This window comes from Acidimicrobiia bacterium, assembly GCA_029210695.1.
Taxonomy (GTDB): domain Bacteria; phylum Actinomycetota; class Acidimicrobiia; order Spongiisociales; family JAHEDJ01; genus JAHEDJ01.
The window spans coordinates 1-57,671 of record JARGFH010000021.1 but is presented as its reverse complement, the minus strand read 5'-3'; the positions used below and the strand labels follow the sequence as shown (position 1 = coordinate 57,671).

Annotated in this window: 53 protein-coding genes (1 of these 53 running past the window's edge); 23 read left to right on the top strand and 30 right to left on the bottom strand. The window is 63.7% G+C overall.

Translation table 11 applies throughout. The features are described 5' to 3' along the window. Window positions 1–845, top strand: partial view of an NAD(P)-dependent glycerol-3-phosphate dehydrogenase gene (locus P1T08_08705; GenBank protein MDF1596163.1) — the 3' portion only. The gene continues 148 nt to the left of window position 1, outside the view; 845 of the gene's 993 nt are visible here — the last part of the coding sequence; the start codon falls outside the window, past its left edge; it ends in the stop codon at window positions 843–845. 3 nt (window positions 846–848) lie between these two features. Here P1T08_08705 and P1T08_08700 read toward each other — a convergent pair whose 3' ends face one another. From P1T08_08700 to P1T08_08675, 6 genes are all read right to left on the bottom strand, one after another. Further along, window positions 849–1,757: a hypothetical protein gene (locus P1T08_08700; protein ID MDF1596162.1), complete on the bottom strand. Its 909-nt coding sequence runs from the start codon at window positions 1,755–1,757 to the stop codon at window positions 849–851. Further along, window positions 1,754–4,129 (bottom strand): SMC family ATPase, encoded by a 2,376-nt coding sequence (locus tag P1T08_08695; protein MDF1596161.1) that lies wholly within the window; start codon window positions 4,127–4,129, stop codon window positions 1,754–1,756. Before P1T08_08695 ends, P1T08_08700 begins: the two co-directional genes overlap by 4 nt. Beyond that, window positions 4,119–5,252 carry an exonuclease SbcCD subunit D gene (locus P1T08_08690; GenBank protein ID MDF1596160.1) on the bottom strand — a complete coding sequence of 378 codons (1,134 nt, stop codon included), beginning with the start codon at window positions 5,250–5,252 and terminating at the stop codon, window positions 4,119–4,121. Before P1T08_08690 ends, P1T08_08695 begins: the two co-directional genes overlap by 11 nt. Window positions 5,253–5,336: 84 nt before the next feature. Then, on the bottom strand, window positions 5,337–6,758 hold the full coding sequence (locus P1T08_08685; GenBank protein MDF1596159.1) for a glutamine synthetase family protein: 1,422 nt from the start codon (window positions 6,756–6,758) through the stop codon (window positions 5,337–5,339). Window positions 6,759–6,809: 51 nt separating this feature from the next. After that, window positions 6,810–7,577, bottom strand: coding sequence for a glucose 1-dehydrogenase (locus P1T08_08680; protein ID MDF1596158.1), 768 nt, complete (start codon window positions 7,575–7,577; stop codon window positions 6,810–6,812). Between the two features lie 13 nt (window positions 7,578–7,590). Continuing rightward, window positions 7,591–8,970: a glutamine synthetase family protein gene (locus tag P1T08_08675; protein ID MDF1596157.1), complete on the bottom strand. Its 1,380-nt coding sequence runs from the start codon at window positions 8,968–8,970 to the stop codon at window positions 7,591–7,593. Between the two features lie 78 nt (window positions 8,971–9,048). Here P1T08_08675 and P1T08_08670 point away from each other — a divergent pair, with 78 nt between their 5' ends. After that, entirely contained in the window at window positions 9,049–9,741 is a 693-nt protein-coding gene (locus P1T08_08670) for a gamma-glutamyl-gamma-aminobutyrate hydrolase family protein (GenBank protein ID MDF1596156.1), read from the top strand. A 2-nt stretch (window positions 9,742–9,743) separates the two neighbouring features. Here the strand turns inward: P1T08_08670 and P1T08_08665 are convergent, their stop codons facing one another. From P1T08_08665 to P1T08_08650, 4 genes are all read right to left on the bottom strand, one after another. After that, window positions 9,744–10,448 carry a fructosamine kinase family protein gene (locus P1T08_08665; protein ID MDF1596155.1) on the bottom strand — a complete coding sequence of 235 codons (705 nt, stop codon included), beginning with the start codon at window positions 10,446–10,448 and terminating at the stop codon, window positions 9,744–9,746. 23 nt (window positions 10,449–10,471) lie between these two features. Then, entirely contained in the window at window positions 10,472–10,939 is a 468-nt protein-coding gene (locus P1T08_08660) for a low molecular weight phosphotyrosine protein phosphatase (protein ID MDF1596154.1), read from the bottom strand. Window positions 10,940–11,025: 86 nt separating this feature from the next. Continuing rightward, complete coding sequence (locus P1T08_08655) at window positions 11,026–12,195, bottom strand: winged helix DNA-binding domain-containing protein (GenBank protein MDF1596153.1); 1,170 nt, start codon at window positions 12,193–12,195, stop codon at window positions 11,026–11,028. Between the two features lie 66 nt (window positions 12,196–12,261). Next, complete coding sequence (locus P1T08_08650) at window positions 12,262–13,941, bottom strand: ATP-binding protein (protein MDF1596152.1); 1,680 nt, start codon at window positions 13,939–13,941, stop codon at window positions 12,262–12,264. Window positions 13,942–14,078: 137 nt separating this feature from the next. Here P1T08_08650 and P1T08_08645 point away from each other — a divergent pair, with 137 nt between their 5' ends. Further along, on the top strand, window positions 14,079–14,903 hold the full coding sequence (locus P1T08_08645; protein MDF1596151.1) for a CPBP family intramembrane metalloprotease: 825 nt from the start codon (window positions 14,079–14,081) through the stop codon (window positions 14,901–14,903). After that, window positions 14,903–15,601, top strand: a complete 699-nt coding sequence (locus P1T08_08640) for a hypothetical protein (protein MDF1596150.1) — start codon at window positions 14,903–14,905, stop codon at window positions 15,599–15,601. The genes P1T08_08645 and P1T08_08640 overlap by 1 nt, the downstream gene beginning before the upstream one ends. On the opposite strand, the gene P1T08_08635 is transcribed toward P1T08_08640, so the two are convergent. Continuing rightward, complete coding sequence (locus tag P1T08_08635) at window positions 15,577–16,812, bottom strand: PQQ-dependent sugar dehydrogenase (GenBank protein ID MDF1596149.1); 1,236 nt, start codon at window positions 16,810–16,812, stop codon at window positions 15,577–15,579. The genes P1T08_08640 and P1T08_08635 overlap by 25 nt on opposite strands. An 85-nt stretch (window positions 16,813–16,897) precedes the next feature. Next, on the bottom strand, window positions 16,898–18,643 hold the full coding sequence (locus P1T08_08630; protein MDF1596148.1) for an EAL domain-containing protein: 1,746 nt from the start codon (window positions 18,641–18,643) through the stop codon (window positions 16,898–16,900). Between the two features lie 236 nt (window positions 18,644–18,879). Here P1T08_08630 and P1T08_08625 point away from each other — a divergent pair, with 236 nt between their 5' ends. The 4 genes from P1T08_08625 to P1T08_08610 all read left to right on the top strand — a co-directional run bounded on the left by P1T08_08625 (window position 18,880) and on the right by P1T08_08610 (window position 24,154). After that, window positions 18,880–20,154, top strand: coding sequence for a cystathionine gamma-synthase family protein (locus P1T08_08625; GenBank protein ID MDF1596147.1), 1,275 nt, complete (start codon window positions 18,880–18,882; stop codon window positions 20,152–20,154). 88 nt (window positions 20,155–20,242) lie between these two features. After that, window positions 20,243–22,414 carry an MFS transporter gene (locus P1T08_08620; protein MDF1596146.1) on the top strand — a complete coding sequence of 724 codons (2,172 nt, stop codon included), beginning with the start codon at window positions 20,243–20,245 and terminating at the stop codon, window positions 22,412–22,414. Further along, entirely contained in the window at window positions 22,411–22,782 is a 372-nt protein-coding gene (locus P1T08_08615) for a lipopolysaccharide assembly protein LapA domain-containing protein (protein MDF1596145.1), read from the top strand. Before P1T08_08620 ends, P1T08_08615 begins: the two co-directional genes overlap by 4 nt. Before the next feature lie 10 nt (window positions 22,783–22,792). Next, window positions 22,793–24,154: an FAD-dependent oxidoreductase gene (locus tag P1T08_08610; GenBank protein MDF1596144.1), complete on the top strand. Its 1,362-nt coding sequence runs from the start codon at window positions 22,793–22,795 to the stop codon at window positions 24,152–24,154. A 49-nt stretch (window positions 24,155–24,203) separates the two neighbouring features. Here P1T08_08610 and P1T08_08605 read toward each other — a convergent pair whose 3' ends face one another. Continuing rightward, the gene (locus P1T08_08605; protein ID MDF1596143.1) at window positions 24,204–24,959 is read right to left on the bottom strand and encodes an alpha/beta fold hydrolase; all 756 of its coding nucleotides are present in this window, start codon (window positions 24,957–24,959) and stop codon (window positions 24,204–24,206) included. Between the two features lie 93 nt (window positions 24,960–25,052). On the opposite strand from P1T08_08605, the gene P1T08_08600 reads away from it, so the two are divergent. Both P1T08_08600 and P1T08_08595 read left to right on the top strand, forming a co-directional pair. Continuing rightward, entirely contained in the window at window positions 25,053–25,865 is an 813-nt protein-coding gene (locus tag P1T08_08600) for a lamin tail domain-containing protein (GenBank protein MDF1596142.1), read from the top strand. 104 nt (window positions 25,866–25,969) lie between these two features. After that, a complete protein-coding gene (locus P1T08_08595; GenBank protein MDF1596141.1) occupies window positions 25,970–26,260 on the top strand; it encodes a YtxH domain-containing protein in 291 nt (96 codons plus the stop codon). 60 nt (window positions 26,261–26,320) lie between these two features. Here the strand turns inward: P1T08_08595 and P1T08_08590 are convergent, their stop codons facing one another. Continuing rightward, a complete protein-coding gene (locus tag P1T08_08590; protein MDF1596140.1) occupies window positions 26,321–27,526 on the bottom strand; it encodes an N-acetylmuramoyl-L-alanine amidase in 1,206 nt (401 codons plus the stop codon). Continuing rightward, window positions 27,523–29,070, bottom strand: a complete 1,548-nt coding sequence (gene pruA, locus P1T08_08585; GenBank protein MDF1596139.1) for an L-glutamate gamma-semialdehyde dehydrogenase — start codon at window positions 29,068–29,070, stop codon at window positions 27,523–27,525. Before pruA ends, P1T08_08590 begins: the two co-directional genes overlap by 4 nt. Window positions 29,071–29,215: 145 nt before the next feature. On the opposite strand from pruA, the gene P1T08_08580 reads away from it, so the two are divergent. Next, on the top strand, window positions 29,216–29,908 hold the full coding sequence (locus P1T08_08580) for a hypothetical protein (protein MDF1596138.1): 693 nt from the start codon (window positions 29,216–29,218) through the stop codon (window positions 29,906–29,908). Between the two features lie 71 nt (window positions 29,909–29,979). Here the strand turns inward: P1T08_08580 and P1T08_08575 are convergent, their stop codons facing one another. After that, window positions 29,980–30,228, bottom strand: coding sequence for a DUF4190 domain-containing protein (locus tag P1T08_08575; GenBank protein MDF1596137.1), 249 nt, complete (start codon window positions 30,226–30,228; stop codon window positions 29,980–29,982). A gap of 4 nt (window positions 30,229–30,232) precedes the next feature. After that, entirely contained in the window at window positions 30,233–31,348 is a 1,116-nt protein-coding gene (gene serC / locus P1T08_08570; protein ID MDF1596136.1) for a phosphoserine transaminase, read from the bottom strand. A 65-nt stretch (window positions 31,349–31,413) separates the two neighbouring features. Between serC and P1T08_08565 the strand changes: the two genes are divergently transcribed. The 3 genes from P1T08_08565 (at window position 31,414) to P1T08_08555 (ending at window position 34,941) form a co-directional block, all read left to right on the top strand. After that, a complete protein-coding gene (locus P1T08_08565) occupies window positions 31,414–32,607 on the top strand; it encodes a pyridoxal phosphate-dependent aminotransferase (protein MDF1596135.1) in 1,194 nt (397 codons plus the stop codon). A gap of 22 nt (window positions 32,608–32,629) precedes the next feature. After that, window positions 32,630–33,712: an alcohol dehydrogenase catalytic domain-containing protein gene (locus P1T08_08560; GenBank protein MDF1596134.1), complete on the top strand. Its 1,083-nt coding sequence runs from the start codon at window positions 32,630–32,632 to the stop codon at window positions 33,710–33,712. A gap of 92 nt (window positions 33,713–33,804) precedes the next feature. After that, the gene (locus P1T08_08555) at window positions 33,805–34,941 is read left to right on the top strand and encodes an MFS transporter (GenBank protein ID MDF1596133.1); all 1,137 of its coding nucleotides are present in this window, start codon (window positions 33,805–33,807) and stop codon (window positions 34,939–34,941) included. A gap of 29 nt (window positions 34,942–34,970) precedes the next feature. Here P1T08_08555 and P1T08_08550 read toward each other — a convergent pair whose 3' ends face one another. Further along, a complete protein-coding gene (locus P1T08_08550) occupies window positions 34,971–36,047 on the bottom strand; it encodes an ADP-ribosylglycohydrolase family protein (GenBank protein ID MDF1596132.1) in 1,077 nt (358 codons plus the stop codon). On the opposite strand from P1T08_08550, the gene P1T08_08545 reads away from it, so the two are divergent. Beyond that, entirely contained in the window at window positions 35,980–36,903 is a 924-nt protein-coding gene (locus tag P1T08_08545) for a diacylglycerol kinase family protein (protein MDF1596131.1), read from the top strand. The two genes, P1T08_08550 and P1T08_08545, sit on opposite strands and share 68 nt — an antisense overlap. A gap of 3 nt (window positions 36,904–36,906) precedes the next feature. Here the strand turns inward: P1T08_08545 and P1T08_08540 are convergent, their stop codons facing one another. The 3 genes from P1T08_08540 to P1T08_08530 form a co-directional block, all read right to left on the bottom strand. Continuing rightward, window positions 36,907–37,767 carry a hypothetical protein gene (locus P1T08_08540; GenBank protein MDF1596130.1) on the bottom strand — a complete coding sequence of 287 codons (861 nt, stop codon included), beginning with the start codon at window positions 37,765–37,767 and terminating at the stop codon, window positions 36,907–36,909. Window positions 37,768–37,901: 134 nt separating this feature from the next. After that, the gene (locus tag P1T08_08535) at window positions 37,902–39,503 is read right to left on the bottom strand and encodes a dynamin family protein (protein ID MDF1596129.1); all 1,602 of its coding nucleotides are present in this window, start codon (window positions 39,501–39,503) and stop codon (window positions 37,902–37,904) included. Continuing rightward, window positions 39,493–41,187, bottom strand: coding sequence for a GTPase domain-containing protein (locus P1T08_08530; protein ID MDF1596128.1), 1,695 nt, complete (start codon window positions 41,185–41,187; stop codon window positions 39,493–39,495). The genes P1T08_08535 and P1T08_08530 overlap by 11 nt, the downstream gene beginning before the upstream one ends. A 62-nt stretch (window positions 41,188–41,249) precedes the next feature. Between P1T08_08530 and P1T08_08525 the strand changes: the two genes are divergently transcribed. Continuing rightward, entirely contained in the window at window positions 41,250–42,503 is a 1,254-nt protein-coding gene (locus P1T08_08525; protein ID MDF1596127.1) for a hypothetical protein, read from the top strand. A 15-nt stretch (window positions 42,504–42,518) separates the two neighbouring features. Here the strand turns inward: P1T08_08525 and P1T08_08520 are convergent, their stop codons facing one another. Both P1T08_08520 and P1T08_08515 read right to left on the bottom strand, forming a co-directional pair. Continuing rightward, window positions 42,519–43,796 carry a HAMP domain-containing sensor histidine kinase gene (locus tag P1T08_08520; protein MDF1596126.1) on the bottom strand — a complete coding sequence of 426 codons (1,278 nt, stop codon included), beginning with the start codon at window positions 43,794–43,796 and terminating at the stop codon, window positions 42,519–42,521. Further along, on the bottom strand, window positions 43,796–44,476 hold the full coding sequence (locus tag P1T08_08515) for a response regulator transcription factor (GenBank protein ID MDF1596125.1): 681 nt from the start codon (window positions 44,474–44,476) through the stop codon (window positions 43,796–43,798). The genes P1T08_08520 and P1T08_08515 overlap by 1 nt, the downstream gene beginning before the upstream one ends. A gap of 109 nt (window positions 44,477–44,585) precedes the next feature. On the opposite strand from P1T08_08515, the gene P1T08_08510 reads away from it, so the two are divergent. Then, window positions 44,586–45,179, top strand: a complete 594-nt coding sequence (locus P1T08_08510; protein MDF1596124.1) for a hypothetical protein — start codon at window positions 44,586–44,588, stop codon at window positions 45,177–45,179. A gap of 63 nt (window positions 45,180–45,242) precedes the next feature. Here the strand turns inward: P1T08_08510 and P1T08_08505 are convergent, their stop codons facing one another. Next, entirely contained in the window at window positions 45,243–46,013 is a 771-nt protein-coding gene (locus P1T08_08505) for a PD-(D/E)XK nuclease family protein (GenBank protein MDF1596123.1), read from the bottom strand. 74 nt (window positions 46,014–46,087) lie between these two features. On the opposite strand from P1T08_08505, the gene P1T08_08500 reads away from it, so the two are divergent. Next, a complete protein-coding gene (locus P1T08_08500) occupies window positions 46,088–47,950 on the top strand; it encodes a VanW family protein (protein MDF1596122.1) in 1,863 nt (620 codons plus the stop codon). Between the two features lie 33 nt (window positions 47,951–47,983). Here the strand turns inward: P1T08_08500 and P1T08_08495 are convergent, their stop codons facing one another. The 3 genes from P1T08_08495 to P1T08_08485 all read right to left on the bottom strand — a co-directional run bounded on the left by P1T08_08495 (window position 47,984) and on the right by P1T08_08485 (window position 50,183). Next, entirely contained in the window at window positions 47,984–48,277 is a 294-nt protein-coding gene (locus P1T08_08495; GenBank protein ID MDF1596121.1) for a NifU N-terminal domain-containing protein, read from the bottom strand. Between the two features lie 25 nt (window positions 48,278–48,302). Next, on the bottom strand, window positions 48,303–49,778 hold the full coding sequence (pyk, locus tag P1T08_08490) for a pyruvate kinase (GenBank protein ID MDF1596120.1): 1,476 nt from the start codon (window positions 49,776–49,778) through the stop codon (window positions 48,303–48,305). 120 nt (window positions 49,779–49,898) lie between these two features. After that, window positions 49,899–50,183, bottom strand: a complete 285-nt coding sequence (locus P1T08_08485; protein MDF1596119.1) for a DUF427 domain-containing protein — start codon at window positions 50,181–50,183, stop codon at window positions 49,899–49,901. Between the two features lie 158 nt (window positions 50,184–50,341). On the opposite strand from P1T08_08485, the gene cofC reads away from it, so the two are divergent. Beyond that, window positions 50,342–50,944, top strand: coding sequence for a 2-phospho-L-lactate guanylyltransferase (cofC, locus tag P1T08_08480; GenBank protein ID MDF1596118.1), 603 nt, complete (start codon window positions 50,342–50,344; stop codon window positions 50,942–50,944). 11 nt (window positions 50,945–50,955) lie between these two features. Next, window positions 50,956–51,714 carry a PIG-L family deacetylase gene (locus P1T08_08475; GenBank protein MDF1596117.1) on the top strand — a complete coding sequence of 253 codons (759 nt, stop codon included), beginning with the start codon at window positions 50,956–50,958 and terminating at the stop codon, window positions 51,712–51,714. A gap of 3 nt (window positions 51,715–51,717) precedes the next feature. On the opposite strand, the gene ugpC is transcribed toward P1T08_08475, so the two are convergent. Next, the gene (gene ugpC / locus P1T08_08470) at window positions 51,718–52,926 is read right to left on the bottom strand and encodes a sn-glycerol-3-phosphate ABC transporter ATP-binding protein UgpC (GenBank protein MDF1596116.1); all 1,209 of its coding nucleotides are present in this window, start codon (window positions 52,924–52,926) and stop codon (window positions 51,718–51,720) included. A 75-nt stretch (window positions 52,927–53,001) separates the two neighbouring features. Here ugpC and P1T08_08465 point away from each other — a divergent pair, with 75 nt between their 5' ends. The 3 genes from P1T08_08465 to P1T08_08455 all read left to right on the top strand — a co-directional run bounded on the left by P1T08_08465 (window position 53,002) and on the right by P1T08_08455 (window position 55,900). Continuing rightward, window positions 53,002–53,712, top strand: a complete 711-nt coding sequence (locus P1T08_08465) for an SDR family NAD(P)-dependent oxidoreductase (protein MDF1596115.1) — start codon at window positions 53,002–53,004, stop codon at window positions 53,710–53,712. Window positions 53,713–53,784: 72 nt separating this feature from the next. Continuing rightward, complete coding sequence (locus tag P1T08_08460) at window positions 53,785–55,473, top strand: Na+/H+ antiporter (GenBank protein MDF1596114.1); 1,689 nt, start codon at window positions 53,785–53,787, stop codon at window positions 55,471–55,473. After that, complete coding sequence (locus P1T08_08455; GenBank protein MDF1596113.1) at window positions 55,466–55,900, top strand: universal stress protein; 435 nt, start codon at window positions 55,466–55,468, stop codon at window positions 55,898–55,900. Before P1T08_08460 ends, P1T08_08455 begins: the two co-directional genes overlap by 8 nt. Window positions 55,901–56,049: 149 nt before the next feature. On the opposite strand, the gene P1T08_08450 is transcribed toward P1T08_08455, so the two are convergent. After that, on the bottom strand, window positions 56,050–56,313 hold the full coding sequence (locus P1T08_08450) for a GlsB/YeaQ/YmgE family stress response membrane protein (protein ID MDF1596112.1): 264 nt from the start codon (window positions 56,311–56,313) through the stop codon (window positions 56,050–56,052). A 381-nt stretch (window positions 56,314–56,694) separates the two neighbouring features. After that, window positions 56,695–57,189 (bottom strand): DUF2975 domain-containing protein, encoded by a 495-nt coding sequence (locus P1T08_08445; protein MDF1596111.1) that lies wholly within the window; start codon window positions 57,187–57,189, stop codon window positions 56,695–56,697. Window positions 57,190–57,671 lie beyond the last annotated feature (482 nt).

Below are 57,671 nucleotides of genomic sequence, written 5' to 3'. Positions count from 1 at the left end.
TCAGACTTCCCTACGGCTTGCGCGCCTCCACTGATCTCGAACAGACAGTGGCCGGCGTCGAGGCGCTCATCATGGCGGTTCCGTCCCACGGCTACCGGGCGGTCCTCACCGAGTTGGCCGGCTTCGTCGGTGACGATCTTCCGATCCTCAGCCTGACCAAGGGCATCGAGCAGGAATCACTCAAGCGAATGAGCGAGGTTACGGCGGAAGTCCTCCCCTCCCACGACCCGGCGACGATCGGTGTTCTCACCGGTCCAAATCTGGCGAAGGAGATCATGGAGGGTCAACCCGCCGCCACCGTCATTGCTATGTCCGACCTCGGAGTCGCCGGCTCACTTCAGCAGGCGTTCATGGATCCGACGTTTCGCGTCTACACCAATCAGGACGTGATCGGTTGCGAAACGGCCGGGGCACTCAAGAACGTGATGGCCATCGCAGCAGGGATGGCACGCGGCCTGGGCCTCGGGGACAACACGCTGGCTGCGCTGGTTACGCGGGCGATCGCCGAACTCACGAGGCTCGGTGTAGCACTCGGTGGTGAACCGAATACGTTCGCCGGCCTCGCAGGAGTTGGAGATCTCATCGCCACCTGTACGAGTTCTCAGAGCAGGAACCATCGCGTAGGAGTGGAACTGGCCAAAGGGCACTCGCTCGACGAGATCATCGACGACATGCGCATGGTTGCCGAAGGAGTCAAGACGACCAGAGCCGTCCTGGATCTGGCAGAAAGAGTCGGGGTGGAAACGCCGATCGCCGCCCAGGTCGGCCGCGTCCTCTACGACGGCGCGCACCCGCGCGAGGCGGTGTTGGCCCTCATGACCAGGCAACCGAAACGCGAAGCGTGATACTCAGGTCGCCGCGACCCGCAGATCCCGAAACAGCAAGGCCTGGTCGCCCAAACGCCGGCGTAGCTCTCGCTCCAGTCCGGCGATCGGATAGAGATTCTGGGGAGCGCGCGGGTCCTTGTGCCCCTGAGATGCGAAGCGTGGGAGTGAGACGCTGACCAGATTTGCGAGTTCGACCGCCGACGCCGGTGACTGATCGGCAGAGGCTTCGAGGCGGACGACGGACGCAAGCGGATGCCCGGCCGGTCCCGGCAAGCGCACGTACCACATGTATCGCGACCACGACGTGGTCGAGAGGAACACGGGAGTCCGCTGGCCTGCTGCGAGGGACCCGAGAACGGGTCGGACGGCCGGCGGAAGGTAATGAACATGGTGGGTCTTGATGTAGCCGACCGACGACGGAACATGCTTCCCGGCCCTCAGCGGACCGTCTGCCACGACCAGGTCGGCGCCCTCGTGTTTGGCAACGATGGCGCCTTCCAGCTCACCCATCCGCTGCTGCATGGCCAGCCACAGCGCCTCCGGGGACTCCCCCGCCGCCGCTCGCACCGAATAGCAGGAGCGCCTGGTCACGATATCCTCGGCTTGGTTGGCCGACGTGAACAGGCCGCGTTCGACGACCGTCTCGACGAGATCAGCGCTTCCATCGGCCCGCACGGCCCCTGCCGCATACGAGGCACAGATTCCGAGGGCGGTCGTTCCATCCGGCTGGGTGATCCAAACGTTGGCGTCGATCCGTCTGACGCCGTCGACGAAGAGCACAGATGAAGCACCCGCACCGGCCGGGCTGACAGGAGCCCAATCGGCGGCAGCAACCTCGACATCGAGCGCCGGGGGCGACGTCGTGTCTTCCATCTCGGCGCCCGAGGCAACACCGTACTCGGGCGCCCATGGCTCAATCGAGAACTTCATGCGTCCACCCGCTCAACCGTCGCTCCTCCCGGACCCTTCCGGATCTCAAACCGGACCGGCACCTGATCGGCGAGATCCTTCACGTGAGTGATCAATCCAATCATGCGGCCATCGGAACCGAGTTCGTGGATAACGGTAGCGACCACATCGAGGGTTTCCGCGTCGAGTGCGCCGAACCCCTCGTCGAGAAACATCGATTCGAGACGCGCAACACCCTGTGCCGACATGGAGGCCAGTTCCTCGGCAAGTGCGAGCGCCAGGGCGAGGGACACGAGGAAGGTCTCGCCACCGGAGAGCGTCTTGACCGAGCGTCGCTCATCGGCATTTCGATGATCGATGACCCGGAACTCCCGTTTCTCCAGCTCCAGCGAAAACGCTCCGCTGGACAGATCATCGAGGCGCAGATTCGCTCCTTGGACGAGAGCTTCGAGGGCTTCAGCCATCACCCAGCCCTCGAAGCCGTTGGCCGCCAGATGATGGGCCAGGCTCTTGGCGATCAGTGCCGACTCCTGTTCAGCGTCGCGTTCTTTCGCTAAACCGGCCGCCTTAACTCGTGCGCTTGCGATGTGCTCCACTTGCTGGGTGGCGGCGGCCAGCGCATCGACACAGACATCGCGGGCTTTGCGATCGCCCACCGCCAGGTCGAGAGCGGCGAGGTCTTTGGCGAATCGCTGCTCGTGCGCAGCGACCGCGGCTGCAGCCTCCTCGACAGACTGAGCCTTTGCGTCCGCTTGTACGGAAAGCTCGTCCGCCATCCCGACTGCCCACTGGACGAGCGCAGACCAATCGGCGTCGAGCCTCTCCCGTTTCGGAGTCGGTGGTGCCAGCGCCGCTACCTTGTCGCGAGTCGCGTCGAATTGGCGACGGGCCTCCTCAACTCGCCGCGCCAGATCCTGGCCCTCCCGGCGGGCGGACTCGACTGCTTGGACGGCCGCCAGTTCCATTTCGCGCCCCGCTCGAAGTGCCGTATCGAGGTCGGTCCGCGCCTTCTGGAGCTGCAGGGTCTCATCGGCATCGGGCTGGCCGGCCAGCCGGTCGCGCAGCACCGCAATCCTGTCTGCACCTTCGGTGTAGCGGGACTCGATCGCCGCCAGTGCCTCACCCGCCTGTGCAGCAGCCGTCGCAGCAGCCGTCCGGTTCACCCGGAGGCGATCGGCTTCGCGTTCTGCCGCCTCCAGTGCGGCGGGCGTACTCAGCGCGGGAATCGACTCGACCCGCTGGTGGCACACAGGGCACGGTTCTCCGACCGCCAGATGCGCTGCCAGAGCATGTGCAGCGTGCTCGCGTCGCAGACCCTCGATGCGCTCCACAGCATCATCGAACATCACCTCGGCCGCGGTCGCCTCGGCTCGTGCCGCGGTGGCGGCCTTGCAAGCCGTGTCCACCTCGAGCGAGATCGTCTTCTCCGTCTCGAGTTCATGGGCGAGCCGCTGATGCAAATCGCTGAGCCGGGCGACCGCGGCTGCGTCGGCCAGGCCGGCCGACTGCTCATCGAGGCTCCTGCGTTGCTCGGCCGCCTCCGTAGCGGCAGCTTGAGCGGCAGCGAGCCGGCCGGAGACCTGATCGGCGAGTTCGACGAGCTCGGCGAGCCCGGCGGGCGAAGCGACCGATCGAAGAATCTCCACATTGCGGCGGGCGTTGGCGGCAGCCTCCTCATCGAGGCGCGCCGATCTGCGGGTTTGCTCGAGTTCCGGCTCCAGAGCATCGATCTCGTCGCGCAGTGCGGCCAGCCCGACCCGTCGTGTTTCGGCCGCCTCCAGCGCCGCCTCAGTTGCAAAGGCGAGATCGTTGATCTGGGTGGTCAAAACCTCGACCCTGGCGTCCGCCAGGCGTTGCCGCTCGACGGCAACCTCCCTGATTCGCCGGTAGCGGCCAAGGTCCAGCAACTGCCGCAGGAGTTCCTGGCGTTTGGCGGCTGAGTCGTGTAGGAATGCTGCGAATTGACCCTGTGGCAGCACAACGCACTTCGTGAAGTGATCGAACCCGAGCCCTAGCAATGCCTCAACCGCTTCTGTGACCTCATCTGCGCCCATGATCGGCTCGGCACCGCCCTCGAGACGAGCTTCCGCGGTGGTCGCACCGGTCTTGGTGCGCCGGACTACCCGCGCTGCGGAGTAATTCGTGTCTCCGACGGAGAAATCGAATCTGACCCTTGCCTCGTTCTTCCCCAACGAGACGACGGGTTCAACGGCCCGCTTATCGCCGTAGCGGGGCACGATCCCGTAGAGGGCGAAGAGGATCGCGTCGACCAGACTCGACTTCCCGCTCCCGGTAGGCCCAACGAAGGCGAAGAGGTCGGCACCCTCGAAGTCGACAATGGTTTTGTTCCGAAAGGCGGTGAAACCTTCGAGTTCGAGGCGCCTAGGTCTCATAGGTTTCCTCGAGCAACAAGTCGAAGAGGGCGGGGAGCCGTGGATCATCGACACCCCGGTCCTGAAGGTATTCACGGAAGAGTTCGGCGGCAGATCTACCGAGGCGGGCTTCTACCTTCGGTCCGGCCCTGTGCTCGGCCGGCGCGGCCAGCAGAACATCGACGGCCTCCGGAAAGAGCCGGCGGACCTCATCCGCCAGGCCCGCCCTGGCCGGTTCGTTGAGCTCGACTTTCAGGTACGCATCGCCGGTGGTCCCGACCAGCGCTTCGACTTGTTCGAGAGTCCCGTTCAGCCGGATGAGCCGCCGCCCAGTCTCGAGCCGCACCTCACGCACGGCGGCAGGGAGCCCTGGCTCGGCTTCGACAACGAGCACGCCCTTCGTATCATCGACCTCGCCGAAGTCGAGTTGGAGTGGTGACCCCGAGTACCAAACGGGTGCGGGGGCGGGTACCTTCTGAAGGCGATGTAGGTGGCCCAGCGCCACGTACGAAAGCGATCCGGGAAAGGATTGGGCGGCGATTGCGTACGGGAATACGTGAGCGGTTCGCTCTCCTCCCCCCATTTCGCCGCCGTGCACGGTGAGATGGGAGCACAGGATGTTCACCTCATCGGTGGTCATGTCCTCGGTGAGCCTCCCGATGATCGCACCGAGCCGCCCGGCGTACCTACCGTCGTGCTGATCGGGATCAAGTGCCATGAGGTCATCAGCGGTGACGATCGCCCGCTGGCTGAGGAACGGAAGCAGCGCCACCCTGGTGTTGAGATCGGGCAACCGAACGACGCCCCCCTCGTCGGCTCTGGCAGGGAGCGCCAGCACCGTGACCCGCCCGAGTTCTAGAAGCGGAGAGACGGCTTCGAGCCGCCGTGGGTGATCGTGGTTGCCGGACACAACCAGCACCGGGGCCACCCTCGCCAGACCGAGGAGCGCTTCGTAGACGATCCGCTCGGACTCGGCACTGGGAGCCGAGACGTCAAAGAGGTCGCCGGCCACCAGCACGAGATCCACCGCTTCGGCCGCAGCTATCCCGGCGATTTCTGACAAGACCGCCCGATGCTCGTCGGCGCGACTGCGGCCGCGGATCGTCCGTCCGACGTGCCAGTCGGATGTGTGCAATAGCTTCACGGCGGCGATGGTACCGGGAGCAAGTGACGGTATCGCGAATGAAGTGCGCCGGGCGGGTGCCGCGCCCGCCCGGGTTCTCGCCCCCTACAGATCGAAATACAGCTCGTACTCGTACGGATGGGGCCGGACGTGAACCATGGCGACTTCAGCATCCATTTTCACCTTCAGATATGAGTCGATCAGCTCGTCTGGGAACACACCGTCCCCGGTCAGGAATGCCCGATCGGCGTCGAGTTCGGCCAGTGCCGCCTCGAAAGTGATCGGAACGTCACGGAGCTTGGCCTGTTCCTCGGCCGGCAAGTCGTAGATGTTCACGTCGTATGGCCCAAATCCCTGCTTCGTCGGGTCGAGCTTTCGATTCACTCCATCGATACCGGCCATGAGCTGGGCGGCAATGATGAGGTAGGGGTTGGCGGTGGCGTCGGGCATCCGGTATTCGACCCGAGCCTCCCGTTCGTTCACTGCGTAGCCCGGGATTCGCACTGCAGATGACCTATTCCCGAGTCCGAACACGAGCTTGACGGGCGCCGCCATGTTGGGGGCGAATCGCCGGTAAGAGTTGGTGCTGGCATTCCCGATTCCCATCAGCGCCGGCGTGTGCTCGAGCAGTCCACAGAGATAGTTGGTGGCGAGTTCACTCAGTCCGCCGTAGCCGGCGACGTCGTAGAACATCGACCGCTCGCCATCGGTGAGGTACTGATGGAAGTGGGTACCGTTGCCTGCGTGCCCCTCGAACGGCTTCGGCATGAACGTCACGATCTTGGAATACTCGAGCGCCGTGTTCTTGATGAGGTAGCGCATGATCATCATGGAGTCGGCAGTGCGAACTGGCGTATCGAAATACACCTCGATCTCCGCTTGTCCCGGCGTGCCGAGTTCCTGGTGGTGGTACTTGACGGGGATACCGATCGCTTCGATCCGGCGAACCATCTGTTCTCGTATCGGGGCAAACCGATCGAGGGGCAGATCGACCTGCCCCACTTTGGCCATCCCGGTCAGTCGGTAGAGAGGCTGCTCGCTCTCTCCCCAGCCGACGGCATGGGATTCCACGTCGTAGTGAGCAGACCCGGCCGAGGATCCATAGTCGGCTCCGTCGAGGATGTAGAACTCCAGCTCAGGCGAAAAGAGGGCCGTTGCTCCCAGCCCGAGGTCCGCAATAGCCTGCTCGGCCTTCTGGAGCACGAACCGCGGATCACGCTCGTAGCGATTTCCGTCGTTGTCGTACATGTCGCAGATGAAGGCCAGTGTTGGTCGTGTGTGGAACGGATCAACGAACCCTGTGGAGATATCCGGTCGAACCTTCATGTCACCGGACTCAATCGTCCGGTAGCCCGGATATGGAGACAGGGAGATCCCGGTCCCCTCTTCGAAGAGTCGCTTGCCGACATGCGCCGCCGAGTAGGTCATACGACGCCAGCGACCCTGCAGGTCGACGACCTTCACATCGATCTGCTCGATGCCTTCCCGCTCGATGTATTCGAGTACCTCGCCAAAGCTGCCGAACATCGCGCCTCCCTGGAACCTAAAACCCAAAACCTAGAACTTCGAACCTGTTCTTCATTGAGGCGTCACATAGGCAGCCGTGATGCCTCCGTCGACCATGAATTCGGTGCCGGTGACGTAGGAGGACTCATCTGAGGCCAGGTAGAGGGCAGCTTCGGCCATCTCCCTGGCCTCTCCGAATCTCCCCATCGGCACATGCACCAGACGGCGCTGCTTCTTCTCGTCGGTGTCGAGGAACTTCATGAGCAACTCGGTCCGCAACGGACCGGGGCACAGCGCATTCACCCGGATGTTCTCGCGAGCATGGATCACAGCCAGTTCCCGGGTGAAGCTGAGTACCGCTCCCTTTGACGCGGTATAGGCCACCTGCGGCGTGGCAGCGCCCAGTTTGGACACGAACGAGGCTGTGTTGATGATCGAACCGCCGCCGGCGCGGCGAAGGGCGGGTATGCCGTATTTGCAGCCGAGAAAGACACCCTTGGCGTTGATTCCCATCGTGAGATCCCACACCGATTCTTCGGTGGAAACCGCGTCGTCATCACGCGAGTCCATGATTCCGGCGTTGTTGAACAGGATGTTGAGCTTGCCGAACTCCTGCTCGGCTGCCGCCACCATGGCCTGGCAATCGTCGGCGGAGGACACGTCCGCTCTGACATGAATCGCCCGGCCATCCGCAATAGATGCAGCAGTGGCCGCCGCGGATGCCTCGTCGATATCAACTGCCACCACTGCGGCTCCCTCGGCGGCGAACAGCAACGCCGATTCCCGCCCGATACCGCGGCCGGCACCGGTGATCAACGCCACTTTGTCGTCCAGTCTCATCGAGGCTCCTTTCTCAGATTCGTTCGAAGTAGCGCTGCCGTTCCCAATCGGTCACAGCATTCTCGAAGGCCGCCTGCTCGGTCTCGAAGAAGTGGACGTAGTGCTGCCGAACGTCCTCCCCGAATGCGTCTCCGGCAAACTCGCTGTTCTTGAACAGTTCGACGGCATCTCGAAGCGAGCGCGGCACCCGGGGCAGGTCATTCGCCGAGTAGACGTCGCCTTCGAAGATCTCCGGCGGTTCGATCTGGTTGGCGATCCCGTCCAGTCCGGCGGCCAGCGTCGCCGCGTAGGCCAGATACGGATTGACGTCGCCGCCCGGCATGCGGTTCTCGATCCTGAGGCTCTGGCCCTTGCCCACCACCCGGAAACCGGCGGTCCGATTGTCGTAGCTCCAGGCGATGCGCGTCGGCGCCCACGATCCGTCCTGATAGCGCTTGTACGAGTTGACGGTGGGCGCGTAGAACACCATCAGTTCCGCCATTTTGTCCATCCAGCCACCCAGGAACCAGCGGAACTCGTCCGAACTTTCGATCGGCCCTATCCGGTGCTCACCGGGGAACACGCTGCGGTCGCCGTCCCACAGGCTGACGTGGAGGTGACAACTGGAGCCGGCTTCAGACGCGTCGGGCTTCGCCATGAACGTGATGGACATGCCGAGGGCGTCTGCGGTCTCCTTCATGCACTGCTTCATGACCACATGACGATCCGCCATTTCGAGCATCTCCGCATACCGGATGTTCATCTCATGCTGACCGCGTCCGAACTCTCCCTTGGAGGTCTCCACCGGGACTCCCGATCGACTGAGGTGCCTGCGCACCGCCCCGTTGTACGGTTCCTCCCGCGTCCCCTGCAGCAAGTGGTAATCCTCGATGTACCAACCGGCAGGCTGTAGCCCGGCATAGGACTTCCCGGCGGCCTCTCGATACGAGTCGGTGAAGATGAAATACTCGAGTTCTGACGCCGCCTTGGCCGACAATCCCATCTCCCTTGCACGCTGGAGTTGCCTGCGAAGGATCGAGCGAGGTGCAACCGTCACGAGATCGTGCACCCGGTCGTCTTCGAGGTCGCACAGCACGATGGCGGTCTTCGGCAGCCAATCTGCGACCCGGAGGGTGTCCGGGTCCGGCACCATGTGAAAGTCGCCGTAGCCGAGTTCCCAGTTGGCGTAGTCATACCCTCGCACCGGCTGCATCTCCATGTCGACGGTCAGGAGATAGTCACAGCCATGCGTGCCGGTGGAATGGATCTCATCGACGTAGAACTCGGCGTCGTACCGCTTCCCGTGCAGCCGTCCGTAGAGATCGGTGAACCCGACGACGACCGTGTCGATCTCATCGGCCTCGACACGTACCTTGAGTTCCTCGATCGACAGCAATCCTCGGATACCCGCCATGAAACCTCCAACGATGGTCTGCGCCGTCGATGCCAGGCTAGAACGGTGGCGAGGGCGATCGCGGTCTACCATCGACCCATGTCGGCCGTCTCGGTTCTCCTCCATCTCGAAGACACCGGTCCGGGGCATCTCGCCACCGCCCTCGATGCGAACCGTGTCGACTGGGACGTCATCCGGGTCGCCGACGGCGAGCAGCTCCCCGACCCGTCTCGCTCACCCGCCGTCGTCGTCCTCGGGGGCGCCATCGGGGCCTACGAGATCGAAGCGAATCCGTTCCTGGTTGAAGAGATGGAGTTCCTTCGCACGGTGATCGGCGCCGGCATCCCGGTGCTGGGGATCTGTCTTGGTGCGCAAGTCGTTGCCGCGGCCATGGGTGGTCGAGCCTTCAAAGCGGACCTCCCCGAGATTGGCCTGGTGGATTTCACTTTCACAGCCGTCGGTGAACGCGATCCCATCATGATGGCGCTGGGCGGACCGATGGTGGCGGTGCACGAGGACACGTTTTCCCTGCCGGACGGTGCGCAGTTGCTCGCCTCGACCAGTTACCCGCACGCGTTCCGGGTCGGGTCGGCCCTGGCAGTGCAGTTCCATCCGGAAGTCGATTCTGCGATTGTGGCGACCTGGCTGGAGCACGACACCGACGATCTCTTCAGGGAGGCCGGGGTCGACCCGGACGAGTTCCTGCGGCAGGTGCAGCAACACGACGTCGCACTCGAGGAGCGGGCACTCCGGTTCTTCAATGCTTGGCTGGCCGACGCCGGCCTGATCTGACCTCACCAGCCGAGTTGATCGAGCCGTTCCTCGACCATCCGAACGTAGCCACCGCCGAACAGGCGAACGTGCACGAGGAGGTGGTGCAGTTGGAGAGCCGGCCGCCGGTGCTCCCATCCGTCTGCGAGTGGCCAGGCTGCGAGGTACCCGTTCCACATCGCCTGCGGAATTCCACCGAATACCGCCATGAAGGCCAGTTCTACTTCACGATCAGAGAACGACACGGCCGGATCGATCAGGTAGGCACCGTCGACAATGTTCCCGGACCAGATATCCCCGTGGACGAGACTCGGTTCCGGATGGTGGGCTTCGAGCAATTCGATGATTGGCCCTTCACAGGCGACCAGGAGGCGGCGGCGTAACCGATCAGGTACCGAACGATCATTGAGATGAACCAGTACCCGGCTCTCGGCGAAAAACACACCCCAGGAAGCCGTCCACGGATTCGGCTGCGGGAGAGAGCCAATCACGTTGTCTATCTCGTATCCGAATCCGTCGGCGGTTGCACGATGGACGTTGGCGAGCGTCGCCCCGAGCGCTTCCCAACCCGGGGTTCCCGACACCCAGGTCATGACCAGCTCACCGCGGTCGACGCTCAACACTTCGGGGACCGGCGCGCCTGCCGAGGCCAATCGCCGGAGCCCGTCCGCCTCGAGGCGGGCGTCGTAGGCCGTCGTCTTGATCGCAACCGATCGATCGTCGACCATCGCCCGGCGTACCGTCGCCCAGCTCAGCTGTCCGACCCCTGCAGCCGGGTGATGAGCCCGCGGGCGGCGGGAAGAATGAGATCGATCATCTCCCGGTAGTCCTCATCCGTGCCGTAGTAGGGATCCGGGACTTCCTCTCCCACCGATTCGGGATCGAAGTCACGGAAGAGGTGAACCTTGGCGAGGCCGTCGGCGGATGGAGCCATTCTGCGCAGGTCTTCGAGATTGGTGTGGTCCATCGCCACGATCACGTCGAACTCCTCGAAATCCTCGAGGCGGACCTGGCGGGCTCGACCCTCGACGGTCAACCCGGCTGCGGCCCCGGCTGCCTGAGAACGTGGATGAGGTGGATCGCCGATGTGATATCTGCCGGTTCCGGCCGAGTCCACCTCGGCCTCTAACCCGGCATCGGCGGCCGCGGCACGAATGGCCGCTTCGGCGGCCGGAGAGCGGCAGATGTTCCCTAGACAAACGGTGAGGATGCGCGTCACCCGAGAAACCTACCCTCCGTTCTTGCGTCGCTCAAGCGCGCATACCGCCGCCCAGAACCGACGCAACAACGGGACAACCACGGGGGCTAGCTCGATAGTTTCCGCTCGAGCGGCACCCGGAAGCGCGGCTTGATGCGGAGGTCACCGAGCCAGGCGGTCAACCGGTGAGCCTCCATCGCCACCGCTCCGGTGGCCTCTGCTCCAACGTCCTCGAGGAGTTTCACCGCAATCTCACCATCGGCTCGCTGCGCCCACCCGCCGACGACGCGCCCGTCGACCCACACGGTCGGGCCGGCGTTGCCGTTGGTATCAAACAGTTGCGCCTGGTGACCACTGAGGAACCACTCCCGTTCGTTCCATCCCATTACCGACGGATCCAATCCGGGTAAGAGGGCAATCGATGGTTCCGGAGGGTCGACCGGGTCGAGATCATCGGCCAGCACCAGGCCGGTCCCGGTGTCGAGCGCGACTTCCTCGACGTCCAACCGGGCGAGTGCACGCCGCGTCTTGGCCAGCGTCCAACCCGCCCACCACCGCAGATCGGTCATCGTCCCGGGACCGTACGAATCCAACCACCTCCGCAACAACTCCGTTTCCGCCCAGTCGGCCTCGACCTCGTCGAGCCCTCCTTTCAGCCATCCGTTGGTTGGCGCCCAGCGATACTGGCTCGATTTCCAGGTCCCGCGCGGACGCCCCCGCAGGATCCGGCCGGTGGTGGCCAGCATGAACAACACCCGGGTCGAAACCCCGACCGGCCCGCCCCACGATTTGCCTTCCCCGAACATGAGTTTCTCGCCCAGTTCCGGGACAAGGACTGTCAACTCAGTCGCAGTCGCCTCGCCGAGTTCTTGCAGCGCGGCCATCGTTGCGCCCTCTACGTCTGACAACCAGCGATTTCCGTCTCTCGCCACATTCTGATCTTCGATCATGCCGACGAGCCGGCGCCGCTCTGCGGAGGCCAGTTGCCGTGCACACGCTATGTCCATGATCGACGCCAGATCGGTGGGCACTACGAACAGTGTTCGGCGCATTCCCAGCATGCGCACCAGCGACTTCCGTTCGTAGAGCGCCGATTCCAGATCGGCCGCCACAAACCCGTCTACCCGGGCCCAGGCCGATAGATAGACGCTCACGGGATCGCTCGAATGGAAGCCGACCAGGCCGGCGGCCACGGCATCGACCCCGGCGGCCGGCAGGCCGAGGTGGTGGCGGGCGACCAGCCGTGCTCTTCGGTCCGCGGTGGTAATCCGTCTCATCGCCCCTTCCTCCCCACTTTCTCAGCAATGGAATGCATCACCACGATGCACAGCATTGCGGAGAAACTAGGTCAACCCTTCGAACGGGTCGTCTGGTTGGTCACCGGCAGGCGCCGGGCCGGCTTCGCTGGCTCGCGTCGCCCAGGCCGGGAACGGGAACTCGAGAACCAGCGGAACAGGGATTTCGGGTTGCGTGACCAGCATGGTGCCGGGCTTGAGGATCGTGGCCCGCTGTCGCTGTACCGAGGGCAAGAACCCGTATTCATCGCGGGACGCTTCGGCGGAATCCAGCCTTCCGACCACGCGGATCGAGGAGTTGGCGATGATCCGTCGCTCGACCTCTGAGGCCGTCTGCTGTGCTCCGATGAGGATCACACCGAGCGATCGGCCGCGTTCGGCAACATCGAGCAGGATCTCTTTGATGGGGCTCGAGCCCTCCCTCGGGGCATACTTGTTCAGCTCATCGAGCACGATCATCAGCAGTTCGTCCGACTGCCCTGCCTTCTCCTTGTCGTCGAACGCTCGCCGCACGGTCACGCCGACGACGAACCGCTTGGCCCGGTCGTGGAGGTTGTGCAGGTCGACGACCGTCACCTGATGGTCGAGGGCCACCCGGTGACGCTCTGGATTCGGGAGATCAGCTCTTATCAATCCTTCGACGTGGCGAACCGCCCCCTGGAGACGACGCACAAAGGCGTTGACGGTGCCCGTCCCGATGGCCGGGCCGGCCCACTGGTAGCGCTCCTCCTCGTCCTGAACTCGCAGGGTGATGAGGTCGGCCAGCTCACGAAAGGTCCGGACGGTGGTTCCCTCGATGACGACCCCACCATCGTCTAGCTTGGAAGCCCGCCGCAACTGCGCCATGACGTTGTAGACGACCATCGTGTAGTGAGCTCTGTCGTCCTCCGAGTCCGCAAACAGGAATGGCAGCAGGTCGTCGTGGCAGAACTCCGCCAGGCTCCAGTAGAAGGAGGTCACGCCCTCGGTGCGGGCATTGACATCCGGAGCCCCGGTGGTCGACCCGCGCCGGGGTGGGGCGAATATCCCTACCGACCGAAATGGCTCGGCAGGCAAGCCCAGCAGGAGATAGCGATCTGCCTGGGTGTCATCGAGGGCCACATTGGGTCGGTCGAGGAAGAGGAGATCTTCGCCTTTCACGTTGAAGATGAGCGCCTTCGTATTGACAGATCTTGCACCGAGCACACCGGAGCCGAACAGGGAATGGAGCAAGAACGTCGCATACGTCGTCTTGGTAGCAACGCCGGAAATACCGGAGATATTGACGTGCGCTCCCCGGCGGCCGTCGAGGAACTCCAGGTTGGCGTAGAACACCTCGCCGCTGCGCGACAACCCGATCGGGAGGCGCTCCGTCATCTTGTCGAAGAACAGCGCCTCATCCCGCTCCTCACCGCGTGCGCGCCGCACTTCCTGGCCGGGCCGCGGGGGCACGAAAACCTCCGGCTCGAAGCGGGTCGCCGTCACCTGGGCGGACTCCGACACCTCCGCCGGCAGCAGACCATCCTCAATGAGGAACACATCCGAGTCGAACCGCGCACCTTCATGACGGGCCCGGACCTGGCCGACCATGCCGTAGATCTTCACGATCTCTCCATCGGGAAGGGTGCGTTCGAGCGCCACCACATCATCGAGCTGAAGGTACTGCCCTTCCGCCACGCTCACCCAGAACTCCAACGGAGTGGCATCGTCGGTTCCGATCACTCTGCCTGCAAACTCGCGCTCGATCAACGGAATCCTTTCATCGACGCGGAGCGTAGCAAGCGGGCGAGACACGCAATATCCAAGTGCCAGGTTCCGCGTTCTGAGCTCCGACGGCCGAGCGCATTCCGCACCCGGCGGCAACGGCTCACTACCCTCCCCCACCGATGCAGATCACGGCACCGACCAGAGCCCGAACCATGTGGCACACCTACGTCACGGCGACCCGCCGGGAAACCGATGGGGCGTCCGACGTCTACCGGATCAATACGCCTTCGGTCGACGCCGACCGCCGGGCAACGATCGTGCTCATCACGTCCGTGGTTGTGCTGATGATCACCAACTTCGGCACCGATTGGCAGTGGATGGCCGGACTGGCCGGAAGCATCGGCGTTGACGGCCCGACCGCGGCCTTCACGACATCGGGAACTGCCGGGTTCAACCGGCTCGCCTGGTGGGCAGTGATTCAGATCTCGGCGTACGTCGCCCTTCCCCTCGTGGCGATTCGATACGGGCTGCGCGGCCGACCGGCCGACTTCGGCGCTGCCCGTTCGATCAAACACGCTCCCGTCTACCTCGGCCTCCTGGCCTTCAGCATCCCCATCATCGTGGCGGTTTCGTTCACCGGGGCATTTCAGGCGAAGTACCCGTTCTACGATCTGGCACCAGGAGAGCCCTTCTGGCCCTATTTGTGGATCTGGTGGCTCCTTTACGCTCTGCAGTTCATCGCACTCGAGTTTTTCTTTCGCGGATTCATGGTGCACGGACTCAAGCATCGGTTCGGCTACATGGCCGTGATCATCATGGTTGTCCCCTACACGATGATCCACTTTCGCAAGCCGCTCCTGGAAGCCATCGGCGCGATCTTCGGAGGCACGATCCTGGGAACGATGAGCCTGAAGACGCGCTCGGTCTGGTGGGGGGCTGCACTCCACATCACCATCGCCGGAACGATGGATGTGCTGTCGCTGGCCCACAAGGGCCTCCTCTAGTGCCTTGGCTCGAAGCGATTCTGACCGGGGCAGGCGGAGCCGGACTCGCCTGGATCGCCGGCCTTCCGCTCGGCCTGGCGCCGGCAACGGCGGTGATCGGAGGGCTCAACGGCCTCATCTCCGGCAGCCGGGCAATCTACGATTGGCGGACCGCAGGCGGATGGGGCGGGTATGCCCTCGACTCATCCTGGGGGTTGATCGGAACCGCAGGTTCCCTGGTGCTGCACCTAGTCCAGAGGGTGCTGCCTTCCGGGAACTACCGGAAGGATCTCAGCCGGAGGCGCGGCCGCCACGTTTACGAGGGCGGCTATCGACTCAAGCGGAGCTTTGCGACCACCGTCGGCAATGTGATCACCAACGCAGATGGGCTCAACGGACTCGACGGGGCAAGCGGACCGCGCCGGCGCCTCCTCATCGATCGCCATGAGATGTTGCACGTGTGGCAGCACCGCTGGTTCGGCCCGCTGTTTCCCGCGCTGTACGGGGGGTGGGCAGTTGTTGGCGCGGTCGGCGGTCTGCTCGTTGGCCTCTTGACCAAACGCTCAGTTGCAAAGGCGATCTTCACGATCGCTTACTACGACAACCCCTTCGAGTACTGGGCATACCGGCGCGACCGCTACTGGCCTCCCTCCGGAGCCGATCCGAGCCTGGCCTGGCGCGGAACGGTTGAGGATCAACGGACCGGGACGATCTTGTAGACCGATTTGCCTGCCGTCACGTAGAGCTCACCGAAGGCATCCGTACCGAACGAAGTCACCGCGCCGAGGGTCCCAAGGTCGTCCGTCCAGTCTGTCGGTTGCGTGACCGCCGATCCATCCCAGACGAAACTGCGCAGCCATCCGCCGCAGTAGTCCGAGTAGAAATAGTGACCGGTGAGTTCCGGGATCTCACTGCCGCGGTACACGTACCCACCGGTGATGGAGCATGCTCCACCGTCACCGTGGGTCACCTCGAGGACCGGCAGCGTGAGACCATCTACGTCGCATCCGCTCGGAGGGGCAAAGCAGTGCAGCCCTTCCGTGAGCGGCCAGCCGAAGTTGAGGCCCTGCCGTGATGCCGGTGCAACGTCGATCTCCTCATAGGTGTTCTGACCGACGTCTGCGATGTAGATCAGGTCGGTGTCGAAGGAAAAGCGCCACGGGTTGCGGAGCCCGTACGACCACACCTCATCGAACTGGTTGCCGGGGGCGGGTCCGAACGGGTCGACTTCGAAGCGGAGGATCGCCCCGAAAACGGTGTCGCTCCGCTGACCGTTTCCAAACGCGTCGTTGGAGCGGCCGCCGTCGCCAAGTGCCAGATATAGAAACCCGCCGGGCCCGAACGTCAGCATTCCACCGTTGTGGTTGGAGGCCGGCTGGTCGGCTTCAAACAGGATCTCGCCCGAGGCAGGGTCGGCGCGGTCGGGATCCGCAGAGACGTGGTACGAGGCGAGCACGGTGTCACCCCGGGCGTCGGAGTAGTGGACAAAGAACCGCCCGGTGTCTGCGAAGGAAGGATCGAAGGCAAGCCCGAGCAGTCCCTGCTCGCCCTCATCGCGCACAAGATCCGAGATATCGAGGAACGGATCCTCGAGGATGGCGCCCGACCGCCAGACCCATATGTAACCATCTTTGGAAACGATGAACAGCCGCGGATCATCCGTGGGGGCGTCGACAAAGACCGGGAAGCCCAGATTGGCGGCGACTTCCTCATATGCAAGACCCAGCAGCGGATCCGAGGAGACACCGGTGACGGTTGTGGTATCCGGCGCAGGTTGAGTGGTAGTCGTAGAGCCTCCGGTCGCCGTCGCCGGCGTAGGTCCGGCAACGCCGGTAGCCGCTCCCGGTGCGGTGGTGTCAATGACGATGGCCTCTTGCCCCGGACCGGAGCAGGCGGCGACCACCAATGAAAGAACGATCAACCAGCGCATGGGGGAAAACTAGTGCGATCTAGACCACACCGGGAATCAAGTCAAAGACGTCCAGACCGCCGCACGGAGGAGCCCACCGGCGTAATCAGAACCCGAGCCTCCCCTGCGATTGCATCTCCGAGATGTCGCCGGGCGCCAGTAGTTTCTCCTCTAGTTCGCCGGCGGTAGCCGGCACGCTGAAGTAGAAGCCCTGCGCGATCCGACAACCCAGCTTCTTGAGCCACTCGGCCTGGATCTCGAGCTCGACGCCCTCGGCAATGATGGTCAGACCCAGTCGCGCTCCCAGGTCGACGATGGTCTGGACAATTCCGGTGTCGACCCCCTCGCCGACCAGGCCCCTCACAAACGTTTGATCCACCTTCAAGATGTCGACCGGAAGCCGGCGCAGATAGGTCAGCGAGGCGTAGCCGGTTCCGAAGTCGTCGATGCTGACCCGCACCCCCACGGCCCTCAATTCGTTGAGGACTCTGGTGGCGTGGTCTGCATCGTCGATCAGAACCGTCTCGGTGACCTCCAGAACCAGATCACTCGGAGCCAGGCCGGTGCTTTCGAGCGTGGAATGAACGAAGGCAGCCAGACCCGGTTGGAGGAGTTGCCGGGCGGAGAGGTTCACCGACATCATGAACGGGCCGGCGGGACCCATACGACTGCGCCACGCCGCTCCCTGCCTGCAGGCTTCTTCGAGAACCCACGACCCGATCGGCACGATCAACCCGGTCTCCTCGGCAACAGGAATGAACTCACTCGGACCGACCAATCCACGGCTGGCGTGTTGCCACGACACGAGGGCCTCTACTCCGACCACCCGACCCGTGGTCAGCTCGATCTCGGGTTGATACAGGAGCGTGAACTCACCATTCTCGATCGCCCGATGAAGCCCTGTTTCGGTCTCGATTCGCCGGGCAACCCGAACGCGCATCACCTCATCGAAGAGCTCATAGCGCGCCTTGCCACGGTCCTTCGCCTGGTACATCGCCGCGTCTGCGTCGCGGAGCAGATCTTCTGGTCGGTCGTCGGGATCATCGGCCAGCACGATGCCGATGGAGGCGGTCACGAAGAACTCCTGTCCGTCGAGCAAGAACGGCGATTGCAGGGTTGCCCGCAACCGGTCGGCAATCCGGATGGCCTCGGACGCATCACCGATCTCCTCCGAGAGGATGGTGAACTCATCGCCGCCAAACCGCGCAACCGTGTCCCCCGGCCGGAGGGCTTCGCGGATACGTTCGGCTACTGCGCGGAGCAAATCATCCCCTGTGTCGTGGCCGAGGCTGTCGTTGATGAATTTGAATCCATCGATGTCGAGGAACATCACGGCCAGCATGGATGGCTTGCGCCTCATCCGTGCCAGTCCGAGCCCGAGCCGGTCGATGAAGAGAATGCGGTTCGGTAATCCGGTGAGTACGTCGTGGGTGGACTGGAAGGCGAGTTCGAGTTCCGCTCGCTGTCGTTCGACCGAATACCGAATCGCACGAACGAGGAGAGCTCCGTCGACCTGGCCTTTGATCAGGTAGTCCTGCGCACCCTCGTGCAACGCCGTGAGTGCGAGTTCCTCGTCATCGTGGCCGGTCAGCACGACGACCGGAACAGAAGGGGCCAGAGCCCGCACTTGCTCGAGGCCCTCGAGCCGATCGGCATCGGGGAGGGTGAGATCCAGCAGAATGCAGTCGAAGAGGTGGTTGCGCAACGCACTCCTGGCATCGGCCAGGGTCGACACGTGGGTCATGACCCACGATGAAGGCTCGGCTCCGTCGAGCATCAGCTGCACGAGGTGCGCATCGGCGCGACTGTCCTCAACGAGCAGCAGACGGAAATCCGCTCCCACACGGTTCATCGCGGTGTCCAAACCCGGAAACGCAGCCGGAGCCCCGGGATACCGGAAACGCGCGCACAGCGCGCAACCACACTCGACCTCTGCCCCGAAAACCTCATAGCCGCGTCCCTGATTGGCTAGTTAACACGGTAGTGGTAGTCATAGTCATATGTCACGCTCTGTGGGGTACCGGTCCGGCCGCGGCTCCGGCCAAACCGGTAGGCTATACGTACGTCATCCATCAGGAGCGTCGGCCAATGTGTGCGAAATGGGACGATTCGATCGAAGGTCGAAAGCTGCACCCTGAAAGCCTCATGTTGGGGTACGGGTACAAGCCGGAGTGGTCGGAAGGTTCGCTCAAGAGCCCGATCTTTCAGACCTCCACGTTCGTATTCAAGACGGCCGAGGAAGGCAAGGCTTTCTTCGAAGTCGCCTACGGTCTGCGCAAAGCAAACGAGGGCGAGGGTATAGGGCTCATATACAGCCGCCTCAACAATCCCGACCTGGAAATCCTCGAAGACCGCCTGTCGGTGTGGGACGGGGCCGAGGCAGCCGCCGCCTTCAAGTCGGGGATGGCGGCGATCAGCACAACGATGTGGGCATATTTGCGGCCCGGCGACGTGCTCCTCTACAGCCGTCCGATTTATGGTGGCACCGACCACCTGGCCAACTTCGTGCTCCCGGAGTTCGGTATCACGCCGATCGAATTCGAATGCCGGGATACCATCGACTCCATCGAAGCTCGCCTCACACGCGACGCCCCCGGTCGGCGGATCGGGCTCATTCTGATCGAGACACCGGCCAACCCCACCAACGACCTGATCGACATCGCGATGGGGGTCGAACTCGCCCGCAGGCACTCGACAGACGATCACAAGGTCCCGGTCGCCGTCGACAACACCTTTCTGGGACCGGTGTTCCAGCGGCCGCTGGACCACGGAGCAGACATCGTCATCTACTCGGCCACCAAGTTCATCGGGGGGCATTCCGATTTGATCGCCGGAGCCGCCCTCGGCTCGGAAGAGATGATGGCTCCGGTGAGGGCGATGCGCACATTTCTCGGAACCATGGTCGGCCCCTGGACGGGCTGGCTCCTCCTCCGCAGCCTCGAGACGTTGAACCTACGGATGACCCGCCAGGCTGCCAATGCCGCCCGGGTCGCCGAGTTCCTTCGCGACCACGACAAAGTTTCGAATCTCCACTACCTCGGCCATCTCGACGCGGGCCACCCACAGTTCGAGCTGTTCAAGCGCCAGTGTCTCGGCTCCGGGTCGATGATCGCCTTCGAGATCCCCGGCGGAGAACCGGCGGCCTTCCGCTTCCTCAACGCGCTCAAGATGGTGCATCTAGCAGTTTCGCTCGGCGGGACCGAATCACTGGCAGAGCACCCGGCCAGCATGACCCACGCCGACGTGGAACGCGAGGAGAAGGACCGCCTGGGTGTCACAGAAGGGCTGGTCCGGATCTCGATCGGCGTCGAGCACCCGGATGATCTGATTCTGGATATCGGCCAAGCGCTGGATGCGGTGTGAGACCCGGCCCTAGTCGGGCGGCTCAGGGGTGGCGGCGACGCGCTGCCCTGCGAGTCACGACCACGATTACCTGCAAACCGGGGGAACGATGAGCACCCAGCCGGTCGACGAAGCGACATACAAGAGACGTATCCGAGCCTGGACGATGTACGACTGGGCCAACTCGGCGTTTGCCACGACGATCCTCGCCGCAGTGCTCCCGGCCTACTACAGCGAAGTGGCAGGTGCGACGCTGCCAAGCGCAGCCGTGGCCACGGCCTACTGGACCACGACTCTGAGTATCTCGCTGATCATCGTTGCCCTGATTTCTCCCGTCCTCGGCACCATCGCCGATGTCATACGCGGAAAGAAAAAGCTCCTTTCGATCTTCGTTGGTGTTGGCGTTCTCGGCACCGGCCTCCTGGTTCTCGTCAGCACCGGTGACTGGTTGCTCGCTTCCGTTTTCTTCATAGTCGGGCGGGTCGGGTTCGCGGCCGCCAATGTGTTCTACGACTCCCTCCTTCCACACGTCGCTCGCCCCGAAGATCAGGATTCAGTGTCGGCACGGGGCTACGCAATCGGGTACCTAGGTGGCGGCCTCCTGCTGGCGGTCAACGTTGCGATGATCTTCATCATCGGGTCGGAGACGGGCGCCCGCCTGTCGTTCCTGTCGGTGGCGATCTGGTGGGCCGTTTTCTCGATTCCAATCCTCCGTCGAGTCCCCGAGCCGCCGGCTGCCGGGGGCGACCTGCGACCCGGCGAAACCGTCATCCGGGTCAGCTTTGCTCGCCTCGGCGAAACGCTGCAGAACCTCCGCCGGTACAAGGAACTCTTCAAGTACCTAATCGCTTTCCTCATCTACAACGACGGAATAGGCACGATCATCGGTGTGGCGGTCATCTACGGGGCGGAACTCGGCTTCGGCACCACCGAGTTGATCCTGGCGATCCTGCTCGTTCAATTCGTCGGCATCCCCTTCAGCCTCGTCTTCGGCCGAATACCGAGGTCCGCCGACCCGAACCGGGCGATCTACCTTGCCTTCATCGTTTTCAACATCGTTGCCCTGCCGCTGGTGGGCATCATCGGTGCACGGGCGATGCCGGCCGACACCGTCGGAGCGGCCCCCGCTCCGTTTGTGGCGAGCGGTGGAATGGTCGGCGAAGGGATCTACGCCATCACGGACCCGGCCGTGGAGCTATCAGGAGCGTGGAGCACCATCACCGCCGCCACCGTCGCCGAGCAAACAGGTGGGATCAGCGACGCGGCGGCTGCGGTTGCTCCGGTGGTTCTCGCCGTAGCCCTCACGGGTCTCGTGGTGGCCTGGGTCGTGGCACGCCGGCATAAGCGGGCCGGCTCCAAATCAACACCCTGGATGGCCATCAGCATTGGAACCGCCGGACTCGTCGGGTTGCTAGTCGCAGCACTCGGTCAGTTGATTGTCCTGACCACTGCCGACCCCATCGCCCATTCGACCGCCTCAGGTCCGGCTGCGGTGCAACTCGAATACAACGGCCGGCAGGTCGAGATCACCCACAGTGCAGGACCCGACCACGGGACCTGGACGGTCGAGGTCGATGGAAGCCCTCTGATCGAAGACGGCGAACCGGTCGAGATCGATGCAGGCAACGACACGCTCCGGTACGGAGTGCGCACGACCATCGACGCCGGAGCCCCCGGGGCCCACACCCTGACCGTCCGAAACGGCGGAGGCGTAATTGCGATCGGGGAAATCGAAGTCCTCCCGCCAATCCGCGCCAGCAACCTCGGAACGATCCTGGCGAGCCTGCTGATCGTCGAGATCATCGGGTTGGCGCTGTCTGCCCTGTTCGGCAAACAGTTGTTCGGCGCCGCTGCGGACGCAATGACCACCAAGCGGGCCATCATCCTGGCGCTCATCGCCTACGCCTTCATTGCCGTGTGGGGGTTCTTCCTCGACGCGGTAATCGAATTCTGGTATCTCGCCTGGTTGGTAGCCGTCGTTCAAGGTGGGAGCCAGGCCCTCAGCCGCAGCCTCTACTCATCGATGTCGCCGACGTCGGTCAGCGGCGAGTTCTTCGGGTTCTTCTCAGTCATGTCGAAGTTCTCATCGATCGTCGGTCCCGTGATTTTCGCCGGAGCTGTTGCCGTCTTCGGCAACAGCCGCCCCGCCGTCCTCAGTCTGGTTGCCTTCTTTGCCGTTGGTATCGTTCTGCTGCAACGAGTTGATGTTGAAGAGGGCCGCAGGGTGGCGATCGAAGCGGATCGGCGTTTGCTGGGCAATAACCGGGAGGGCGAAACATGAGCAAGGACTCAGACAACTGGGATGACTTCACCCTGAGCAAAGAAGAGCCGGTCCCCGAGGAGGTTCACACAGGCAAAGAGCCTCCGGGTCTCCGCCAGGACGGAACGGGCATACGCTGGAGTCTGATTGCCGGTCTGATCCTCATTGCCGCCATCACAATCCTGGCGGCCCAAAACACGCAGAACGTGCGGCTCAACTACCTCGGCTGGACCGGCCGGGCTCCGCTTGTCGCCATCATTCTGGCGACGGTGTTCGTTGCCGTACTCATCGATGAGGCGGTCGGGTTCTTCTGGCGGCGCCGGCACCGGCGCTTGGTCGCCGAACGAGAGGAGCTCAGGCGACTCCGATCCGAGCGCTCCTCTAACTGAAAGGATCGTTATGCCCCAGCGCCTCGTAGTGATCGGCGGCGACGCAGCCGGCATGTCCGCCGCCAGCCAGGCCCGCCGCCGTCAACGACCGGATGATCTCGAGATCATCGTGCTCGAAATGGGCAACTACGTCAGCTATTCGGCCTGTGGTGAGCCGTACTTCGTCTCAGGCGAGGTCGAGGACTTCGACGACCTTCAGGTACGGACCCCTGAGCAATTCTGGAAGGTGTCGATCGATGCCAGGATCCGCCACGAGGCGACCGGGATCGACACCGACAAGGGACTGGTGACGTTTCGGAATCACGTGGACGGCTCTGAGGAGACGATCGGCTACGACCAATTGCTGTACGCGACCGGCGCGCAATCTCTGCGCCCGCCCATCGACGGCATGGATCTCGAGGGCGTGCACGAACTGCGGACACTCGACGACGCACGCGCACTTCGTGCGGTGGCAACCGGCGGTGCCCGCACGGCAGTGGTCGTGGGCGGGGGCTACATCGGCCTCGAGGTCGCAGAGGCTATGCACACCCTCGGGCTGGACACAACCATCGTCACCATGATGCCGACCGTGCTCGAGCGGACCTTCGATCCCGACATGGCCGCCAAAGTCGGTGATCGCATCCAGGAGATGGGCATCGACCTCATCACCGAGCACAAGGTGGAATGTCTAGAAGGTCGCGCCGGCAAGGTGGTCGGGGTCGGATGCGCGGACCAGAGCATCAATGCGGACATCGTCGTGCTGGCCCTCGGCAGCCGGCCCGCCACGCGCCTGGCCGCCGAAGCCGGCATCCCGCTCGGCGCGTCGGGCGCCGTCACCGTCGACGAGCGACAGCGCACCTCCATCGATGGAGTCTGGTCGGCCGGCGACTGCGCAGACGCCATGCATCGCATCACGGGCCAACCCATCAATCTCCATCTCGGCACGGTCGCCAATAAAGCCGGCCGGGTGGCCGGCATCAACCTCGGCGGGGGCGATGCCACTTTCCCGGGTGTGCTGGGGACCGCCATCACCAAGGTCCACGACTTCGAGATCGCTCGCACCGGTTTGACGGAGTTCGAAGCAGAAGCGGCCGGAATCAAGTACGCAGCTGCCGAGGTCGGGAGCAGCACGGCAGCCCATTACTGGCCGGGGTCATCTCCGATGCGGATCAAGATGGTGGCAGAGCGCGGTACCACCAGACTGCTTGGTGCGCAGATCATCGGTGGACCCGGTGCAGGCAAGCGGATCGACACCGTGGCTGCTGCCCTATGGGGTGGCATGACGGCCGGTGATCTGGCCATGGCGGACCTGTCGTACTCGCCGCCGTTCTCGGGGGTGTGGGATCCGGTCAACATCGCGGCGCGGAAGGTGGCGGCCGCCGCCGGCATCTAGTGATCGGCTCACACAGCCATCCTGCAGGGGCTCAGAACCTAGAACCTATTCAGCTCCAGAATCGTTTCAACGCCTCGACGACCGCCGAAGGTCGTTCCAGCGGGGGAACGTGCCCCGCCCCCGGGATCTCCGCAAATGTGGCCCCGGGAATAGCTGTTGCCATCTGGCGAGCTCCGTCTGGAGGGGTCAGCGTGTCCTCACTTCCGACCACGACCAGCGCAGGAACTGCAATGGAGGCCAGCAGCTCCGTGCGATCCGGGCGGCTCGCCATGGCCCGGAGGGCGGCGATCACTCCATCTGGTGCGGAATCCAGGGCCATCGACCTGATCCGCCTCTTCACCCACGGCGCGGCTCCGGGCGAAGGCAAAGCACCCGCCAACGTGTCGGCGAGCCGGCCGACACCGGTCGCATCGACCTGTTCGATGAGGGCCATCCTCCCCGCCCTGCCCTCGTCTGAATCTGCCTCAGTCCGGGTGTCCATCAACACGAGCGAACGGACCAACTCCGGATGCCGCTCGTAGAGCGCCAGAAGAACGTAACCTCCCATGGAATACCCGACGACGTCGGCTTCTCCTCCGAGCGACGCGATGAGCCCGGCAACTCGCTCAGAGATCTGGTCGATCGATTCCGCCCCCTCGGCGGTCGAAGCACCGCACCCCGGCAGATCGATTGCTACGCATCGGCGCAGGCCGCCCAGGTGGGCGGTCACCTGATCCCACAGACGATGGTCCATAGGAAACCCATGAATGAACAGAGCAAGTGGCCCGCTCCCAACGGAGCGGAAGGCAAGGGCATCAGTTGTCATGCCATCGAGCGTAACCGCCCTCCACTGCGGATGCGTTACACGGATCAGAAATCAACGAGAGCCGCAGCCTCCGCTCGCTCCTAACATGCCCGGGTGCGCCGCCTCCTCCTCCTCCCCCTGGTCTTCCTCGTCGCCGCCTGTGCCGACCTCGCCGGCAACGATCCAGGTCCGCCTGCGGCCGGGCAAGCCGGGGTGGTCGTCCACGTCGGCGACGGTGACAGCCTGGTTGTAGAGGTCGACGGTATCGAGGAGAAGGTCCGCCTCATCGGCATCAATGCTCCAGAGCTCGACGAGTGTTTCGGCGTGGAATCGAAGGCCAGGCTCGAATCCCTGGTGTTCGATCGGCCGGTGGTGCTGGTCGCCGACGTCGAGACCGAGGATCAATACGGACGCATGCTCCGCTACGTGTACCTCGATGGCTCACTGATCAACGAGGATCTGGTTGCCGGGGGGTTCGCCATGGCTCGGTCGTATGAGCCGAATACCTCCCGACAGGGGGATTTCGATGCCGCGGAGGACCTCGCTCGGGAGACCGGACGGGGCATGTGGGCAAACAGCACGTGCGCAGTTCACAGTGATCTCCAGATCGACTTCGTACAAGCCGACGCGCCGGGTCCGGATGATGAGAACTTGAACGGCGAATGGGTAGAGATCACGAACGGCGGGCTCGAAACGCAGTTGCTGACGGGTTGGTCGCTGAGGGATGCTGAGTCGGTTCACCGCTTCACCTTCCCGGTCGGGACGTCACTCGAGCCGGGAGATTCCCTGCGAATCTCGACCGGGTGCGGTACGGACGAAAGGCGTCTGCTGCACTGGTGCTCTGGCGGCCCGGTGTGGAACAACGGTGGAGACGTCGCCTTCTTGCTCGATCCGGACGGCAGAATCGCCGACCGGTACAAATACTGAAGGCCGCCCGACCCTGGCACGACTTCGATGATCCTGGGCAGCGCAGCGAACCCCAGCGTGTGGTTCAATAGGGTTGTCAAAACGCAACAAGGGAAGGAAAAAGAATGAGCTTCATGGACACCCTCAAGGGTTTGTTCGGCAAGGCCAAAGAGACGGCCGGCGATCTCAGCGAGAAAGCTGCTCCGATGGTCGACAAGGCCAAAGAATCGGCCGGAGACGCATTTGATAAGGCGAAGGACTTCGCGGAGGAAGTGAAGGACAAGGTCGAGGACAAGATCGACGACATGCGCGGCGAGGGCGACGACACCGTTGCGAAGGCAACCGAGGCCGCTGAAGGCGCAACCGCATCGGCCGAAACCAAGGTCGATGAGGTGAAGGATCAACTCGACGGCTAACAGCCGGCCGGCTGAACAGATTCGACAACAGGGCGCACCTCGAGTGCGCCCTGTTTCGCGTTACGGTTGGACCGGCACCTGGCAGGATGGCATAGGTGCTCCGCTTCCGGCCGGAATGGTACGCGGGTATGGCTCGCTGAATCCCGACCCCGGATCATCTGTCGAAACGAACCGGATGACGGCGCGATACACGGCCTCGGCATAGGCCTGACGGAAGGTCGCCGTTCTCAGGAGATCCTCTTCTTGAGTACTGCTGATGAACGCACCCTCTGCGATGACGACCGGCACGCCCGACAACCTGACAACGCCGTAGTAGTCGTCGCCTGCACTGTTCAACCGGTATTTGGCTCCGGCATCGGTGTCCCCCACCCAGTCCACATCAAACCTCGAGAACCCGTGCCTGAACTCTTCTACGACGAGCCCGGCCAGCCGCCGCGATTCCGGGTCCTGGATGGAGTAGAACGCCTCGCTGCCGGGGCCGTCGTAGGGACCATCTGGATCGGCGTTGTTGTGGATTGAGATCAAAGCGTCCGCTCCGGCCGCACTCGCTAGTCGAGCCCTGAACGTAAGCCCGACCTCGTAGTCGGCACCTGGGGGGCCTTCCGTGCGGGTCAGCCAGACGGCCGCCGCCGGCCCGTACTCATCACCGGGGAGGACCGCCCCGGTAACCCAGTCGACATCGTGGCTGCTCTGCAGAAGATCACGGGCGCGCCGGGCAATATCGAGATTGACCTCGGGTTCGGCCAGGCCGGTGGGGCCCGTTGCTCCTCTGTTCGGACCACCGTGGCCGGGGTCGAGGACGATGACGGCACCTTCGATCGAGCCGGCGGTGCCTGCCTCTCGAGGCACAAAGCGGATCTCGCCCCCCTCGACCCATGCCTCGGTGTCGCATGGCGTCAGCAGTCGAAACCAGTCGCCCTCCCGCCCTTCTACGGCCATGACCAGTCCCTCCCTGGCCCGCACCAGGAACTCACCCGCCGGGGCGCCGGTCAAGGTTGCGCCGCCCGCCGCCACCACCGCCACTCCGGTCGAACCTGTCGCCGGAACCTGGTCCGGGGCAGGAGGAAGGGGATCGGGTGCCGGTTGATCAGGAACGGGCGGGGACGGAGCGAAGGTCGTCGAAGTCGAAGATGCCGACCGCGCAATCGTTGTCGACGTGACGACCTCAATCGTCGTTGACATCGGAACCGTCGATTGAACGGCTGAGCCGCTACAAGCGGCCAGCACCAGCGCGGCGGCAACGGCGAGGGTCGCGGCCGGTCTCACCAGCGTTCGGTGACCGATTTCATCTCCGTGAAGAGGCGCAGGTATCCGGGACCCCCCGCCTTGGCATTCGACCCGGACATGTTGAACCCGCCGAACGGCTGCACCCCTACGAGGGCGCCCGTGATCTTTCGATTGATGTAGAGATTGCCCACGTGGAAGGTCCGGCGGGCATACTCCACCCGGTCGCGCCGTTTCGTGAACACTCCGCCCGTCAATCCGTACTCGGTCCCGTTGGCGATCTCAACGGCATGCTCGAAATCGCGAGCGCGTATGACTGAGAGCACCGGGCCGAAGATCTCGAACTGTGCAAGGCGACCGTTCGGCTCGACCTCGGCGAAGATCGTGGGTTCGATGTAGTAGCCGCCATCCAGGTCGATGGCCGACCCCCCGAGCACGAGTTTCGCTTCCTGCTTGCCTTTTTCGATCTCATCGAGAATGGTCCGATGTTGGGCGGCGCTGATCACCGCAGTGACCTGCCGGTTGTCGACCGCCGGACCGACCACCAGCTCGGAGGCGTACCCGACCACCTTGTCGAGAAGCTCGTCGTACACGTCGTCGACCACGATGAGCCGCGAACATGCGGAGCACTTCTGTCCCTGGAACCCGAACGCGCCGGCCACCGCCGCTCTGGCCGCCGCCTCGAGATCGGCCGTCTCGTCAACGACCTGTGCGTCTTTGCCTCCCATCTCCATATAGGCACGCTTCAGCCAACGCTGCCCGGGATTGACCTTGGCGGAACGTTCGGCGATCCGCAGCCCGATTTCCTTCGAGCCGGTGAAGTTGATGAAGCGGGTACGGGGATGGTCGACCAGCGTGTCACCCACCCGACTGCCCGGTCCTGGCAGGAAGTTGATGACTCCGGGTGGGAAGCCTGCTTCTTCGACGGCAGCCATGAATTGCGCGGCGATGACCGGCGTCGTGGAGGCGGGTTTGACGACAACCGTGTTGCCGGCCGCCACGGGCCCGATGGTCATGCCGGCCAGGATCGCCAGCGGAAAGTTCCAGGGCGGAATCACCACGCCGACACCGAGGGGAACCAGATGTGATTCGTTGTCTTCGTTCGGAAACGACAGCACCGGCAGGGGTTCGGCTATGGCGACGGCCTGCCGCGCGTAGTAGTCACAGAAGTCGATCGCCTCTGCGACGTCTGCCTCGGCTTCGAGGTAGTTCTTCGAGGCTTCGAAGGTCTGCCAGGCAGACAGCTCGTACTTGCGCCGCCGGAGAATCGCAGCCAGCTTCACGACCGTTCTGGCCCGAGCCTCTGCGGACATCGCCGACCAAGCCGGGAATGCCTCCCACGCAGCCGCGATCGCCTGTTCGGCGATTTCGGAGGTAGCCGACGCAACAGTCCCGACGAGTTCGGATGGCCTCGCCGGATTGACGCTCTCGATACGATCTTCGGTGTCGACGCCGATGCCGCCGACGATCAACGGATAGTGGCGTCCCAGCCGGGCGCGCACTCCCTCAATGGCTTGGCGATAGGCGGCGGCATTCTCCTCGACGGTGAAATCGCTGTAAGGCTCATTGGCGAACGGTTCAAACACTGTGGTACCTCCCGGAGTCTCTTGACGCAAGCCTATTCCATGGTGACCCGCAAGTCTCCAGCATCAAGACTAGGTTCACGAAGGGAGGCGCCATGCATATCGAAGTCTCAGCATGCGGACGAGAGGTTTCTCTCCTTGCAGCGCGATGCGAAGCCACCAGTCCGGCAGTCGCCTGATGTCCCGGCCGTTCGAACTGCTCCGCGATGCCGCCCAGGACGAGTGGGCGGACCCGGTCGATACCTCCCTTCGCGCAGCCGAAGGGTTGCTAGAACTCGTCGATCAGGACTGGGCCGGCGCCGGCCTGGAAGCGGCGCGAATGCTGCGGGATCGGCGCCACGACCAGCCGCTCATCCTGGCGATCACCGAGCGGGCCCTGGATCCTGATCCTGAGCGGGTCCGACGCGGACTGGTGGCGGCCATCGTCCAACTCGGAGACAACTCGTGGAGTTCGGATCTTGGGTTGCGCAATGCCCACCACGAATCGCTCGGAGTGATGTCACTCGGACGGTCGACGCTCTCCATGCTCGAGGCCGCCGCGCAACTCGGTGGTTCGCGGGCGCAGCTCTTCACAGATCGGCGGGCCATCTCCAAAGGTCTCGGCTACCTGAACTACCCGATCTCCGTAGCCCCACCCGAAGAGGCCGCCGCGCTCCTGGCGCCCGGCGTGGCAAGCACAGCCTCCCGTTTCTGGACGACATCACGCATCGCCGACGCGGCACTGAAGGCCAAAGCCGGCGGCCGCCAGATCGTCGTCATCGTGCATCCGCTGGCGGAGTTGTCGCCCCTGAATCGCGCCGTATACCGACCCCACCGGCTCCTCATCGACGTGAGCCTCTAGTTCCCACCTCTTCTGGCGTTAGAAAGCGCGCGTTTCTGGCGGGTTCTTGACGCCAGAAGGTGTAGAGGTCTTCATCCCAGAGCCAGGGCCACGATTCCCCACGCCAGAACCACCGTGAAGATCGAACCCACCGCGATCCCGAAGACCGCCCGGCCGCGTCCGCCGAGACTCCTACCAGTTCGCTGGCGAGCTCGCCGTATGTCTCTCAGGCCGGCGATGCCGGCCGCCACCGCCAGCGGCGCCGGGATGATGAGCACACTCAGCAAACCTAGATAACCGGCGGCCGTCGCCCAGTCGGACCGGTCGGTTTGGTCGGACATCCGGTCAGGTGCTCACGGCGGCGACGACGAATTCGATTGACGCAATGAGCGACTCGATATCATCGAGAGGGATCGCAGGCCACATCCCGATTCTGAGCTGATTCCGGCCCAACTTCCGATACGGCTCGACATCGAGAACGCCGTTCGCCCGAAGCACAGAAGCAACTTCCAGGGCATCGACGCCGGTGAAGTCGATCGTGGCAGTCACCGGCGACCGGGCCGGAACTGAGGAAACGAACGGCGTGGCGTAGGGAACCGACTCGGCCCATCCGTACACCGCAGCCGCGTTCTCTTCCGCCCGCCCGACCGCCCAGGCGAGGCCGCCGCGCTCATCCATCCACGCCAACTGATCCGCCATGAGGAAGAGCGTCGTCAGGGCCGGTGTATTCAGTGTTTGATCCTTGCGGGAGTTGTCGACTGCTTGCTTGAGATCCAGGAACGGCGGCACATAGCGCCCGCTTCCGGAGATTGTCTCGACGCGCTCGAGCGCGGCGGGCGACATCAGCGAGATCCACAGCCCCCCCTCGGAGCCGAAGGCCTTCTGCAGTGAGAAGTAGTACGCATCGAATTGGGCTGGGTCAACCGGAACCGCCCCCGCCGCTGAAGTCGCATCTACCAGCACAATGCCATCCGCGGCCGGCCGAACGATCGGCATCACGACTCCGGTGGTTGTTTCATTGTGGGTGAAGGCGTAGGCATCAACAGAGCCGTCGGTCATCACCTCAGGATGCGTACCGGGCTCCGACTCAACGATCCGGGGAGTCTCGAGGTGAGGAGCCATGGCGACCGAGGCTGCAAACTTGGCGGAGAACTCTCCGAACACGAGATGTTCGCTCCGCTTCTCGATCAACCCGAACGCCGCCGCATCCCAGAAGGCAGTTGCTCCGCCGAGGCCGAGCACCACTTCGTATCCATCGGGTAGGCCGTACAGGGAGTTGAGCCCGGCGCGGACACGACCGACGACATCTCTGACGGCGGGGCGGCGGTGACTGGTGCCGAGGTAGGCCGGACCCGCGGCCACCAGCGCATCGAGTGCCTCTCGCCGCACCTTGGTCGGACCGGACCCGAACCGACCATCTCCCGGCAAGAGGTGCTGGGGTATCACGATTTGTGTCGACATCTCCACCACTATTGTTCCAACTCGACCGACATCACAGTCGATCGCCGCAACGAAAGCGAATCGTCATGTCACGCATTTCACACCGCATCGGTTCCATCGCCGAATCGGCCACGATGGCCGTAACGGCCAAAGCAAAGACGCTGCGATCACAAGGCGTAGACGTGATTGGATTCGGAGCCGGTGAGCCGGATTTCCCAACTCCCGACCATATTGTGGAGGCTGCCATCGCAGCCTGCCGGGACCCGAAGATGCACAAGTACGGACCAGTGGCGGGTATGCCGGAACTTCGAGAAGCCGTCGCGCAGATGACGATGCGTGACTCTAGCTACGAGGTCACCGCATCGCAGGTTCTAATCACCAACGGCGGAAAGCATGCCGTGTTTGCGGCGCTGGCCAGCATCATCGACCCGGGCGATGAGGTGCTGTTACCTGCCCCGTACTGGGTCACGTACCCCGAGGCAGTCGGGTTGGCAGGGGGCTTGCCGGTCGTCCTCCCCACCGATGATTCCACAGGATTCCAGGTAACGGTCGACCAACTCGAACAGGCAAGAACGGACCGCACGAAAGCACTCATCTTCGTTTCCCCCTCCAATCCGACCGGCGCCGTATATCCCCCCGCGGACGTCGCGGCCATCGGTCGCTGGGCGGCCGAACACGATGTATGGGTAATCACCGATGAAATCTACGACCATCTGATCTACGGCGACACGGCCTTCTCGTCGATTCCCGCGCTCGTCCCCGAAATCCGCGATCGCTGCATCGTCGTCAACGGCGTCGCCAAGACGTACGCAATGACGGGCTGGCGGGTTGGATGGATGATTGGCCCAAACGACGTGATCAAGGCAGCCGCCAACCTACAGTCGCACTCCACCTCGAACGTGGCCAATGTCTCGCAGGCTGCAGCTCTCGCTGCATTGACGGGGCCGATGGAACCCGCCGAGGAGATGCGCAAGGCATTCGATCGCAGGCGACGGACGATGTACAGGATGCTGAAAGCGATCAACGGCGTCAGCGTCATCGAACCGAAAGGGGCGTTCTACGCCTTCCCCTCATTCGAGGCCCTGCTCGGAACCAGCATCCGCGGACACCGTCCGGAGTCAACCCTGGAGCTGGCTGAGCTCGCACTCGAGGAGGCACATGTAGCGATCGTTCCCGGCGAGGCGTTCGGCGCGCCGGGTTTCGCTCGCTTGTCGTATGCGCTCGGCGATGCGGACCTGGAAGAGGGCGTCCGGCGACTGGCCGAGTTCCTGGCATCCTGACCCCGGTACACTCCCGACCACGATGCTGACGGGCTCAACTGCGCGGGCCATGCTGCTGGTTGGCCCCGGCCGGCTCACCCCCACACGCTTGCCGATGCTCGAGATCGAGACCGGTGGGTGGCTGGCCGTCGAATCTACCGGCATTTCCGGGGTCGAGGTTCACGCCTGGAACGGGACCAACCGCCGCCTGGATTACCCACTCATCCCCGGGCACGAGATCGTCGGGCGCGTCGCCGAAGTGATGGACGACTCCATTTCCTTTCCCATCGGAACCAGGGTGGTGCTGGAGACCGGAATCCGTTGTGGGGCTTGCAGCCGTTGCATGAACGGCGTGCTGAGTTGCACGTACCGCCGGCCGGTCAACGCCTACGGTCACCTCTCATCGAAGGAGCCCCCGGCGCTGTGGGGCGGATTGGCCGAATACGTCTATCTGGATCCTGGTGCTCGCCTCCATGCCCTCTCCGACGACATTCCCGCCGAAGTCGGCACGTTCGCCCACGCGCTGGCGGCCGGCTTCACGTGGGTAGTAGAGCTCCCCCAACTCCAGGCCGGAGAGAACGTCTTGATCCTGGGGCCGGGTCCGCGCGGGCTCTCGGCGCTGATCGCCGCCAAAGCCGCCGGAGCAGGCTGGGTCGGCGTGGCCGGACTCCCCCACGACACAGACCGCTTGAGGATGGCGACCAAACTGGGCGCCGACATGGTCATGAATGTCGAGGCAGGAGATGTCGGTGGTGCCGTCGCCGATTCCCTGGGCGCCCGCCCCGACATCATTCTCGATGTCACCAGCGACGACCCGGAAGCGATCTTCATGGGGCTCGACCTCGTCCGGGCCGGCGGGCGCGTCGTGCTCGCTTCAACAAAGGGCACCAACGCCATCCATCAATTGTTTTCGGACATCGTCGTGGTCAAGGAGCTGACGGTTCGCGGCGCCTTCGGCGCCAGCTCGGCCGGATACCACTGGGCGACCCGGCATCTGGCCGTCGACGATCGTATCGATCAGATCGTCTCTCACGAGTTCCCACTGGCGGAAGCCGGACGCGCAATGCAAGCCGCCGGCGGCGTATTGGGGAGGGATGAACTCCTGGCGGTGGCGGTGACCTTCTGACTGCTCAGGCCTGGACGCCACCCCGATCGAGCGTCGCCGCCTGGGCAACCTACGATCTCGCCAACACGATCTTTGCCCTCGGAGTCCAGGGCCTGTATTTCGCCACCTGGGTAACCGACGTCGAAGGCCAACCCGACGAAGCGCTTTCCTACACGATCGCCGCCGCCATGCTGGTCGTGATTCTCGCCAACCCCTGGATCGGCGCCCGCACCGACCATGCTCCGCGCCGGGTCCCCTATCTGGCGATAACAACGCTGGTGGCCGTTGGCGCCACGGCGTTACTGGCGTCACTGCCGGTTATCTGGTCTCTGGCCGTCTATGGTCTGGCGCTGATCGGGTTCAATCTCGGTTCGGTTGTCTACGACTCCATGCTGCCGGACGTATCCACCCCTGAGAATCGGGGCCGGATTTCCGGCATCGGCATTGGAGTCGGCTACTTCGGATCATTCATGGCAGTCATCATCGGTCGCACCGTGCTCGATGGGCTCGACCTCGGCTATCCCGCCCTCTTTCGCTCCCTGGCCGCTGCCTTCCTGGTGTTTTCCATACCGACCTTCTTGTTTGTTCGCGAGCGTCCTCGCCGGCGTCCCGATACTCCGCCGCCGGCGTGGCGAGACGGGTTCCGGCAACTGGCGGTGTCCTGGCGTAGGGCTGCGCAGTATCCGGGCCTGACTCGCTTCCTGGTTGGCCGTTTCCTCTACTCCGACGCCATCAACACGATGATCGGCGGGTTCCTGGCGGTGTTCGTTATCGACGAGATCGGGTTCGAACGCGCCGAGATGGAACTCCTGCTCGGCGGCGCGATCATCGGCGCGATGTTCGGCGGGTTCGGCGGCGGCCGGCTCGTTGATCGGTTCGGGCCCCGCCGCATCCTCCACGCAGCCCTGTATATGTGGATGGTGGCGATGGGTTTGGGGATCGTGGCGGCGGAGGCGCATGTACCGGCGCTCGGGTGGTTCCTCGGCATCGTGGGTGGCATCGCCCTCGGCGCCACCTGGGCGAGCGACCGGGTCTATATGGTCCGCCTCTCGCCGCAGGAATCAATCGGCGAATTCTACGGGCTGTACGGAATGGTCGGGCGGTTCGCCACCGTGCTCGGCCCGCTCACCTGGGGAATCATCGTCGATCGGCTCAACCTGGGGCGCTCCTTCGCGGTCGGTGCGCTCATCGTCTTCCTCGTTGCGGCCAGAATCGTGCTCGGGAAGATCCGGCTGCCCTCAGAGTCCTGAAGTTCCGGGGTCTGCTACCGGATTGCCTACTACCGGTATCCGCCCGGTGGTCCGTGCGACAACCGCTCTTCGACTTCGAAGAGGTCTGGGAGGTCGTCAACCGTCTTCTCGTGTGCTGCCAGTCGGCGCCCGATCTCGGCGAACCAGGTGTCATTGGCAACTGATGACGGCCAGCGCACAACGCCGACCCTGGCACCGACCATCGCCGATACAACGACGTCGAGGTCCCTTCGCCGCACCCTGGCAACATCCGCGATGACTCTGAATGGATCCTGGAGCAATGGGGCTCCGATGACGATGGAAGCGAGGACCGAGTCCAGCGACTCCCGCTCCGGTTCTAGCTGCTCGACGATCTTCTCGGGCGACTCGCCGACCAGGCCGATCAGGGACTCGAGCGAGTTGAGCACGGTCGCCGTTTCACCGACGAGACCGGGATCGCCATCGACCCGCGCCTGCGCCATCCGGCCGACTTCCAGGGCCCCGGTCACCAGATCCCGCCCGTACTGGCCATGTGAAATACCTGCGATCGTCCCCGACAGAGCGGCGGCAACCACAGCAGATGCCCTATCGGTGTGGGTCGAGGTGGCGGCGCGGATGGAGTCGGCGACCAGTTCGGAAGGCCGACTGCGATGCCAGATCCCGATCGGAACCGCGCGGGTCGCTACGTCGAATCCACCGTGCGGCCCGGACCCGAGGCCATGAACCCGCTCTTGCTCGAGGTAGCTGTGGATCCATAGCGGCGCTCCGCGCACCCGCGATCGGCCCGACCGGCCCCCGGTCAGACGCGTAAGCGCTTCGCGCACCCGCACCTGTTCGACTTCTCCCCGACGGAGCAACTCATAGGCGACAACCATCGCCAGTTGCGAATGGTGACCGTAGGCAGCCCCCGCACCTTGATCGCCGGCCGCCAGTCCGAGCAAGGCTCCTGCGCCCGAATCATGAACGGTGGACATCCTGGTCTGCATGCGCCAGACATCATAACGACGCCGTATCCGACCTTGAACCGGGTAGGCGCCCGCGCAGGAGTACTCTCGCGGCGTGAAGAAGCTGCTCCTCGTTGCCAACCCGGCCGCCTCTGGTTTCACCGGAGGCTTGTTTCGAACCATAACTTCGATGCTGGCCGGCTCCTACGAGATCGAGCCGGCCTGGCCCATGAACCCTGACGAGGCAAGGGCCGTGTCCGCCGAAGCAGCAGACGACGGCTTCGACGTGGTCGTCGGCTTCGGCGGCGATGGTGTCGTCCACCATGTCGCCAACGGCCTCGCCGGCACCGATACCGCCCTGGGCATCATTCCGGCGGGAACGACCAACGTGCTTGCCCGCATCCTCGGCATCCCCAACCGCCCTCGCAAGGCCGCCGACCTGCTGACGGGTGGTGGGCATCGGATCTCGATGCCCATGGCGCGCGTCGATCTCGGTGATCCGCCTTCGAGTTCATATGCGACGTTTGGAGCAGGCGTCGGCTACGACGCAGATGTGGTCGAACGATCCGAGGCACAGCCGTATCGGAAATACTGGTTCGGATCCGTTCACTACGCCCGGAGCGCGGTGTCTTCTCTGCTCAAGGACTATCGCACCAGGAAGCCCCAACTGCGCGTAACCGACGGAGTCCGTAGGGCCCACGCGGTGACCGTCCTTGCCCAGATACACGCCCCTTACACCTATTTCGGCAGGGTTCCGCTTGGCGTCCCGGCCGGTGACGGTTTATCGGTCGTCATCTTCGAGAAGCTGCCCGCCCGCCGAGCACCGGCAATCCTCCTCAGAGCGATCCGCGGACGGCAGTTGGAGGACGTGCGGGGAGTGCATGTGTGGAGAGACGTCCGGCAACTCACAATCGAAGCCGAGCCTGAAGAAGCATCACAGGCCGACGGCGAATGGCTCGGACGATCGGACCTCATCGTGATCGGAATAGAACCGGAAGCGTTGCAGGTCGTCGTCCCTAAAGCTGTAGAAAAAAGCTGACCGCTAAATCGCCAGGCCTTCAGCCACTGCCAGCGACCCTGCGTAAGCAGCAACTGCAGCGGCGTCGAGCAAGCCGATCTCGGTGACAACTCCCGAGAACACATCAAGGGCGATAGCCTCGCTGAGGTCCTCTCTCCCCCGCCGCTGAAGCGCCGCGTTGAACAGCACCTCAGGGAGGATCTTCTCGGTGGCTGCCACCAGGTAGAACGAAACCCCAATCGCTTTGGCAGCACCGGCGAGCACTGCCGTCCCGACCTTGTTGATGACTTGCGCCGGGCCGATCGCATCTGCGCCGGCCATAACGACATCCATCCCCGGCAACACTTCAATGGCGAACTCATCGTCGATGAGTTCGACATCGAATCCGGCGTCCCGCAACTCGGCGGCCATGGCGATGCCCTCTCCGATTGGCATCGCCCTGGTGCACACGACGTCGAAATCGCTCTGATCCCTGGCCACCTCGAGCACGGTGCGAACGGTGCTCGAGGCCGAGTGGATGAGAACAGTCCCGCCGGGCGGGATGAGCGCAACACCGACCTCGGCGATACCCCGCCAGCTTTCTCGAATGCGGCGTTCGAGATCCGCCACCGCCGCGGCCACGGCCTCCGGACCTTCCGACGCGTGGAGGTAGACCGCGTTGCGAAGATTCATGATCGGGGCCATTGCCTGCTGATTGGCGACCAGCAGGTCGACTGCATCGAGAATGGCAGCCGGGAAGGCTTCCGGTGTAACGCCGGCAACCTTCGTCAGGAGGTCGCCGACCGCCCGGGCGGCGTCTGCACCGACGGTGGCGGCGCTACCGACCTGGTCGTGGGCGGCGGCCACCACATGCCGCCAAGCAGGCCATTCCCGCCATTCCGTCACCGCGCCTCCACACTCGGATTCTGAGTCAGGCGAGTGTAGCCGTGGGCGTATGTCCCCTTTGCCGTTGGCTCCCCCACACCGGGCCGGCAGCGAAACGTATGAAACTCCAGATTGAACTGGAAGCCACCCGCCTCTCAGGAGTCCCGGCGCGCCAGGTCCTGTTCGAGTGCGGCCGTGAAGATACCCAGTTCAGCAAGGGCGCCGGCGACCTCGGCCCGGGATCGCATCCGTGCACGGAGCGGAGCCCCTACCCGCCGATCGAGGCCGGCGCGCAGCGACGTCCTCATCATTCCGACGTGGTCCCCGAACGACTTCCGGCCTGCGTTCCGGCCGCTGGCCGTCACCAGAGCACGGAGAAGCAAGCCGGCCACGAGCGAGCCGATCACCATCAGCAGCGGCCGCGAATCCCCGCCCGGCCCGACGGAGGCCGGATCGGTCCACATCCAAAGCACACCGGCCACCAGAAGGGCAGCCAGCAACCACTGAACCGCTCCGGCCGCTCGCCACCAACGGGCGGAAGTGGTGATCTCGAACCCACCCACCTCCAGTGCACTCGCCTCAACAACACGGCCGATCTCGACTTCGAGATCATCGGCCACGGCGCCCGACCGCAAGCCCCGGCCGAACGAGCCGCCCGTTTCGAACGACAGATCCCCAACGAAGCCGCTGACGATCGACGCGGCCCGGGTGAGATGGGCGCCGGTCCGGAGTTGTACCTTCGCGGCTGGTTCGGTCATGCCCGCCACACGGGAGAAGCGCGTCGACCGCCACCAGGACACGAATGCGGCGATCGGTCCACCACCATTTCGGAGGGCGGCCTGCCTCCCGGCCGAGGCGGCGGCCGGCTCAGAATCTCCCATTGAGTCCACCAGAGTCGAGACGACCTGCCCGGCGGCGCCGTCCCAGCGATCGTCGTAGGACGTCCCCTCGCCCGGCCGGATGCCGGTAGCTGTGGCGATCCCATCGCTCACCTCGCGCAGGTCGGCGATCACTTTGCCCATGACGACCTGCTTCGCTTCGAATCTCCCGTGCAAGTCCCGATCCAGGCGGGCAATGCCGATGGGCGGCCCTTTGTCTGGATCGGCAGCCACCGCCAGCAGCTGAGCATCGGGGAAGCCATCTTCAATCAGAATCCGACGGATGTCCGCGACGACCTGACTCTCCTCGACTGGACTCAGGCGGTCGATCTGGTTGAGAACGAAAATGAACTGGCTCGCATAGCGACTCAGCGGTTGCAGGAAGTCACGATGCAGCAACCGGTCGTTGTACTTCTCGGGATCGAGGACCCAGACGACCGCGTCCACCTTGGGAAGCAGATACTCGACGATGTGCCGGTGCGACTGCACCACACTGTCGGTGTCGGGTAGGTCCAGAATGGCGATCTCCCCGAAAGTGCTGTGTCCGACCCGTTCATCAACGCCGAGATCATCGAGCAACCGGACGAGGCCTGGTTCGGGATTGGCAGGTATCCATGCCAGCGGCCGTTCTGTGGTCGGGCGAAGGACTCCCGTTGGAGCAACTTCCTCTCCCGCCAGCGCATTGAGCAGGCTCGACTTGCCCGACCCGGTGCCACCAACCAGCGCCACGACTACCGAACGCCCCAGGAAGCCGAGCCTCCGGCGAATACCGCCGGCCATCTCTGCGTGCGAGTCCAGGATGTTGGGATCGACAATGTCCGCCGCCCGTCCGAGCGCCAGATCGATCAGGTCGAGCGCGCCCTCAACGTCATACGCCATCCCAGGCCTCCATCAACTCGGTCACCCGCTCGAGCGCGGCAGTCGGAGCGCCCGACTCCACCAATGTGCCGGTGTGGGAATCAACGAGTCCCAGGAACCTGGCGCCGTCCGCTTCGAGCACCGCGGCGGCGGCCTCCTCGATTCCTGTTCGGGCGGTCTGGATCAACGAGCGCGCCGCGGCCGAGCCGAACAAGTGCTCGAGAATCTTCTGCTGCGCAGCGGCCGCTCCGGCGGCTACCCCCACCTCTGCGCCCGTCAGGCCTCCGGTCTGGAGGAAGACTCCAAGGATCAAGACGATTGCCACGCTGTTGACCCCGTAGGAGGCCACCAGTGCGGTGCGTTTCTTGGAGGCCCCTGCCTCGGCAATCAGTTCCGAGAGGCTCACCAGCCAATCCTCCACCGCCCGACCGGCTCGCTCCTCCGTTTCGTCCGCGTGCCTCCAGAGCGATCGCCCGTGGAGCAGAGCCGAACCTGCATCGTCCAGTTCCCACGCTGAGGCAGCGGCGGTGGCGGCCAGATCGGCTCTCCGAACCAGAACATCCTGTAGCTCGAGCCGGGCATCGCCGCGCACTTTGGCAACAGCCTGGGTACCACCAAATACACGCCTGGCCCAGGCCGACACCCTCGACATCCCCTCGCTGATCGCTTTGACCAGTTCGCCGGTCCCAACGAACTCCTGCCAGCGTTGGACCACCTCGTGACGAATCAATTCACCGGAGGCGAGCGATCGGGACACCTCAACGACCTGGCGTTCATACGCTTCGGACGCAATCCGCCGCAATGCCTCGGCGTCCCGCTTTTCGTCGACGAGAGCTTCTTCCAAAGCGGCCGTTCGCCCGACCAGTTCCGCAATCACCCCGCGGATCGACGCTTCGAGAACTGCGGTGCGGCCCGACGAGGCCGCCATCCCCTCCAAACGCGCCCGAAGCCCGGCCACCGTCGCCGGGGGAAGTGCTCCGCTGCTCGGGTCGACGGTTTGCTCTGCAATCTCGAAAAACCGTTCATCCAGTGCGAACCCCTTGTCCTGGAGGAGCCGCCGGTAGTCGGTTATCAGCTCACCGGAGCCAGAAGGGATGCGGTTGGCGACGAACAACACCGGCACCGAGCGCGATCGTGCTTTGTCCAGGAATTCCCACGGCACTGCGTCCGCATAGCGCTGCGCCGAAGCAACGAAGACGACGACGTCGGCTACTGCGAGGAGATCATCCGCCATCTCCCGATGGCGGTCGACCACCGAATCGAAGTCGGGGGCATCGATCACCGTGAGACCGGCGAGCAGGGGGTCGGCACCGGTGTGGACTTGCATCGGTTGCCCATCCGACCCGTAACCAGTGAGGAAACCTTCCCGGTAGCGATCGGCGTGTCCGTCTCGCGCCCAGACAACCGGCATCATCGTGGTCGGGCGAATCGCTCCCGGGATGCTCACCCGACTCTGCGCCAGGCTGTTCAGAATCGTGGATTTGCCGCTGCCGGTCGATCCGATCAGGACGGCGACCAACGGTGCACCGAGGTCACCGAGCCTCGGCAAGAGATACTCGTTGATACTCCACGTTGTCTCCTTGCGGAGAGCGTTCCTCGATGAGCGCTCGGCTCCGGGGAGTTGGAACGTCACTCCATCGACCAACTCTGCAAGTGCATGCAAGGCGGCGCGCAGGTCGGCGACGGGAGCGACCGGTGTGGGCATGCGGATGATTGTCCCACACCCAAATGCCCGTTTCTGTCACTCCCCCGGGATACATTGGTTTCATGGCGCAGATTCGAGTCGACGGCAACACGGTGATCATCGAGGAACTCGAAGTCGAGGACCCGGGATTGGCCCAATTGCTCAGCGCCCAACCGGAGGATCGACGAGAAGACGTGCTGCTCAGGGCACTGATCGTCGGGGCCCGCGGGCTCGTCTCGATGGGACTGGGAATAGACCTGGCGGAAGTCGACGACCGGGTGCGTCGATCCATCATCGAGGCAACAGCAGAAGCACGTCGCGAGGTCGAGGTGGTTCTGACCAACGCCCGAACGGCATTCGAAACACAGCTATCACCGGAACACCGCAGCTCCACAGTTGCCAGGACGCTCGCCGAGTTCACGGCCTGGCGCGACTCCTTCCTGCTGCGCATGGATCCGGCCCATGCCGACAGCGACACCGCCCGTTTTCTCGCCGAACTCGCTGCACTGGTCGGACCAACCGGCGAACTTCAGCAGCGGCTGGAAGAGGCCCTCGACCCGACCGCCGACAACTCCGCCTTTGCGCAGTTTGGCAAATCAATCGAGCTGCGACTCACCGAACTGCGCGATGCGGTGATGCATCAGCGAGGCAGGGAGGAAGAGGCGGAGAGCGGTACACAGAAAGGATTCGACTTCGAGGACTCGGTGCAGGAGTGGCTGCGCGCCGCGGTCGCCGGACCCGGCGGTTGTGTTGTTGAGCGGACGGGCAGGACACCCGGCGAGCTCAGCGCAGATGCCATGGTCGGGGATTTCGTGATCACCCTCTCAGATGGTGCCCGCATTGTTGTTGAGGCCAAGAATGCGGCACGCATCAATCTGGCAGGCAAGGACGGCATTCTGGATGAACTGGACCGGGCGATCGTCAACCGGGCCGCCGACTACTCCATCTGTATTTCCGCTAGAGAAGCGTTCCCCAAAGAGGTGGGACCGATTGGCGTCTACGGGCACCGGCTGCTGGTTGTCGAGCCCGGCGACGGCGCCATGACTGCAGTGGCGGTTCGGTGGGCGATCGCGGCCATGGCTGCCGAACGCCAGACCCGTGGAGAACTCGACCATGCGTTGTTCGAGGACCGACTCCAGCGTATTCGGCAACTCGCCCAGTTGTTGTCTGGGAGCCGTCGTTCGCTGACCGACATCACCACCTCGGTGGAGAATGTACGAGGAACCCTCGAGCAACTGCGGACTGAGCTCCTGGCGGTGGTCACCGATCTCGATCGCGAAGTGACGAGGATCACCGAACCGGCGGATGTGGTGCGACTGCGCCCGGCGGCCGGATAGAGCGTCCCGACCCACTCACTCGGCCAGCGGCAGTTCAACCAGGATTACACCGCCTTCGCCGGATCGGATCGACATGGTGCCGCCGGCTTCCTCGACCGTGCGCCGCGCGATGTCGAGACCGAGACCGGTTGAATCGGCCCCGGACCAGCCTCGTTCAATAGCTTCCTCGCCAAAGCCGGGCCCTTCGTCGGCGACGGTGAGATGGATCCGACCCGGACCGTCGATCACCTCGACCTCGAACCCGACGCCATCGTCGGTGTGTGCAAACACATTGGCCAGCAGCGCATCGATGGCCGCCCCGAAATCGACTGCCGAACCCGCCACCATCCGCTCGCCCTCCGGCAACGTCAGGGACCACTGCCGGGCCTGCTCGTCGGCCAGCGCTCCCCAGAACCGGACCCGATCTGCGACGACCGCCACCAGATCCGAGATCACACCAGCCCCCTGGCGCATCGGGCGACGAGCCTCCCGGATCAGGTGATCCACCTTGCGTTCGAGATCGTCGAAATCCTCACGGAGGCGCTGCCCCACCAGCTCGTCCTCGACGGCATCGATGTCGAGCCGGAGAGCGGTGAGCGGCGTCCGCAGCCGGTGGGAGAGGTCGGCGACCGACTCGCGCTCGACCGCCAGGAGTCGACCGATCCGACCTGCAAGGCGGTTGAACGCTCTCCCCACTTCCTGAACCTCGCGCGGGCCCGACGGATCCACCTGTGTACGCAGGTCGCCCTCTGCCAGTCGATGCGCCCCATCTGCCAGTTCCAGTACCGGTTCTGTGATCGACCGGGCGAGTCGATCCGCAACGACCACGGCAATGCCAACGAGAGCAACGCCCAGCAACAACAGAATGAGACGAGCCGACGCAACGTTGGAGGTCAGGAGCGCCTCGGGCACGAAGACGCGGACCAGCGTCGTCCGGCCCCCGCCCTCACTGACCGGGATGAAGAGCACTTCTCCCGCCTCGACCTTGAACCTGGCAGTTCGACCCAAATCGCGAGCCGACTCAACGAGGGGGTCCAGTTCAACTGAAGCACCGGCAACCGAATCGTCTGGAAAGATGACCGATGTGAGGCGCCCGTCGAACGAGGGCTCAGAACCGACGAGTCCATAGATCTCGGCGCGATCGCCCGGCACCAGCAGAGCGACGGCGCTGGCAAGGAACTGGGCATCTCGCTCGGCGTTATTGATGGCCCGATCGTGGGCGAGCTGACCGACGAGGCCGGTGAGCGGAATGAGGAAGGCCAGCGCCACCATTGATGTGATGGCTGCTGAAACCAGAACGAGGCGTCTGCGCATCAGTCCGGGACGACGAGCTTGACTCCGACGCCCCGTACCGTGTGCAGATAGCGGGCTTCTGCGGCGGACTCGCCGAGTTTCTTGCGCAACCACGAGAGGTGCACGTCGACGGTCTTATCCGCACCCCCATATGGCTGCCGCCAGACCTCTGCCAGCAGTTCGCGTTTCGAGATCACATCGCCGGCGTGCTCCGCCAGGTAGGCGAGGAGATCGAATTCCTTGCGGGTCAGGTCCAGGCGTTCACCATTGAGCGTCACTTCGCGTGCCCGGCCATCGATGGTCAACCCACCTACCTCGAGGATTGCACTACCGGCACCCGCCTCGACCCGTCGCAGGACTGCCCTCAGCCGGGCGTCAATCTGTTCACCGGAGAAAGGTTTGACCACATAGTCGTCGGCTCCATGATCCAGCACGTTGACAATCTCTGACTCGTCGTCCCGGGCGGTGGCGACGATGACCGGGACTTCCGAAACAGCTCTGATCATTTTGAGCACTTCAACGCCATCGAGGTCGGGAAGCCCTAGATCGAGGATCACAGCATCCGGCGAATGCGCGATCACATGCTCGAGCCCTTCGAGGCCGGAAGCCACGCTATCGACGTCGTGACCGCGTCCGGCCAGGGCGCGAGCTAATGATTGCCGGATCCGAACATCGTCTTCAATCAGGAGTATGGATGGCACGCCGTCACCCTACCCAGCAAACCAGCCATCCCCACGGCCAGCAGGGTGTTTTGCCAATCCTTAACCTTCCGTTAGTCCACTGCGCCTTCACGGATGGGAAGATACAGGGATGAAGTCACGATTGTTCACGGCCTGGGTGCTCGCCACCGCAGTTGCCGTCGCTCTCGCCTATCAGGCCGTCGGCCTCGTCCAAACGCAGGTTACCGAGCAACTCCCCTTGCTGGCCGCAGTCGCGGTGACTTCGACCACCATGCGCGTTGAAGATCTGCCTCCGATTCCACCGACCGTTACCGTCCCCGGTGACGTCGAAGACCGGGTCGATGCACCACCCCCGTCACCCGCGGCGGGCTCGACGACGGAGGACGGCGGAGATGGCAGCACAACGACCACCACGATCGTCGAGGCAACGACCGTCGTGACCTCCGCTCCGTCGACAAGCACCTCGACGACGACCACCACGATTGCGGCGAGCACCTACCTCATCTCGTCGGGAGGAGGAACCGTCAAGGTCTCATGTGCCGACGACGAGGTTGCTTTCCTGGCTGCGTACGCCAGTTCGGGGTTTCAGCAGAAAGTCCGATCCGAAGGGCCGCAAGAGGTACGCGTGACCTTCGAAGATCAGGACGACCACAAATTCGAGATCAAGGCGACCTGCAGGGATGGCGATGTGCACCCCACGGTGGACGAGGACTACGACGACTAGAGAACGGGAGTACGCCCGGTCGTCCGCCATCCCCATCGCGCAGTGACTTCGAGCGCATAGAGCTCACTCCGCAACTCGAACGGCCGCCGCGCCCTCTTGACATCCATCGAGCACAGGGCAGAAGCGGCACCATGGACCACCACGCCGCTCCATCCCCGTGCCGGTTTCCCACGCCTCGCGCAATGCGTTGATCATGGCCGCGGCCTGCTCGGCCGTGTTCTGCACATCCCGCAAGGCCGGTACCTCGAAGTAACGCTCTCCCGTCGCCACCGAGACGGCCTCGAGGCGGCCCGGCAGCTCCCCCCGGTCCATCGCCCATAACATCGCATAGAAGCCGAGCTGCAACACGACCTCGCCTAGGGCACCCGTCTTCCAGTCGACCAACCTGGGGCCCGATTCATCACCGAACACCGCATCGACTCGCCCCACCAGGTTCACCCCCCGGGTGGGTTCGATGTCGAAAGAAACCTCGGCGGCTTCGAAGCCTTCGCCGGGAAGTCGTTTGAATCTCTCGTACAGCAGCCCGACCTCTTCGATGACCCTGCCGAGCGAACTCGGCTTCAAACCGACCGAAGACAGCTTGTAGTTGAGATTCGACGATCCGATCTCTTCGCGACAAACCTGCTCGAACCGAGCGGGTTGGATTTCCCCCTGCTGGAGATGCCGGGCGAAGAGCCGGTGAGCGAGTCCGCCGCTGAACGAGGCTTTGCTGTCCGGCCCATAGATGCCCCGAAAGTGGGCAGCGGCGCGTTCCGGACACTCGCTGTATGCAACGAACGAAGTAGCGCTCACCCGGATGTCGTCACCAGACCGGACCTCAGGGAATTTGATCACAGGTGCGATGGTATCTACGACAGAGGACGAATTCGATGCAACTACAATGAAAGGCTCCTGAGGGATATCCTGTCATGTCCAAACCCCGCCGCACACTGATTGTCGCCGCCCTTGTCGCGGCCGGGCTTCTGCTGCTAGTCGCGGCCGCCTTCGGGCTCGATCGATTCGTTCATTCCGGTGAGGTCCTTCGCAACGTCGAAGTGGCCGGCGTCGATCTATCCGGGCTCAACGAAGAAGCGGCCATCGCCGCCCTGCTGAGCTTCGAAGACAGCCTGGCTGAGACTCCGGCACCCTTCACCGTTGCCGGAGTTGCGATCGACCTCGACCCTATCTCTGCGGGATTCAACCTGAATGAAACATCCGCGTTCGACCGTGCGTTCCAAACCGGTCGCCAAGGCTCGATCGCAAGTCAGTTCGGCTGGTGGACCCGTCATTTGCTCTCGACCGAAGACCTGTCCATCGACGCGACGTTGGACGCTGACGCTCTCGACCTGATACTTGCCGAGTGGAGCAAGGCCCTGATCACCGATCATCCTTTCCCCGGTGACGTGACTCTGGTCGATGGAACAGCGGTCGCCAGCTATCCCACTCCCGGAACCGAGATCGATCGAGCGGCGTCCGCCGGAGTGATTCTGGATTCGCTGCTATCGACTACACGTACTCCGCAAGCGCTCCCGACCCGATCCGTTGCGCCTCCACTCACCAACACGCACATAGACGCCGCCGTCGCCTCTGCCACCCGAATGCTGGCCGGGCCCGTCACGTTGTCCAGGGATGATCCGGTCGCCCAGGTCGTCTTCACGACTGCCGACCTGACAGAAGCATTCGAAAGCGAATTGGTGCTCGAACCGCAGCCCGTTCTCGTACTCGGGTTCTCGAGCGAGGTGGTTTCCTCCGTTCTCGAACCTCTCCGGACCGAACTCGAAGTTCCTCCGGTTGATGCGAGGTTCGAGTTCGGCGACGATGACCGCGTCTCCATCGTCCCGGGCCGGCCGGGCACGATCATCGACCCAGAACTCGCCGCCGCAGCATTGGAAACGGCTTCGCTCACGGTCAGCCGCGCCGGCGAACTCCCATTCGAGGATGGGGCCGACCCTGAGGTGACCACAGAAGAGCTCGAGGCGATGGGTGTCAAGGGCCTCGTGTCCGAAGCAACCACCAGCCACCCCTGCTGCCAGCCACGTGTCGCCAACATCCACCTGTTCGCCGACATCGTCTTCGGGACCATCGTCCTACCGGGCGAGTCGCTCTCCCTCAACGAACTCGTCGGCGAGCGTACCTCGGAGCTGGGATTCGAGCCCGCCCCGACCATTATTCGCGGAAAGATCGTCGACACGGTGGGTGGCGGAGTCAGCCAGTTCGCTACGACGTTCTACAACGCAGTCTTCTGGGGCGGATACGAGGATGTAACCCACACTCCTCACAGCTATTACTTCTCGCGCTACCCCGAAGGTATCGAGGCCACCATCTCGTGGCCTCTCCCCAATCTGGAGTTCCGCAACGATACCGACGCCGCCGTGCTGATCAAGACCGAGTACGACGACACCAGCATCACGGTGAAGTTCTTCGGGGACAACGGCGGCCGCACCGTCGAAGGCGAGGTCTCCGACCGCTACAACTTCACCGAACCCACGACCGACTACATCGCCAACGACGCACTGGAACCCGGCGAGCAGAAGGTCAACGTTGAGGGACGGGCCGGTTGGTCGGTCACCGTGACCCGGATCATCACCGAGCGCGACGGAACCGTCCGCGAACAAACCTGGGTCGTACGATACAAAGCCCAACCGTGGGAGATTCAGGTGCATTCATGCACGATCCCGCCTGGTGCCCCCGGCCATACCGGCGAGGATTGCCCACTGCCGGAGACGACGACCACGCTTGCACCCCCGACCACTACGACCATACCGACGACCAGCACGGCCGTAGGTGGGTAGCCGGCCGGGCAACTCGCGGTTTCACCCGGCCCCTCAATAGAAGAGGAAGAGGTTGCTGATCAACGCCCCGGTCTGCTCGAGGGTTGCGTCATCCCAGCCGCCGTCTCGCTCGATGGTCACGATGTTCGATGTCACGTACACGCTCCGCACGGCTTCGTCGGCGGAGAACAGGCGACGCGCGAGGCCGGCCGGAACCGTTGAGCGAGCTTCGGCTTCCGCGTCGGAGCGGTAGCGCTCCCCATCCTGGCCGCTCAGGCTGCGATCCGTGTCGAACACGGCGACGTCGCCGATGGTCACAGAGCTGGCGATTTCTATCTTTTGACCCAACGAACACTCCTCAGTCGGTGGGACTCTAGCGCTGCGATCGACGGCGGCTTCGCCGCTCACCGACGACATGCAGCTTCATGAGGTTCGTCGACGCCTGTTGATTCGGAGGGATGCCGGCGACAACGACCACGCCCTCTCCTTCTTCGCATACGCCCGATCGCTCGAGGTACTTCTCGGCCAGAGCGATCATGAGGTCCGTGGAATCCCGGCGTTCGGCGGCGATCGGGGTCACGCCCCACATCAAGGCCATCCGCCGACGGGTCGCCTCTTCAGGGGAGAAGGCGATGATCCTTCCATGCGGCCGGTATTTGCTGAGCAGCAACGCGGTGTTGCCGGACTCGGTGAAGGCGGCGATCGTCTTCAGTTTGAGGTTGGCCGCGGTGTCGACCGCCGCCTTGGCAGTAGCACTGGCGAAATTCGGTCTGCTCTCCAAGAAGGCGATATCAATTACACCCTCCGACTCCCGCAGTCCAGATTCGACCTCGCGGCAAATCGCATCCATCATCTCGACGGCGCGCACCGGATAGTGGCCAACGGCCGTCTCCGCCGACAGCATCACTGCGTCTGTTCCGCCGATGATCGCTGAGGCCACATCGGTTACCTCCGCCCTCGTCGGTCTGGGCGACTCGGTCATCGATTCGAGCATCTCGGTCGCCGTAATGGAGATGACTCCGGCCCGGTTGGCGCGACGCAGGATGTCCTGCTGAATCAGGGGAATTCGCTGCAATGGGAGTTGGACGCCGAGATCGCCTCGTGCCACGAGTGCACCCTGTGCGGCACTCAGGATCTCGTCGAGATTGGCGAGGGCCGCCGCCAGCTCGATTTTGGCGATCACCGGTGTCCCGGGTTCGATGAGTTCGACGACCCGGCCGATGTCGTCTGCAGACCGAACAAACGACGCGGCCACGTAGTCGACTCCGAGTTCGCGTCCGAACGCCAGATCGGTCCGGTCCTTGTCCGTCACCGCCGGTACCTGAAGGCTGGTGTCCGGAAAGGCAACCCCTTTGTGATCGCCGAGAACGCCGCCTTCTCGCACTCCCGCCAGCAGACCGTCCGGCAATCGTCTGAGCACCTCGAGCCTGATGAGACCATCTGCCAGCAGAACCGGCTCTCCTGGTTCGACGTCCTCGAGCAGATACGGGTAGTCGATGGCGATCGTGCCGGGGGCAGCCTGACCGTCGCCCAGCACCAGCAGAACCTCGCTTCCGGTCGGTAGCTCGACCGAACCCCCCGGGAATCGTCCCACCCGCAGCTTCGGACCCTGGATGTCCTGGAGTATCGCAACTGGTCGGCCATGCTCCACAGCCGCCGCTCGTACCCAGTCGGCAAAACGTCGGTGGCCGTCATGATCACCGTGGGAAAAATTGAGTCGCGCAACGTCCATTCCGGCCGTGACCAGCGCAGACACGGCCGCGGCCGACTCAACCGCCGGCCCGAGTGTGGCGATGATCTTGGTTTGACGCCCCGACGGGATCTTTGCCGGGTCCCCATTCGTGGTCATGGCACTCCTTGGTTGCTGCCAAGCGTAGGTCCCACCACCCCGCAGAGAAAACTCGACCGAAAGCATCGGTCCCGGGCTCCGGAATGAACGGCTTCGAGGGATTGATAGCCGCCAGACGGATCAATCCTCGATCTGTATACCCTTCCAGAACGCCACATAGCCACTGATTTCGGCGGCGGCCGGTTTCGGTTCGGGGTAGTACCAGGCTGCGCCGTCATTGGTCTCGCCGCCGACGACCACGTCGTAGTAACTCGCCTTGCCCTTCCACGGACACGTCGTTTGCCGGTTCGAGGCTCGGAGATACTCGGTGTTCACGGACGCAGGAGGGAAATAGTGGTTTCCCTCAACCACAACGGTTTCATCGCTCTCGGCCAGGGTTGCCCCGCTCCACTCGGCACGTGCCACAGGTGTTCCTCTCGTTGATTCGACTGTCTCCAACACCGGAGGCACCCCGAATAGTCCCCGGGGAGGTATGACGCGACGGCGGAGCGCACCCCCGGACCACGGCTGAAGCGAGAGCTGGGCCGGACGTGGCGTCCCTTCCCATCTAGCCTTCGGCCACGATGGACATCGTCGCCGTTCCTATCAAACCATTCGGACTCGCCAAAGCGCGCCTGGCCTCATCCTTCAGCGGTACGCAGCGAGCTGCGCTCGGACGGGCCACCGCCACCCGCACTGTGACCTCCGTCCTCGATGCGCTCGGGAAAGCATCCGTCGTAACCGCCGACGAGGAGGTAGCGGAGTGGGCGGGCCGGCTCGGAGCATCGGTCATTGCGGAACCGATCGGCAAGCGGTCCGGCCTCAACGGTGCAGCCCGTGAGGTTGTCTCAGCGGCCCGAGGTGGGATGTGGATGATCATTCATGCGGATCTTCCTCTCATTACCGTCTCCGACATCCGCATTGCCTGGGCTGCCGCGCTTGAAGGTGACTTCGTGCTGGCGCCGTCACATGACGGTGGCACGAGTGTGATCGGTGGGATCGAAAGCAACTTCGCGTTCTCATACGGCCCGGGATCGTTTCACCGCCATCTCGCCGCCACCGGACACCTCCCCGTCAGGATATTGACTCGGCTCGGGTTCCTTCTCGACCTCGACGATCCAACTGACCATCAGGCGGCGATCCGGCACCCACTCGGTATATGGCTCACCGGAACAGACGGTCGGTAGTCTGGCGGGCCATGCAAAACAGCATCTATTCAGAAGCCAGAAACAAGGACCAACCCACCGGTGTCCCGAGGCGGGCATTGACGATTGGGGCCCATCCGGACGACGCTGAGTTCGGTGCAGGCGGGACTCTCGCAACATGGGCAAACGCCGGATGTGAGGTCACCATGTTGATCGTCACCGATGGATCAAAAGGGGCTTGGGATCCGGAGATGAGCCGCCAGGCTCTGATCGATAGGAGGCGCGCCGAACAACAGGCGGCGGCCACCATCCTGGGAGCCGGGGCTCCGATCATGCTCGGGCACGTCGACGGTGAGCTCGAGTACTCGCTGGCATTGCGCGAGGAGATCTGCCTGTGGATCAGGATGGTTCGGCCCGACGTAGTCCTCACCCACGACCCCTGGCAGCGGTACCAGATGCACCCCGACCATCGCGTCACGGGCCTGGCCGCCGTCGACGGTGTGGTCGCAGCCCGTGACCACCTCTTCTTCCCCCGCCAATTGGTCGGAGGGCTCGAGAAACATCGACCATCGTGGATCTATCTCTGGAGTGCAGACGAAGCCGACCACTGGGTCGACATATCAGACACGTTCAACATCAAGATCGAAGCGCTCATGGCGCACTCATCCCAGGGGACAACCACGATGGGCGGCGCTCACGACGACGCAGACAAGCGAGAGAGATTCGCCAAGCGCATCGCCGCCTGGGCGCACAAACAGGGCCAACCGGCGGGACTCTCCTCGGCCGAATCGTTCAAGGTGTTGTCGCCGTAGCGGTTACCAGATGGCGGCGCCGGTGTCCTTGTCGAAGAAGTGGAGCTTGGACGTTTCAACGACGAGGTCGACCTGGTCGCCCGCCTTCGGGGCGAAGTCGGGATTGACCCGGGCTGTGAAGCTGGTGGAGTTCCCGAGCACCGAAGCATCCGAACCCTGATCGGCCAGCAATTCCTGGATGTCGGGCGTGATCACCGGGGCAATCTCTTGCACGAAGTGAAGATACGCCTCTGATCCCAACTGCTCCACCAGATCCACATGGATCTGCATTACCCGCTGATCATCAAATCCGCTGGTGAGTGCTTCCTTCACCTCAAATGCCTCGGGGCGCAAACCGACCACAATCTCCTTGCCGGCGTAGTCGGCCAAACCAGGCCGGCTCTTCAACGTCGCCTGATCGACCCTCAGCCGGACATCTGCCCAGGTCACATAGGTCGAGTCACCCTCGGCCGCCACCGTCCCGGCCACGAAGTTCATCGCAGGTGAGCCGATGAATCCGGCCACGAACAGGTTGTTCGGGTGGTCGTAGAGATTGCGGGGCGTGTCGACCTGCATCAGGTTCGGAATCTCTTTCCCCGAAATGGCTTTGAGTACCGCAACCCGGTCACCCATCGTCATCGCCTCAACCTGATCATGGGTCACATACAACGTCGTCGTCTTCAACCGGGAATGGAGAATCCCCAACTCTGAACGCATCTGCACACGAAGCTTCGCGTCGAGATTGGAGAGAGGCTCATCCATCAGAAAGGCGGCCGGCTCGCGCACAATGGCCCGACCCATCGCCACCCGCTGCCGCTGACCACCAGACAGCGCCTTCGGCTTGCGATCCAGGAATTCGGTGATCTCCAACACCCGGGCGGCTTCTCCCACCCGGCGGTTGATCTCATCCTTGGGCATCTTGCGCAGCTTGAGGCCAAATGCCATGTTGTCAAACACGCTCATATGCGGATACAGGGCGTAGTTCTGGAACACCATCGCAATATTGCGATCCTTCGGTGGCACATCATTCACCACCTGATCCCCAATCGTGATTACGCCCTCAGTGATTTCCTCGAGGCCGGCCACCATCCGCAACAGCGTTGACTTCCCACAACCTGAGGGACCTACCAGGACAACGAACTCACCGTCGCCGATCTCCAGATCAACATCGTGAATAGCCCGCATCCCACCCGGATAGACCTTTCCAACCGACTCCATCTTGATAGCGGCCACGTCGCCTCCTGATCACTGTGATGACTCATTGGAATGTAGCAGGGACCGCCTAAGCTTGCCGAGAAGGAGGTTCTGATGTCAGATCAGCGTGTTGCCGTGCTCACGGGGGGAACCGGCAGCCTGGGGACTGCACTCGCCAGGCGCCTGGCGGCGACGGGTCACCGGCTCGCCGTCACATACGTCCGCCCGGAGGAGTCGGCCACGTTCGAGACGAACCTCGACCTCGATGAGGACCAGCTGTTGCTGCGACGCGTCGACGCGTCACAGCCAGACGAAATGGCCGCCTTTCTCGAGGAGATCGAGGAACGTTATGGCGCCATCGACATCGTGTGCGGCCTGGTCGGCGGCTGGGCGGGTGGACGGGATATCGAAGAGACTTCCGACGTACGTTGGGAGCGGATGCTCGACCTCAATCTCCGTTCCGCATTCATCACCTTGCGCGCCGCTATCCCCTACCTCCGCAAATCCCAGGCAGGGCGCCTCGTGTTCATCGGGAGTAGAGCCGCCCAGGACACTCCGGCAGGTCAGGCTGCCTTCAACGTTGCTAAGGCCGGTGTCGTCGCGCTGGCACGATCCGCAGCCGCCGAACTAGACGACACCAACATCACCGTGAATGCCGTAATGCCCTCGGTGATTGACACGCCCACGACGCGCGAGACGCTGCCGTTCGCCGACTACGTCGATTGGCCGACCCCCGACGAGATCGCAGCCGTGATCGAGTTCCTTGCCTCGCCTGCATCAGCAGTCATCTCCGGCGCCATGATCCCCGTGTATGGGAAGACCTAGGGACGGACGTCTCCAGCCTCACCCGTCCCGGGCAATTGGCACGTCGAATGGGCCGATCCGTCTGAAATCCGGTTGCCCGAATCCTGGGTCTTCGGCGCCGACCCCGGGCTCCTCAACTCTGAGGTCAGCATCGTGCTACTGCTGACCGTTGCGGCGGTCGTTGCCGTAGCCGTTCGGAGAGTCCGCCTCCCCTACACGGTTGCGCTGGTCGTGGTCGGGCTGGGTCTGGCGTTCCTACCGCCCGACGTCATTCAGATCGACGTGAGTGCCGATCTGATCCTGGCCGTTCTGGTCCCGCCGCTCCTGTTCGAAGCGACTCTCCATATCTCGTGGGCTCGACTGCGGCGTGACCTGGCGCCGGTCCTCGTGTTCGCCCTCATCGGCACGCTGCTCGGGGCGTTCGTCGTGGGGGGATTCATTGCGAGTTTCGTGGATGGCGTGCCCTGGGCGGCGGCTGTGGCGTTCGGGGCCTTGATCTCGGCGACGGACCCGGTAGCCGTGATCGCTTTCTTCCGCTCAATCGGAGTCCCGAAGCGCCTGACGATCCTCGTCGAGGGAGAGAGCCTGTTCAACGACGGCGTCGCCTTCGTGGTGTTCATCCTCGCACTGGCGGCGGCCGGACCCGGCGCCACCTTCTCGCTTGGCTCGGCGATCGGTGAGTTCATCATCGACGCGTTCGGGGGTCTAGGCATCGGCCTCATCCTCGGCTACGTCGTATCGTCGCTGATCCTCAAAAATCTCGATGATCACCTCATCGAAACGGTCGTCACCGTGGCGCTCGCCTTCGGCTCCTACCTACTGGCGGAGGAGTTCGGCGCCATCTTCGACCTCGAACGTGTTCACCTCAGCGGCATCCTCGCCGTGGTGGCCGCCGGGCTGATGGTCGGCAATATCGGCTTGCGCAACACATCGCCCACCACCCGGCTCACACTGGAGAACTTCTGGGAGTTTGCGGCGTTCGTCGTCAACTCGCTGGTCTTTCTGCTTCTTGGTTTACAGATCCACATCAGCGAACTCTGGAATCAGGCCGGAGCCGTACTCGTAGCGCTGGCGGCCATTCAGGTCACGAGGCTCGTTGTGGTGTACGGTCTCGGATCCTTGCACGGCATGGTCCAGCCGGATCGGAAGGTTCCGCGTCGATACCAGCACGTCATGTTCTGGGGTGGCTTGCGCGGGGCAATATCTCTCGCACTTGCACTCAGCCTGGGAGGCGAGAAGGATCGGCTCGGGGAGGACGTAGTGTCCACGCTCCAGGTGATGACCTTCGGAGTCGTGCTGTTCACCCTGCTGGTGCAGGGTCTCACGATCGAGCGTCTCATCAAGCGGCTCGGTCTGGCGGCCAGGCCGGTCGAACGAGTCGAGCAGCAGCGCCGCCAGGCAAGAATCTACGCTCAGCAAGCCGGGTTGGGCGAACTGGAGCGGCTCCACGACCAGGGAGTCCTGTTCCCCGACCTATACGAAGCGATGGCCGACCTGTACAAAGGTGAGCTGATTCGAGATGGAGATGCGCTCCGCGAACACCTACGCCGCCACCCGGAGCTAGAAACCGACATATACATCCGAGCGCGAACCGACACACTCCGGGCTGAGCGCAGCGCCCTTCAGGACGCAGCCCGGCGCGGACTGATCGCCGAGGATGTGCTGCACGAGCTTACGGCCGACCTCAACGACCATCTCGCCGCCTTGGAGTTCATCGAGGGAGACGCTCGACAGGGCGACATTCCTCAGATGCCGCCGGAGGAGGTGGCAGACGATGGTTGATGTCGTGTGCGCGATCAGGGGAGGCCCCGGCAGCTACCGGACGCACCTGGCCGCGCTCCACCATGCAGCCGACCTCGGGGGGGTCGTTCACTTCTTGTCGATCGTCGATCCGGTTGCCTACGAGCCGCTTCATGAAGGCGAGCAACATGCCATTCGGGCTGAGATGGCCTGGCGTGACCTGGCGATGGCGAAGGCCACGGCCGCCCACGCCGGCCTGGATGATGTCCGATTCACCGTGACGATCCGGGTCGGCCCGCTCGCCGAAACCATCGCCGCATACGCCACGGAGGTGGCGGCAGGCTCGATCCTCATCGGCCTCCCGCGCCCGGCCGCCGACGCGGCACTCGCCGGAAGCGGGGTTGAGCAATTCGCTGAGGAGTTGCGCCGGCTCGCCGGAGTGGCCGTCGTGGTCACACCCGACGGCTAGAAACACCAGGTTGGCCGAAGCCGACCTCGACCCCTCCCGTTCGATGCAATGGCCGTTTGGAGCTTCGACTGACTCGGTGTGAGTACGCCGCTGGCGTCGAGAAGAGAGCCCCACCGGGACCGGGCTCTCTTATCAATCAGAGAAGCAGGTCAGGCCCGCCGGCTCCCAGTGAAGAAACCGTAGATCACCAGCACGACGATCGACCCAACGATTGCGATCAGCCACGTGCGAATCTCGAAGAAACCGCCCAGGTCAACGTCGAAGAGAACACCACCCAGCCAGCCGCCCAGCAGTGCGCCAACGACGCCGAGGAGCATCGTCATGAACAAGCCGCCACCCTGCGCGCCGGGCAGGATCTGTTTGGCGATGGCTCCGGCGATGAGACCGAGGATAAGGAACGCGATGAAACCCATGGCTTTTTCCATTCTGTCTGCACCCGCCGGGCGGATGGTTGATTCATCCACAAGATTATCGCCGACCGCAAGTGGCGACCGGTTCGAACACCGATCCTGTGCCGTATCGTCGGACCAGCGAGTCGTGTGGATTCCAGGTTGAGGAACATTCCGATTCTAATACCTCCCCCAGCCGCGGGATCTCGCACAAGCCGCCATCTTCCCCGCTCTCAACGCTGTGCTTGATCTTCCGGCGGATAGTCGAACGCACCAACCCGAGAACTGGCGCCGGTGCCGAGAGTGCCGAGCGATCGTACCCCTCAAGGCCCACAACGACTGCCAGCCGGCCCCCTCAACCGGGGGCGGGAGACAAGAACCCCACGAATACGCCGACGACCGACGTCACGTGCGGTGGTTGACCTGAGCACAGGAGCCGAGCGCAGCAGTGCGCAGCTCCGGGGAGACCGAGAAGATCCGCTCGAGCAGCGCGACCAGGGTGAACAGGAACAAAGCCGCCACTTCGACCGCGACCCACAAGAACAGCAGCGTCGGGTGCATGAGCTGCATGGCGGCCCAGGCGCCGACGAGGAAGAGCACCAGATAGCCGGCGAAGACGCCGATGAGCAACCTGAGCCGCTGCAGGATCTGCACGGCGCGGACCGAGAACGCCTCACCCTGGTCGATCACCTTGAGGAAGTCGAATACCACCGCGATCGCGACGACCACCGGGACGAATCCGATGAGAACGGCGACGTAGAGGGGCACCCGGAGGTGGGCGAGCTCGGGCCAGTCCTGGGCGGACTCCAGGCTGAAGAGGTAGAGCAGCCCGCCGGCCAGAGCAAAGACGACAAGGATGAGCACAAGCAGGAGCCGGAGGAGCCTGGTTTCACGGATCATGCGCTCACGATAGGCCCGGCCCGTCGTGAGTCAATGGTGTCCTGCCCTTGGCCGACACGGTGCTGCGTCAAACCCGACCGGGTCAAGACCGGCTTCCGCCACCAGGACCGAGAGGGAGCCGCTACCACAGCCCAGATCGGCAACAAAGAAGGTTCAGGTTCCGTCAATCCTGGGCTCATGAGCTTGCCGGCTGCTCAGGGGTACAGGAACGCGGCCGCGGATACGGCGAGTTCGTGCTGGGCGGGGGTTTGTCGAATGGCGCGAGATTTGAAGGTGCTGTTCGGGTCAGGGTGGGTCGGTGCCGGTGGCGGGTTGAAAGCGCAACCGTCCAGGCGGTGAACCAGGTTTGACCCGGTATCCCATTTGGTGGATGACCACATGATGATGAAACCAACAAAGAGTCACGAGTGAGGTGTATCTGACTCTTTGATATAGGTCGCCGGGTTCCTAACCCAATTCATGGTCGGGTCCGGGGCGGGTTG

What these genes read in the sequence shown, in the direction of transcription:
- P1T08_08530 (MDF1596128.1), bottom strand. Translation starts at nt 41,187, where the DNA reads ATGCCCACACCGGTCGCTCCCGTCGCCGACCTGCGCGCCGCCTTGCAT.
- P1T08_08535 (MDF1596129.1), bottom strand. Translation starts at nt 39,503, where the DNA reads ATGGCGTATGACGTTGAGGGCGCGCTCGACCTGATCGATCTGGCGCTC.
- P1T08_08500 (MDF1596122.1), top strand. Translation starts at nt 46,088, where the DNA reads ATGTCCAAACCCCGCCGCACACTGATTGTCGCCGCCCTTGTCGCGGCC.
- P1T08_08670 (MDF1596156.1), top strand. Translation starts at nt 9,049, where the DNA reads ATGTCGGCCGTCTCGGTTCTCCTCCATCTCGAAGACACCGGTCCGGGG.
- P1T08_08695 (MDF1596161.1), bottom strand. Translation starts at nt 4,129, where the DNA reads ATGAGACCTAGGCGCCTCGAACTCGAAGGTTTCACCGCCTTTCGGAAC.
- cofC (MDF1596118.1), top strand. Translation starts at nt 50,342, where the DNA reads ATGGACATCGTCGCCGTTCCTATCAAACCATTCGGACTCGCCAAAGCG.
- P1T08_08645 (MDF1596151.1), top strand. Translation starts at nt 14,079, where the DNA reads ATGCAGATCACGGCACCGACCAGAGCCCGAACCATGTGGCACACCTAC.
- P1T08_08625 (MDF1596147.1), top strand. Translation starts at nt 18,880, where the DNA reads ATGTGTGCGAAATGGGACGATTCGATCGAAGGTCGAAAGCTGCACCCT.
- pyk (MDF1596120.1), bottom strand. Translation starts at nt 49,778, where the DNA reads ATGACCACGAATGGGGACCCGGCAAAGATCCCGTCGGGGCGTCAAACC.
- P1T08_08455 (MDF1596113.1), top strand. Translation starts at nt 55,466, where the DNA reads ATGGTTGATGTCGTGTGCGCGATCAGGGGAGGCCCCGGCAGCTACCGG.
- P1T08_08615 (MDF1596145.1), top strand. Translation starts at nt 22,411, where the DNA reads ATGAGCAAGGACTCAGACAACTGGGATGACTTCACCCTGAGCAAAGAA.
- P1T08_08450 (MDF1596112.1), bottom strand. Translation starts at nt 56,313, where the DNA reads ATGGGTTTCATCGCGTTCCTTATCCTCGGTCTCATCGCCGGAGCCATC.
- P1T08_08475 (MDF1596117.1), top strand. Translation starts at nt 50,956, where the DNA reads ATGCAAAACAGCATCTATTCAGAAGCCAGAAACAAGGACCAACCCACC.
- P1T08_08655 (MDF1596153.1), bottom strand. Translation starts at nt 12,195, where the DNA reads ATGAGACGGATTACCACCGCGGACCGAAGAGCACGGCTGGTCGCCCGC.
- P1T08_08580 (MDF1596138.1), top strand. Translation starts at nt 29,216, where the DNA reads ATGCGAAGCCACCAGTCCGGCAGTCGCCTGATGTCCCGGCCGTTCGAA.
- P1T08_08665 (MDF1596155.1), bottom strand. Translation starts at nt 10,448, where the DNA reads ATGGTCGACGATCGATCGGTTGCGATCAAGACGACGGCCTACGACGCC.
- P1T08_08525 (MDF1596127.1), top strand. Translation starts at nt 41,250, where the DNA reads ATGGCGCAGATTCGAGTCGACGGCAACACGGTGATCATCGAGGAACTC.
- P1T08_08510 (MDF1596124.1), top strand. Translation starts at nt 44,586, where the DNA reads ATGAAGTCACGATTGTTCACGGCCTGGGTGCTCGCCACCGCAGTTGCC.
- P1T08_08630 (MDF1596148.1), bottom strand. Translation starts at nt 18,643, where the DNA reads ATGAACCGTGTGGGAGCGGATTTCCGTCTGCTGCTCGTTGAGGACAGT.
- P1T08_08675 (MDF1596157.1), bottom strand. Translation starts at nt 8,970, where the DNA reads ATGGCGGGTATCCGAGGATTGCTGTCGATCGAGGAACTCAAGGTACGT.
- P1T08_08595 (MDF1596141.1), top strand. Translation starts at nt 25,970, where the DNA reads ATGAGCTTCATGGACACCCTCAAGGGTTTGTTCGGCAAGGCCAAAGAG.
- P1T08_08620 (MDF1596146.1), top strand. Translation starts at nt 20,243, where the DNA reads ATGAGCACCCAGCCGGTCGACGAAGCGACATACAAGAGACGTATCCGA.
- P1T08_08465 (MDF1596115.1), top strand. Translation starts at nt 53,002, where the DNA reads ATGTCAGATCAGCGTGTTGCCGTGCTCACGGGGGGAACCGGCAGCCTG.
- P1T08_08560 (MDF1596134.1), top strand. Translation starts at nt 32,630, where the DNA reads ATGCTGACGGGCTCAACTGCGCGGGCCATGCTGCTGGTTGGCCCCGGC.
- P1T08_08550 (MDF1596132.1), bottom strand. Translation starts at nt 36,047, where the DNA reads ATGGTTCGAAACAAGCCTCCGGTGAAACCAGAGGCGGCCGGGTTGGCA.
- P1T08_08565 (MDF1596135.1), top strand. Translation starts at nt 31,414, where the DNA reads ATGTCACGCATTTCACACCGCATCGGTTCCATCGCCGAATCGGCCACG.
- P1T08_08635 (MDF1596149.1), bottom strand. Translation starts at nt 16,812, where the DNA reads ATGCGCTGGTTGATCGTTCTTTCATTGGTGGTCGCCGCCTGCTCCGGT.
- P1T08_08520 (MDF1596126.1), bottom strand. Translation starts at nt 43,796, where the DNA reads ATGCGCAGACGCCTCGTTCTGGTTTCAGCAGCCATCACATCAATGGTG.
- P1T08_08575 (MDF1596137.1), bottom strand. Translation starts at nt 30,228, where the DNA reads ATGTCCGACCAAACCGACCGGTCCGACTGGGCGACGGCCGCCGGTTAT.
- P1T08_08445 (MDF1596111.1), bottom strand. Translation starts at nt 57,189, where the DNA reads ATGATCCGTGAAACCAGGCTCCTCCGGCTCCTGCTTGTGCTCATCCTT.
- P1T08_08680 (MDF1596158.1), bottom strand. Translation starts at nt 7,577, where the DNA reads ATGAGACTGGACGACAAAGTGGCGTTGATCACCGGTGCCGGCCGCGGT.
- P1T08_08610 (MDF1596144.1), top strand. Translation starts at nt 22,793, where the DNA reads ATGCCCCAGCGCCTCGTAGTGATCGGCGGCGACGCAGCCGGCATGTCC.
- P1T08_08685 (MDF1596159.1), bottom strand. Translation starts at nt 6,758, where the DNA reads ATGTTCGGCAGCTTTGGCGAGGTACTCGAATACATCGAGCGGGAAGGC.
- P1T08_08700 (MDF1596162.1), bottom strand. Translation starts at nt 1,757, where the DNA reads ATGAAGTTCTCGATTGAGCCATGGGCGCCCGAGTACGGTGTTGCCTCG.
- serC (MDF1596136.1), bottom strand. Translation starts at nt 31,348, where the DNA reads ATGTCGACACAAATCGTGATACCCCAGCACCTCTTGCCGGGAGATGGT.
- P1T08_08605 (MDF1596143.1), bottom strand. Translation starts at nt 24,959, where the DNA reads ATGACAACTGATGCCCTTGCCTTCCGCTCCGTTGGGAGCGGGCCACTT.